The 42,265-nt window shown below is 70.9% G+C and carries 38 protein-coding genes and 1 tRNA gene; 23 read left to right on the forward strand and 16 right to left on the reverse strand.

Annotation, left to right across the window (positions count from 1 at the left end):
• The first annotated feature begins 21 nt into the window (after window positions 1–21).
• The 3 genes from ACWGI6_RS27280 to ACWGI6_RS27290 all read left to right on the forward strand — a co-directional run bounded on the left by ACWGI6_RS27280 (window position 22) and on the right by ACWGI6_RS27290 (window position 3,560).
• A complete protein-coding gene (locus ACWGI6_RS27280) occupies window positions 22–1,179 on the forward strand; it encodes a low temperature requirement protein A (RefSeq protein WP_453269956.1) in 1,158 nt (385 codons plus the stop codon).
• A 442-nt stretch (window positions 1,180–1,621) separates the two neighbouring features.
• Window positions 1,622–2,455: a L,D-transpeptidase family protein gene (locus tag ACWGI6_RS27285; protein ID WP_453269957.1), complete on the forward strand. Its 834-nt coding sequence runs from the start codon at window positions 1,622–1,624 to the stop codon at window positions 2,453–2,455.
• Window positions 2,448–3,560, forward strand: coding sequence for a P1 family peptidase (locus tag ACWGI6_RS27290; RefSeq protein ID WP_453269989.1), 1,113 nt, complete (start codon window positions 2,448–2,450; stop codon window positions 3,558–3,560). Before ACWGI6_RS27285 ends, ACWGI6_RS27290 begins: the two co-directional genes overlap by 8 nt.
• Window positions 3,561–3,673: 113 nt before the next feature.
• Here ACWGI6_RS27290 and ACWGI6_RS27295 read toward each other — a convergent pair whose 3' ends face one another.
• Entirely contained in the window at window positions 3,674–4,390 is a 717-nt protein-coding gene (locus ACWGI6_RS27295; protein ID WP_453269958.1) for a VIT1/CCC1 transporter family protein, read from the reverse strand.
• Between the two features lie 84 nt (window positions 4,391–4,474).
• Between ACWGI6_RS27295 and ACWGI6_RS27300 the strand changes: the two genes are divergently transcribed.
• On the forward strand, window positions 4,475–5,098 hold the full coding sequence (locus ACWGI6_RS27300; RefSeq protein WP_453269959.1) for a YIP1 family protein: 624 nt from the start codon (window positions 4,475–4,477) through the stop codon (window positions 5,096–5,098).
• Between the two features lie 26 nt (window positions 5,099–5,124).
• Here ACWGI6_RS27300 and ACWGI6_RS27305 read toward each other — a convergent pair whose 3' ends face one another.
• Window positions 5,125–5,457 carry a hypothetical protein gene (locus ACWGI6_RS27305; protein ID WP_453269960.1) on the reverse strand — a complete coding sequence of 111 codons (333 nt, stop codon included), beginning with the start codon at window positions 5,455–5,457 and terminating at the stop codon, window positions 5,125–5,127.
• Window positions 5,458–5,727: 270 nt separating this feature from the next.
• On the opposite strand from ACWGI6_RS27305, the gene ACWGI6_RS27310 reads away from it, so the two are divergent.
• The 3 genes from ACWGI6_RS27310 to ACWGI6_RS27320 all read left to right on the forward strand — a co-directional run bounded on the left by ACWGI6_RS27310 (window position 5,728) and on the right by ACWGI6_RS27320 (window position 8,724).
• Window positions 5,728–7,011, forward strand: a complete 1,284-nt coding sequence (locus ACWGI6_RS27310; protein ID WP_453269961.1) for a CaiB/BaiF CoA transferase family protein — start codon at window positions 5,728–5,730, stop codon at window positions 7,009–7,011.
• A gap of 177 nt (window positions 7,012–7,188) precedes the next feature.
• Complete coding sequence (locus tag ACWGI6_RS27315) at window positions 7,189–8,424, forward strand: L,D-transpeptidase (protein ID WP_453269990.1); 1,236 nt, start codon at window positions 7,189–7,191, stop codon at window positions 8,422–8,424.
• Window positions 8,425–8,580: 156 nt separating this feature from the next.
• Window positions 8,581–8,724 (forward strand): hypothetical protein, encoded by a 144-nt coding sequence (locus ACWGI6_RS27320; RefSeq protein WP_453269962.1) that lies wholly within the window; start codon window positions 8,581–8,583, stop codon window positions 8,722–8,724.
• Window positions 8,725–8,812: 88 nt separating this feature from the next.
• Here ACWGI6_RS27320 and ACWGI6_RS27325 read toward each other — a convergent pair whose 3' ends face one another.
• The 5 genes from ACWGI6_RS27325 to ACWGI6_RS27345 all read right to left on the reverse strand — a co-directional run bounded on the left by ACWGI6_RS27325 (window position 8,813) and on the right by ACWGI6_RS27345 (window position 15,097).
• The gene (locus ACWGI6_RS27325) at window positions 8,813–9,481 is read right to left on the reverse strand and encodes a hypothetical protein (RefSeq protein WP_453269963.1); all 669 of its coding nucleotides are present in this window, start codon (window positions 9,479–9,481) and stop codon (window positions 8,813–8,815) included.
• Between the two features lie 267 nt (window positions 9,482–9,748).
• Complete coding sequence (locus ACWGI6_RS27330; protein WP_453269964.1) at window positions 9,749–11,830, reverse strand: PTS fructose transporter subunit IIABC; 2,082 nt, start codon at window positions 11,828–11,830, stop codon at window positions 9,749–9,751.
• A 226-nt stretch (window positions 11,831–12,056) separates the two neighbouring features.
• Window positions 12,057–13,004, reverse strand: coding sequence for a 1-phosphofructokinase (pfkB, locus tag ACWGI6_RS27335; RefSeq protein WP_453269965.1), 948 nt, complete (start codon window positions 13,002–13,004; stop codon window positions 12,057–12,059).
• Window positions 13,001–13,783 carry a DeoR/GlpR family DNA-binding transcription regulator gene (locus ACWGI6_RS27340; protein ID WP_453269966.1) on the reverse strand — a complete coding sequence of 261 codons (783 nt, stop codon included), beginning with the start codon at window positions 13,781–13,783 and terminating at the stop codon, window positions 13,001–13,003. The genes pfkB and ACWGI6_RS27340 overlap by 4 nt, the downstream gene beginning before the upstream one ends.
• Before the next feature lie 312 nt (window positions 13,784–14,095).
• Window positions 14,096–15,097 carry a sigma-70 family RNA polymerase sigma factor gene (locus ACWGI6_RS27345; protein ID WP_453269967.1) on the reverse strand — a complete coding sequence of 334 codons (1,002 nt, stop codon included), beginning with the start codon at window positions 15,095–15,097 and terminating at the stop codon, window positions 14,096–14,098.
• A 186-nt stretch (window positions 15,098–15,283) separates the two neighbouring features.
• On the opposite strand from ACWGI6_RS27345, the gene ACWGI6_RS27350 reads away from it, so the two are divergent.
• The 3 genes from ACWGI6_RS27350 (at window position 15,284) to ACWGI6_RS27360 (ending at window position 17,972) form a co-directional block, all read left to right on the forward strand.
• Entirely contained in the window at window positions 15,284–15,883 is a 600-nt protein-coding gene (locus ACWGI6_RS27350; RefSeq protein WP_453269968.1) for an N-acetyltransferase family protein, read from the forward strand.
• A gap of 156 nt (window positions 15,884–16,039) precedes the next feature.
• Window positions 16,040–16,588, forward strand: coding sequence for a hypothetical protein (locus ACWGI6_RS27355; RefSeq protein WP_453269969.1), 549 nt, complete (start codon window positions 16,040–16,042; stop codon window positions 16,586–16,588).
• Window positions 16,589–16,922: 334 nt separating this feature from the next.
• On the forward strand, window positions 16,923–17,972 hold the full coding sequence (locus ACWGI6_RS27360; RefSeq protein WP_453269970.1) for a questin oxidase family protein: 1,050 nt from the start codon (window positions 16,923–16,925) through the stop codon (window positions 17,970–17,972).
• A gap of 140 nt (window positions 17,973–18,112) precedes the next feature.
• On the opposite strand, the gene ACWGI6_RS27365 is transcribed toward ACWGI6_RS27360, so the two are convergent.
• The gene (locus ACWGI6_RS27365) at window positions 18,113–18,880 is read right to left on the reverse strand and encodes a DODA-type extradiol aromatic ring-opening family dioxygenase (RefSeq protein WP_453269991.1); all 768 of its coding nucleotides are present in this window, start codon (window positions 18,878–18,880) and stop codon (window positions 18,113–18,115) included.
• 163 nt (window positions 18,881–19,043) lie between these two features.
• Here ACWGI6_RS27365 and ACWGI6_RS27370 point away from each other — a divergent pair, with 163 nt between their 5' ends.
• Window positions 19,044–19,541 carry a MarR family winged helix-turn-helix transcriptional regulator gene (locus tag ACWGI6_RS27370; protein ID WP_453269971.1) on the forward strand — a complete coding sequence of 166 codons (498 nt, stop codon included), beginning with the start codon at window positions 19,044–19,046 and terminating at the stop codon, window positions 19,539–19,541.
• A gap of 150 nt (window positions 19,542–19,691) precedes the next feature.
• Here ACWGI6_RS27370 and ACWGI6_RS27375 read toward each other — a convergent pair whose 3' ends face one another.
• A complete protein-coding gene (locus ACWGI6_RS27375; protein ID WP_453269972.1) occupies window positions 19,692–21,224 on the reverse strand; it encodes an MFS transporter in 1,533 nt (510 codons plus the stop codon).
• Between the two features lie 156 nt (window positions 21,225–21,380).
• Window positions 21,381–22,043 (reverse strand): TetR/AcrR family transcriptional regulator, encoded by a 663-nt coding sequence (locus ACWGI6_RS27380; protein ID WP_393907495.1) that lies wholly within the window; start codon window positions 22,041–22,043, stop codon window positions 21,381–21,383.
• Window positions 22,044–22,420: 377 nt separating this feature from the next.
• On the opposite strand from ACWGI6_RS27380, the gene ACWGI6_RS27385 reads away from it, so the two are divergent.
• Complete coding sequence (locus tag ACWGI6_RS27385; RefSeq protein WP_453269973.1) at window positions 22,421–23,668, forward strand: M6 family metalloprotease domain-containing protein; 1,248 nt, start codon at window positions 22,421–22,423, stop codon at window positions 23,666–23,668.
• A 32-nt stretch (window positions 23,669–23,700) separates the two neighbouring features.
• Here ACWGI6_RS27385 and ACWGI6_RS27390 read toward each other — a convergent pair whose 3' ends face one another.
• Window positions 23,701–24,360 (reverse strand): TetR family transcriptional regulator, encoded by a 660-nt coding sequence (locus ACWGI6_RS27390; protein ID WP_453269974.1) that lies wholly within the window; start codon window positions 24,358–24,360, stop codon window positions 23,701–23,703.
• Window positions 24,361–24,427: 67 nt separating this feature from the next.
• Here ACWGI6_RS27390 and ACWGI6_RS27395 point away from each other — a divergent pair, with 67 nt between their 5' ends.
• From ACWGI6_RS27395 to recQ, 6 genes are all read left to right on the forward strand, one after another.
• Window positions 24,428–24,628 (forward strand): hypothetical protein, encoded by a 201-nt coding sequence (locus tag ACWGI6_RS27395; RefSeq protein WP_453269993.1) that lies wholly within the window; start codon window positions 24,428–24,430, stop codon window positions 24,626–24,628.
• Window positions 24,625–24,948 carry a hypothetical protein gene (locus tag ACWGI6_RS27400; protein ID WP_453269975.1) on the forward strand — a complete coding sequence of 108 codons (324 nt, stop codon included), beginning with the start codon at window positions 24,625–24,627 and terminating at the stop codon, window positions 24,946–24,948. The genes ACWGI6_RS27395 and ACWGI6_RS27400 overlap by 4 nt, the downstream gene beginning before the upstream one ends.
• A 458-nt stretch (window positions 24,949–25,406) precedes the next feature.
• Window positions 25,407–25,482: transfer RNA gene (locus ACWGI6_RS27405), tRNA-Arg, on the forward strand.
• 534 nt (window positions 25,483–26,016) lie between these two features.
• Complete coding sequence (locus tag ACWGI6_RS27410; protein WP_453269976.1) at window positions 26,017–26,634, forward strand: hypothetical protein; 618 nt, start codon at window positions 26,017–26,019, stop codon at window positions 26,632–26,634.
• Between the two features lie 663 nt (window positions 26,635–27,297).
• Window positions 27,298–28,278: an alpha/beta fold hydrolase gene (locus ACWGI6_RS27415; RefSeq protein WP_453269977.1), complete on the forward strand. Its 981-nt coding sequence runs from the start codon at window positions 27,298–27,300 to the stop codon at window positions 28,276–28,278.
• A gap of 561 nt (window positions 28,279–28,839) precedes the next feature.
• A complete protein-coding gene (gene recQ / locus ACWGI6_RS27420) occupies window positions 28,840–30,918 on the forward strand; it encodes a DNA helicase RecQ (protein ID WP_453269978.1) in 2,079 nt (692 codons plus the stop codon).
• 389 nt (window positions 30,919–31,307) lie between these two features.
• Here recQ and ACWGI6_RS27425 read toward each other — a convergent pair whose 3' ends face one another.
• The gene (locus ACWGI6_RS27425) at window positions 31,308–32,591 is read right to left on the reverse strand and encodes a sensor histidine kinase (RefSeq protein ID WP_453269979.1); all 1,284 of its coding nucleotides are present in this window, start codon (window positions 32,589–32,591) and stop codon (window positions 31,308–31,310) included.
• A complete protein-coding gene (locus ACWGI6_RS27430) occupies window positions 32,588–33,139 on the reverse strand; it encodes a hypothetical protein (RefSeq protein WP_453269980.1) in 552 nt (183 codons plus the stop codon). The genes ACWGI6_RS27425 and ACWGI6_RS27430 overlap by 4 nt, the downstream gene beginning before the upstream one ends.
• A 396-nt stretch (window positions 33,140–33,535) precedes the next feature.
• Between ACWGI6_RS27430 and ACWGI6_RS27435 the strand changes: the two genes are divergently transcribed.
• Entirely contained in the window at window positions 33,536–33,820 is a 285-nt protein-coding gene (locus ACWGI6_RS27435; RefSeq protein WP_453269981.1) for a hypothetical protein, read from the forward strand.
• 73 nt (window positions 33,821–33,893) lie between these two features.
• Here ACWGI6_RS27435 and ACWGI6_RS27440 read toward each other — a convergent pair whose 3' ends face one another.
• Entirely contained in the window at window positions 33,894–34,727 is an 834-nt protein-coding gene (locus ACWGI6_RS27440) for an isocitrate lyase/PEP mutase family protein (protein ID WP_453269982.1), read from the reverse strand.
• Window positions 34,728–34,790: 63 nt separating this feature from the next.
• Between ACWGI6_RS27440 and ACWGI6_RS27445 the strand changes: the two genes are divergently transcribed.
• The 3 genes from ACWGI6_RS27445 (at window position 34,791) to ACWGI6_RS27455 (ending at window position 36,363) form a co-directional block, all read left to right on the forward strand.
• Window positions 34,791–35,510, forward strand: coding sequence for an ArsR/SmtB family transcription factor (locus tag ACWGI6_RS27445; RefSeq protein WP_453269983.1), 720 nt, complete (start codon window positions 34,791–34,793; stop codon window positions 35,508–35,510).
• A 122-nt stretch (window positions 35,511–35,632) separates the two neighbouring features.
• Window positions 35,633–36,022: an ADP-ribosylation/crystallin J1 gene (locus tag ACWGI6_RS27450; RefSeq protein WP_453269984.1), complete on the forward strand. Its 390-nt coding sequence runs from the start codon at window positions 35,633–35,635 to the stop codon at window positions 36,020–36,022.
• Window positions 36,019–36,363 carry a hypothetical protein gene (locus ACWGI6_RS27455; RefSeq protein WP_453269985.1) on the forward strand — a complete coding sequence of 115 codons (345 nt, stop codon included), beginning with the start codon at window positions 36,019–36,021 and terminating at the stop codon, window positions 36,361–36,363. The genes ACWGI6_RS27450 and ACWGI6_RS27455 overlap by 4 nt, the downstream gene beginning before the upstream one ends.
• Here ACWGI6_RS27455 and ACWGI6_RS27460 read toward each other — a convergent pair.
• Window positions 36,320–37,753: a glycosyltransferase family 39 protein gene (locus ACWGI6_RS27460; protein ID WP_453269992.1), complete on the reverse strand. Its 1,434-nt coding sequence runs from the start codon at window positions 37,751–37,753 to the stop codon at window positions 36,320–36,322. The two genes, ACWGI6_RS27455 and ACWGI6_RS27460, sit on opposite strands and share 44 nt — an antisense overlap.
• A 246-nt stretch (window positions 37,754–37,999) precedes the next feature.
• On the reverse strand, window positions 38,000–41,152 hold the full coding sequence (locus tag ACWGI6_RS27465; protein ID WP_453269986.1) for a D-alanyl-D-alanine carboxypeptidase: 3,153 nt from the start codon (window positions 41,150–41,152) through the stop codon (window positions 38,000–38,002).
• Window positions 41,153–41,376: 224 nt separating this feature from the next.
• Between ACWGI6_RS27465 and ACWGI6_RS27470 the strand changes: the two genes are divergently transcribed.
• The gene (locus tag ACWGI6_RS27470) at window positions 41,377–42,138 is read left to right on the forward strand and encodes a GOLPH3/VPS74 family protein (RefSeq protein WP_453269987.1); all 762 of its coding nucleotides are present in this window, start codon (window positions 41,377–41,379) and stop codon (window positions 42,136–42,138) included.
• Window positions 42,139–42,265: the final 127 nt, after the last annotated feature.

Genomic DNA, 42,265 nt, shown 5'->3' on the forward strand with positions numbered 1-42,265 from the left:
CGGTCGACGAGAGGAGCTGACGTGCCGGTCCTCATGCGTGCGCGCCGCCGCGACGAAGAGCACCGCACCGCCACCCCGCTGGAGCTCTTCTTCGACCTGTGTTTCGTCGTGGCGATCGCGCAGGCCGGGCGTCAACTGGCCCATGCGCTGGCCGAGGGGCACCCGGGGGGCGGCATCTCCGGCTATCTGATGCTCTTCTTCGCCATCTGGTGGGCCTGGATGAACTTCAGCTGGTTCGCCTCGGCGTACGACACCGACGACCCGCTCTATCGCGTGGTGACGCTCGTCCAGATGGCGGGGGTGCTGGTGCTGGCCGCCGGCGTGCCGCGGGCCTTCGTCAACAGCGACTTCACGGTCATCTGGTTCGGGTATCTGGTGATGCGGCTGGCCATGGTCGCCCAGTGGCTGCGGGCCGCACTCGCCGGCCGGGGCGCCGAGCGGCGCACCGCGCTGCGCTACGCCCTGGGAATGACGGTGTGCCAGATCGGCTGGCTGGGGCTGCTCGCGCTGCCCAAGGGGGACGTGCCCTGGGTGTTCGTGGTCGTGGGACTGCTGGAGCTGGCCGTCCCCACACTGGCCGAGCGGGAGCGGCAGACGGCCTGGCATCCCCATCACATCGCCGAGCGCTACGGCCTGTTCACCATCATCGTACTGGGCGAGACGATCGCGGCGGCCACGGTCGCCGTGCAGTCGGCCCTGGACGAGAACGACGAGCTGAGCGCCCTGCTGCCGATCGCGGGCGGCGGACTGCTGCTGGTCTTCGCCGCGTACTGGATCTACTTCGCGGTCCCGATCCACCGTCACCTGCACTCGAACCGCCAGGCGTTCCTGTGGGGCTACGGCCACTACCTGGTGTTCGGTTCGGCGGCCGCGGTGGGCGCGGGCATCGAGGTCGCGGTGGAGGAGACGTTCGGCAAGGCGCATCTGTCGCCGTTCGCGGCAGCCGCCTGTGTCACGGTGCCGGCCGCACTGTTCATGGCGACGGTGTGGCTGATCCACTCCCGGCACCAGAAGCGCGGCCCGGCCCAGCAGCTCGTGCTTCCGGTGTCCTCGCTCCTGGTACTGGCGTGCACCTTCGCCGGGCACTGGGCGATCCTGGCGGCCGGTCTGGTGGCATCCGTCACGGTCGCGGCCGGCGTCGTTCTCACATCCCGTCAGGGCACCGCACTGGTGGAGTAGAAGCAGCCGCCGCGTCACCCATCTCGGCGATCGCCATGGCACCGATCTCGGGAAGCGGGCCGACACGGGCCCCTCGACGCCCCGGCAGGCCCCTCTCCCCTTCCCCCATAAGCGTGCCGAACGGTCGTGCAAACCCCCGCAAGCGCCCTGATCCTGCATCAGATTCGGCCATCTTCCCCCCTCCGCCGGGAGAGGGGCCCCTCACCAGCGGAGCCCTCGCCTCCGCCCCCATCCCATACCCCGTCAATTACCCACCAATGGACCCCACTTCCCGTCACTTCGGGCCCCTGTTCCCCACTGTTCACCAGGGCCAGCGGAGGCGCGTCGACTCTGAAGCGGTAGGGTGCAGATTGCCCTTTTTATGACAGGGGGTGCCCCTGTGAAAGAGCCGCAGGAAGCCCCTGGGGAACGACCACCGTCCGTACCTGAGGAGACGCCAGACATGGCCCGCCACGCTCAGTCCCGCGCGCGGACGAGACTGTCCCGGCGCAGCAAGGCCGTGGGCGGTCTCGCCCTCTCCACCCTGGTCGGCACCGCCCTGTGGGCGTGGCCGGCGTCGGGCGACGACCAGAACAGCGGGACCGACGCCAAGAGCACCACGTCCACGACCGCTTCCGGCCCGGACACGCCACGCGTCCCGGTGTCCGCCGCCAAATCCGCCCCGAACGCCGCACCGAATCCTCCCGCCGGACGGCCCATCCCGGGCCTCAGCGACGCCGCCAGGAAGCGGATACCGGCCGACTCCCGGCAGGTCCTGGTCGTCACCGGAAAGGACATGGACTCCTTCCAGTCCCGTGTCGTCCTCTACACCCGTGAAGAGGGCTCCGACGACTGGGAGCCGGGCCCCACCTGGTCCGCGCACAACGCCGCCCACGGCTGGACGGACGACCACCGCTACGGCGATCTGCGCTCCCCCATCGGTGTCTACTCCCTCACCGACGCGGGCGGTCTGCTGACCGCCCCCGAGGACACCAAACTCCCCTACGACCACAACACCAGCTTCGTCGCGGGCGGCACCGGTGTGGAGGGGGAGCCGCTGGCCGGCGCCTTCGACTACGTCATCGCCATCAACTACAACCGGGAGCCCGGCACCTCCCCCCTGGACCCGCAGCGCCCGTGGGGCGACGCCAAGGGTGGCGGCGTCTGGCTGCATGTCGACCACGACGGCCCCACCCAGGGCTGTGTGAGCCTCAAACCCAAGGTGATGCGGGAACTGCTGCGCACCCTGGACCCCGACCTGCACCCGGTCATCGTGATGGGACCGGCCGATTACTGAGCATCCGCCGCACCCCGCGGGGCCGCAGGACGCGCTGACCGACGTCCTCGGCCTCCGGGTCGGCCACGCCCGGCGGACCGGTGACGGGTACCTGACCGGCACCACCGTCGTCCTCGCTCCCGAGGGCGGGGCCGTCGCGGCCGTCGACGTACGCGGCGGCGGCCCCGGCACCCGGGAGACCGACGCGCTCGACCCGCGCAACCTCGTCCAGTGCATCGAGGCGCTCGTGCTGACCGGCGGCAGTGCCTTCGGTCTTGACGCCGCGTCCGGTGTCGCCGCCTGGCTGGAGGAGCAGGGCCGGGGATTCCGCGTGGGACCCGACCCCGCACAGGTCGTCCCGGTGGTGCCGGCCGCGGCCCTCTTCGACCTGGGGCGCGGCGGCGACTGGCGGGCCCGCCCGGATGCCGCACTGGGCCGGGCGGCGGCCGCGGCCGCGGCAAACACCGGGCCCGGCGCCCCGGTCGCCCAGGGCAATACGGGCGCCGGCACGGGCGCGGTGGCCGGCGGCCTCAAGGGCGGGGTCGGCACCGCGAGCTCGGTCCTCCCCTCGGGCGCCACCGTCGCCGCGCTGGCCGTCCTCAATGCCGCGGGCTCCGTCATCGACCCGCGCACCGGCGCCCTCTACGGCCATCTGTACGAGAGCCCGGTGTCCCTGCCCTCCTCCGAGGTGCACGCCACGGCTCTGCGCCGGCTGGCCGAGGCCAGGGAAATATCCCGGGCCCGCTCGGCCGCATCCGTCCGCCCGCCGCTCAACACCACCCTCGCCGTGGTCGCCACGGACGCCGCCCTCACCCGCGCCCAGGCCCACAAGCTCGCCGGCACCGCCCACGACGGTCTGGCCCGCGCCGTCCGCCCCGTCCATCTCCTGTCCGACGGCGACACGGTCTTCGCCCTGTCCACCGCGGCGCGCCCGCTCACCCCCGAAGAGGCCCACACCGAGCCGGCATTCGGCGTACACGCCGTGGCCGGGGCCCTCAACGAGATCCTGTCCGCCGGCGCGGACGTCCTGACCCGCGCCGTGGTGCGGGCCGCCCTGGAGGCGGAAACGGTGGACGGCCCCGGCGGCGTCTTCCTGTCGTACCGAGACCTCTACGGGACGGGCTGACCGCACCGGGATCGCTGCGGATGGACTGACAGCACCGGGCTCGAAGGCCCGACCGTACCCAGGCCGCTACGGGACGGGCTGCCCCGCGGACGGCCGCCCACGGCACTCACCGGTCACACGCCCACCGCCCCCAGCAACGAGCCCGCGGCGTAGGTCACCCCCATCGCCACCGCTCCGCCGCCCACGTTCCGCAACACCGCCCGCCCCACCGGCGCGGCCCCCAGCCGGGCACTGCTCCAGCCACACAGCGCCAGCGCCGCCAGCACCGCGACCACCGTGATCCACAGCCGGTACGCGGCCGGCGGCAGCACGATCGCCAGCAACGGCAACAGCGCCCCCGCCGTGAACGCGAGGAAGCTCGCACCCGCCGCGTGCCAGGGGTTGGTGAGCGCCTCGGGATCGATGCCCAGCTCCACCTCCGCATGGGCACGCAGCGCATCATGCGCGGTGAGCTGCTCGGCGACCTCCTGGGCCAGCTGCTCGGTCAGCCCCTTCCCCGCCAACATCTCGGTCAGCTCGATGAGTTCGGCCTGCGGTTCGGTCGCCAGCTCCCGCTTCTCCTGGGCGAGCGCGGCCTTCTCCGCATCGCGCTGGGTGGAAACCGACACATATTCACCGGCCGCCATCGACAGGGACCCGGCCAGCAACCCGGCCAGCCCCGCCGTCAACAGGGCGCCGCGGGAATCGGTGGCTCCGGCCACCCCGACGACGAGTCCGGCGGTGGAGACGATGCCGTCGTTGGCGCCAAGGACCGCGGCCCGCAGCCAGTTGAGCCGGCTGCCGAGTCCGCCGCCGTGCGCCTCGTCGTGCTCCGGTGTCTGCACAGTCACCGGCAGAGCGTCTCATCCGCGCCGGGCGTGCCCTCGCCCGACGCCCCCGCCCCGCCCCGAATGGGCCGGTGGTAGAAACGGCTTATGTCCGCACCACCCCCCTCCCCGCCTCCCCAGCCGCCACCGCCCACGCTCCTCCAGCCGGCTCCCCGCGAGCCGGCACCACGACGCCGCCTGTGGTGGCACCGGCTGATATTCGGGCTTTGGTACCGCCCGGTGGAGGTGCTGGACGAGGCGCGGGACCGTAGCGCCTGGAGCGCGGCGATGCTGCTGTCGTTGATCAGCGGTGGCATCGGCGTGCTGTCGGTGGATGCGTTCCACACCCAGTGGGCCGTCGACCACGCCGCGGCGCTGCAGCTCCTCGGGCTGGGCGAGGCGGGCGTGCTGGCGGCCAGTCTCGCTCTGGGCTCGGTCGCCCACGCCATCGCCCGGACGCTCGGCGGCATAGGCCGTTTCGCGCCCACCGCAAGCCTGTTCATCGTGCTGTTCTGGGTGACGGATCTGCCGCGGATGGCGATCGCGGCCTGGCTGCCGACCGATGCCACCTTCGTGCAGGCCGCGACCTGGACGACCTGGGGGTTCGGCTATGTCCTTGCCGTACTGCTCATACGGGGCCAGCACCATCTGTCGACAGGGAAGTCGGCGGCCGCGGTATCGGTGCAGATGCTGACCGCGCTGGCCCTGCTGAGGCTGGGCCCGGTGCGCTGAGACCGGGCCCCGGTCCGGTTACCCGGTCAGCTCCGGCTGGTCAGCCGCCGTACGAGCCCCTCGAACGCCGCCCGTTCGTCGGCGCTCAGCTCCACGCACTCCGACGGCGGCCCGGCCGGCCCGGTCTGCCGGGGCACGGAACCGAGCAGTTCCGGCTGGGCGGGCAGCCCCTCCGGGCGGGGCGGGGCAAGCCTCCCGCGCGGCGCGTACCGGGCCCGCATTTCCCGCTGATCACGGCACATGGCCGCCTCGTACCGCCCCCGGCGCAGGAGTCTGGCCAGCCCGACGACCCAGACGATGGCCACAGCCAGCAGCACGCCGAGGCCGATCTGCTGCAGAATCGAAGCTGAGGGGAGCATGCGGTCCTCCCGGACGGATGAGGCGCTGGGGTAGAGCCAGTACACACCACGCGTCAGGCCTTCCGACAGGGGATCTTGGGACCTAAGTCCCGAAGTGACGCATCTCCTATGACATTTCGCTACTTTCCCGTCACTGCGCGGCACAACGGCCCCCCAAGAGGCCGCCACGGCAGGATTCGCTCCGCCCCGTTGGACACCCCGGAGGCTTCCCCCGGCGAAGATCGTCGCGGACGATGACGGCACTTCGTCCGCGACGTGAGGAGTACGCACGTGCCGCAGCCGCACCGGCCGCAGCCCCGGCCATCCACCGACGCCGACACGGAGGCCACCGGGACAGCGGTCACCGGGACGGAAGCCACCGCGGCCGCCCCGCCCGGCGAGCCGCCCGCCCGCGCCCTGGACGGCATCCTCGTCGCGGACTTCAGCCGGGTACTGGCCGGCCCGCTGGCCGCCGCGACGCTCGCCGACCTCGGCGCCGAGGTGATCAAGGTGGAACGGCCGGGCACCGGCGACGACACCCGCGCCTGGGGCCCGCCGTTCGCGGCGGACGGGACGGCCGCCTACTTCGACGCCGCGAATCGCTCCAAGCGCGGCCTGGCCCTGGACCTCGGCGACCCGGACGATGCGGCCGCGGCCCGTGAGCTGGCACGCCGGGCCGACGTACTGATCGAGAACTTCCGTCCCGGCTCGCTCGCCAAGTACGGCCTGGACCACCTCGCCACCCGCGCCGCCAACCCGGGCCTGGTGCACTGCACCATCACCGGTTTCGGGTCCGGCGCGGGTGCCGGGCTGCCCGGCTACGACTTCGTGGTGCAGGCCGTCGGCGGGCTGATGAGCATCACCGGCGAGCCCGGCGGCACGCCCCTGAAGGCGGGTGTCGCCCTGGTCGACGTGCTGACCGCGAAGGACGCCGCCACCGGCATCCTCGCCGCCCTCCACCACCGCCACCGCACCGGCCGGGGGCAGCTGGTGGAAGTGAATCTGCTCTCTTCCCTGCTGGGCTCGCTGGTGAACCAGGCCTCCGGCCACCTGGCCACCGGCCGCGACCCGGGCCCGATGGGCAACCGCCACCCGAGCATCGCCCCGTACGAGACGCTGGCCTGCCGGGACGGGCAGCTGCTCGCGGTGGCGGTGGGGAACGACCGTCAGTTCCGGGCGCTGGCGCAGACGCTGGGCGCACCGGAGCTCGCCGAGGACGTCCGGTTCGCCCGCAATCAGGACCGGGTGCACCACCGCACGGATCTCATCAAAGCGCTGGAAAACCGGCTGGCTGCCGACACCCCTCGGGCCTGGGCCGAGCGGCTGACCCCGGCGTCGGTGCCGTGCGGCCCGGTCAACAGCCTCTCCGAGGCGCTGGAGTTGGCGGGGCGGCTCGGCCTGGACCCGGTGACGTCCGTCGGCGAGGACCGCATCCCCCAAGTCACCAGCCCGCTCCGCCTTTCGGGAACGCCGGTGGCCCAACCCTCCGCTCCGCCCCGCCTGGACGAACACGGCACGCCACTGCGAACCTGGCTGTCGGGACCGGCCGACCAACCCCTCCCCACGCAAATGTGACCTTCGTCACAACCTGGCCCCACCCGCAACCAAATCCGCCCGTAGGTGCTGTTTATCAGCACGGAATCACAACACCCTTGTATGGAGCAGCTCGTGACATCGCCGGACAACCCCGCACCCGCTCGGTCCCGCACTCCGCACCAGCTGCTCCAGTCAGCCGAGCAGCAGGCGTCCGGTATGCCGCGTCCGAACCGACGGACGCGCCGCACGCTGGCCGTCACCGCCCTGTTCGCGGCGGGTGCGCTGGCCCTGTCCGCCTGTGGCGGGGACGCCTCGGCCGGCGGCAATGACGACGGCAAGAACGGCCAGGCCGGTGCGGACGCCGCAGCCGCCAAGGACGCCTCCGACGCCAAGATCAAGGTCTCGTCGAAGGACGGCGCCACCAACGCCAGCATCAACGACACCGGGGTGAAGGTCACCGGTGGCAAGTTGACCGATGTGAAGCTCACCGCCGCCGACTCCGGCACGGCCGTCGCCGGCGCCATATCGGCCGACGGCACGTCCTGGAAGCCCGGCGCCCAGCTGGAGCGCGGCACCAAGTACAAGATCGTGGCGAACGCGAAGGACGCCAAGGGCCGGTCCGCCACCGAGAACGCCAGCTTCACGACGGTCTCCTCGGCCAACAGCTTCATCGGCAGCTACACCCCCGACGACGGCAAGACCGTCGGCGTGGGCATGCCGGTGTCCTTCAACTTCGACAAGGTGATCACCAACAAGAAGGACGTCCAGTCCCACATCAAGGTGACCTCCAGCAGCGGCCAGCAGGTCGTCGGCCACTGGTTCGGCACCCAGCGCCTGGACTTCCGGCCGCAGGACTACTGGAAGGCCGGCTCCAAGGTCACCATGAAGATCGACCTGGACGGGGTGAAGGGCGGCGCCGGCATCACCGGCGTGCAGTCCAAGACGGTGTCCTTCACCATCGGGCGCTCGCAGGTCTCCACGGTCGACATGAACACCCAGACCATGACGGTCAAGCGGGACGGCAAGACCTACAAGCGCATCCCGATCTCCGGTGGCAGCCCCGATCACCCGACCTACAACGGCCAGATGGTGATCTCGGAGAAGTTCGAGCAGACCCGGATGGACGGCTCGACGGTCGGCTTCGGCGGTGAGTACGACATCAAGGACGTCCCGCACGCCATGCGTCTGTCGTCGTCCGGCACCTTCATCCACGGCAACTACTGGGGCGCCTCGTCCGTGTTCGGCAACTCCGGCACCAGCCACGGCTGCGTCGGCCTGCGGGACAGCAAGGGCGGCGGTGGCGACACCCCGGGCAAGTGGTTCTTCAACGAGTCGCTGGTCGGCGATGTCGTCGTCGTGAAGAACTCGCACGACAAGACCGTGCCGCCGGACAACGGCCTCAACGGCTGGAACCTGTCCTGGTCCGACTGGCAGGCGGGCAGCGCGGCCTGACGGACGGCGTCCGCAGCGCAGTTGCACGAGGGCGGTGGCCGGTCCCGGGTGGGGGCCGGCCACCGCCTTGTGCGTACGGGGCCTCGGGGCGCCGCTTCGGCAGCCCGCCGAGCCCGCCCCGTCAGTCGCCCGGCCCCGACCGCCCTCGCTCCGCAGATGCGCTACCTGATGAGCACCGGGCGCTATCCCACCCATCAGCGCTACCTCCACGCAGCGACTCGCAAGGACGATCCGCAGTGGCGCTTCGAAACCGGCCTGGACAGCGTCCTCGACGGCATCGCGGCCCGGCTGGACATCTGAACGTCGACGCCAACTGCCGCAGCGGCCGCCGGATGTTCCGACGGCCGCTGGACCGGTTCCGAGGAGGCGGTGTGGCCCCGCCCGGGGCTTACGGGTGGTAGTGCTCGGCGATCTTCGTGGCGGCGCCGTGGTGCACCGTCACCCGGACCTCGACGGTGCCGAGCTTGGCCGCCTTGCGCAGGTCGGCGAGGGTGCACGGAGTGGTGCCGTAGCCGGAGCCGTCCGCGTGGACCCGGCCGTCAGGGGCCTCGCAGAGCGCTGCCGCACCGAGCACCTTGGTGCTGTCGGCGACGTAGAACGCCTGCTCCATACCGCTCTTGGGCTCCACCGTGAGCTTGTCCTCGGTGAGCCACTTCAGCCTGCCGACCCAGGTGCCGCCGACACCCTTACGGCCGGCGGAGGCACCGCCCTGCCCGGCGGAGCCGCCCGTCCCGGCACCCTGGCCCCCGTTCGCGTCCGTACGCGACGCGCCCTTCCCCGTTGCGGCACCGGAGCCACCGCCCGCCTGCTGCCCACCCGTCGAGGACGAGTCCGCGGAGGAACCGCCCGAGGAGGCACCGCCGGACGCGGAGCCACCGGAGGCGGAGTCCCCCGCCTGCGAGCCGCCGGACGCGCCCTGGCTGCTCGCGGCGGAGGGCGCGGCCGACGCCTTGTCGTCCCCGTTGTCGCAGGCGGTCAGCGAGAGCGCCGCGGCGGCGATGAGGGAGGCGGCGGCGAGACGACGACCGCGGCGCAGGGTGGTGGTGGCGAGCGGCATGAGGATTCCCCCGAGCTGGTGAGTGGTGCCCCTTCGGCGTGACGTCCACGACTCTCGCCGGATCGGCTAAAGATCCACTAACGCACCGGTAACCTCACCGTCCGTTGCCTCACGTCCCGTCGGAGCCCGTCCGGCAGGTGGCGCGGGACGCGGCCGTGCGGGCGGGATCGACACCGCCCCGGCACAGCGCGCGGGGCTTGAACGCGCCGGGGCCGCCACCGCGTCGTTCTGTCGGTGGCGGCCCCGGCTCGGGTGGGGAAAGGCGGGTCAGGCGGCGACCGTTACCCCGGAATCCTCGGTGGACGAGGTCTCCGCCGGTCGCGTGGGCGACGTCTTGCGGAGCCCCTTGAGGAGGATCACCAGGGCCGCGCTGACGCCCGTGCCCGCGGCGATGGCGAGCAGGTAGAGGAACGGCTGGCCGATCAGGGGGACGACGAAGATGCCGCCGTGCGGGGCGCGGAGGGTGCAGCCGAAGGCCATCGACAGCGCTCCGGTGACCGCACCGCCGGCCATCGCGGAGGGAATGACGCGCAGCGGGTCGCCGGCGGCGAAGGGGATCGCGCCCTCGGTGATGAAGGAGGCACCGAGCACCCAGGCCGCCTTGCCGTTCTCCCGTTCGGCCTTGGTGAAGAGCCGCCCGCGGACGGTCGTGGCCAGCGCCATCGCCAGCGGCGGCACCATGCCGGCCGCCATCACCGCGGCCATGACCTTCAGGCTGCCCTCGTTGGCGTTGGCGAGACCGCCGACCGCGAAGGCGTAGGCGACCTTGTTCAGCGGACCGCCCAGGTCGAAGCACATCATCAGGCCGAGGATCACGCCCAGGATGATCGCGTTGGCGCCGGTGAGCCCGGACAGCCAGTCGGTCAGCCCCTTTTGCAGTGCGGCGATCGGCTTGCCGATCACGAGGAACATCAGGAAGCCGACGATCGCCGAGGAGATCAACGGGATGACCACGACGGGCATGATGCCGCGCAGCACCGGCGGGATGCTGACCCGCTGAATCGTCATCACCACCGCACCCGCGATCAGACCGGCGATCAGACCGCCGAGGAAGCCCGCGTTGATGGTGAGCGCGATGGCCCCGCCGACGAAGCCGGGAACGAGGCCGGGCCGGTCCGCCATGCCGTACGCGATGAAGCCGGCCAGGACCGGGACGAGGAAGCCGAACGCGACGCTGCCGATCTGGAAGAGCAGGGCCGCCCAGCTCGTGGACTCGGTCCACAGGAAGTGGTCGGCGACGGACGGCGCCTTGTTGATCGTGTAGCCGCCGACGGCGAAGGCGACCGCGATGAGCAGACCGCCCGCGGCGACGAACGGGACCATGTAACTGACGCCGGTCATCAGCCACTTGCGCAGGCGGGTGGCGAAGCCGTCACCCGTGTCGGCGTCCCTGTCCATGGGCGCGGCGGGGTGCGCGGGGGCGGTGGCCTCGCCGCGTTCGGCCTTCTGCCGTACCTCGGCGATGAGTTCGGCGGGGCGGTTGATGCCCGCCTTCACCCCGACGTCGACGGTCGGCTTCCCGGCGAACCGGTCCTTCTCCCGTACCTCGACGTCATGAGCGAAGATCACGCCGTCCGCGTCCGCGACGAGCTGCGGATCGAGCCGCTTGAACCCTGCCGAGCCCTGGGTCTCGACCAGCACCTCAACGCCGGCGGCCTGCCCGGCCTTCTCCAGCGATTCGGCAGCCATGTAGGTGTGCGCGATGCCGGTGGGGCAGGAGGTGATGGCGACGATACGGAAGGGGGCGGCCGGGGCCGGGGCCTCGGGAGGGGCCTCGGTGGCTGCTGCGGGGGTGGACTCCGGCTCGGGTGCCGGTATGGACTCCGGCTCGGATGCCGGCTCCGTCCCGGGTGCCGTCTCCGCTCGCGCGTCCGCTTCCGGCACCCCGGCCTGGGGCTCCTCCGCCGGTGCGTCCCCGCGGATCAGTGCCGCCGTACGCTCCGGTTCGGTGGCGGACCGCAGTGCGCCGGTGAAGGACTCGTCCATCAGATGCCGGGCGAGGGTCGAGAGGATCGAGAGATGGTCCGCATCGCCGCCCGCCGGGGCCGCGATCAGGAAGATCAGGTCAGCCGGGCCGTCCGGCGCACCGAAGTCGATTCCGGAGGCGCTGCGTCCGAAGGCCAGCGTCGGCTCCGTGACGTGTTCGCTGCGGCAGTGCGGGATGCCGATCCCGCCGTCCAGGCCGGTCGGCATCTGGGCCTCCCGTGCGGCCACATCCGCGAGGAAGCCCTCCAGGTCGGTGACGCGGCCGTGGGCGGCCATCCGTTCGGCCAGGGACCGTGCGGCGGCGTCCTTCGTTTCTGCGGACAGGTCGAGGTCGACCAGTTCCGCGGTGATCAGCTCACTCATCGCGGGCTCCTTGCGCGGTACCGCCGTAGGGGCGGTGGGGACGGAACGGGGGGTGGCTGGGGCGCCTCCCGGCGTGGGCCGGAGGGACGGATCGAGGGGACGACGCCGGGCTGCTGCACCGCAGCAACAGCGGCACCGTGGACGGCACTTACCGCACCGGCTCCGCGCACGGTTACCGCACCGGCTCCGCACACGGCACCCACCGCACCGGATCGCTGCGCGGCCGTCATGACACCGGCTCCGTCAGTACGCGGTTGAGCGGCACCGCATCGGTGGTCGTGACCGCCGAGACGTCCAGATCGGCCGGTGTCGGCATCTGGCTGCCGGGCAGCTGAACGGCGGCCGCGCCATGGGCCAGTGCGGCGGCCAGCGCGATCGGCCCCGTACCGCCCGCCGTGAGGAAGCCCGCCAGTGAGGCATCGCCCGCACCGACATTGCTGCGGACGGCGGCGACCGGGGCGCTGCCGAAGTAGGCGCCGTCCTCGTCGACCAGGAGCTGGCCGTCCGCCCCCAGGGAGGCCAGTACGGCGCGGGCTCCCCATGCGCGCAGCTCCTCGGCGGCCTTGACCACGTCGCCGAGGGTCGCGAGCGGCCGGCCGACGGCCTGTGCGAGCTCCTCGGCATTCGGCTTGACGACGTCCGGGCATTCGCGCAGCGCCGCGGTCAGCGACGGGCCCGAGGTGTCCAGGGCGATCCGGGCGCCGGCACGGTGGGCGCGGGACACCAGCTCCGCGTACCACTCGGGCGCCAGGCCGCGCGGCAGGCTGCCGCAGCAGGCGATCCAGTCGGCCCCCACGGAACGCTCGCCGACCGTCGTGAGCAGCGCCTCCGACTCGTCGGCGGTCAGCTCGGGCCCGGTCGCATTGATCTTTGTCAGGGTGCCGTCGGGTTCGGCGACCGAGATGTTGGAGCGGGTCTGGCCGGCCACCGTCACCCCCGCCACCTCGATGCCCTCGGCGCCCAGCAGCGCGGCCAGCGCCGCGCCGGCCGGACCGCCCAGAGGCAGTACGGCGAGGGTGCGGTGTCCGGCGGCGGCGACCGCCCGGGAGAGATTGACGCCCTTGCCGCCGGGGTCGATCCGGTCGGCGGTGGCCCGGAGTACGGCCCCGCGGTCCAGCGCCGGGATCTCGTACGTACGGTCCAGGCTGGGGTTGGGGGTGACGGTGAGGATCATGCGCGTACTACTTCCGTGCCCGCGCGCTCGATGGCGAGGGCGTCGTCGGGGCTCAGGCCGGTGTCGGTGATGAGCAGGTCCACGTCCGACAACTCGCCGAAGCGGGCGAAGTGCTGCTGCCCGAACTTGGCGGAGTCGGCGAGGAGGACGACCCGGCGGGCGGCGGCGATCAGCGCCCGCTTGACGGCGGCCTCCGCGAGGTCAGGGGTGGTCAGGCCGCCGTCGAGCGAGAAGCCGTTGGTCGCGAGGAACAGCACATCGGCGTTGATCTCGCGGTAGGCGCGCAGCGCCCAGTCGTCGACCGCGGCCCGCGTACGGTGCCGGATCCGGCCGCCCACGAGGTGGAGGGTGAGCCCGGGGTGGTCGGCCAGCCGCGCGGCGACCGGCAGGCCGTGGGTGACGACGGTCAGCTCGGCCTCCAGCGGGATCTCGGCGGCGAGCCGGGCGGCGGTCGTACCGGCGTCCAGAATGACGTTCCCGGAGCTGCCGGCGCCGCCCTCCCCACCGGGGAGCTCGGCGAGTGCGGCCCGCGCGATGCGCTGCTTCTCGTCGGCGGCGACGGCGTCCCGCTCGGCGAGGTCGGGCTCGAAGTCCAGCCGGCCGGCCGGAATGGCCCCGCCGTGCACCCGGCGCACCAGGCCGGCCCGGTCCAGCGCCTTCAGATCGCGCCGCACGGTCTCGGCGGTGACCTGGAATTCCTCCGCCAGGGAGAGCACATCGACCCGCCCGCCTTCACGGGCGAGCCGCAGAATCTCCTGCTGGCGCTCCGGTGCATACATCAGCGTGTCTGTCCGTTCCCTGCCCGAACCTGTGGTTTCAACAGGATGCTACGCCCGGATTTCCGCGAAGTAAACATAAATGGACTCCGCGCAGACTCAAACAGACATCGCGAGGCCAGGCATCAGCCAGCCCTACGCACCGCGCACCCCGGCCCGGCCGCCGTCCGTACGCCCCGCGCACCCCCGGCCCGCCGCCGTCCGTACGCACCTGCGGACACAAGAGAGCCCCGACGCCACGAAGGGCACCGGGGCTCGTCCGATACGGGCACACGTCTCACCAGGGATGGCGGCGCGCGCAAGAGCGCGCGCCCGTTATGCGGCCGCGTCGAAGCCGGTGTCACGCGCCATCCGCTTCAGCTCCAGCAGGGCATGCTTCTCGATCTGCCGGATCCGCTCGCGGGTCAGGCCGTGCTGCTTGCCGACCTCGGTCAGCGTGCGCTCACGTCCGTCCTCTATGCCGTACCGCGCCTTGATGATCGAGGCGGTGCGGTGGTCGAGGCGGTCGATCAGATCCTCCAGCTCCTCGCTGCGCAGCAGCGTGAGCACGGACTGCTCGGGTGAGGCCGCGGAGGTGTCCTCCAGCAGATCACCGAACTGGGTGTCGCCGTCGTCGTCCACCGACATGTTCAGGCTGACCGGGTCGCGTGCCCAGTCGAGTACGTCGGTGACGCGGGCGGGCGTGGAGCCCAGCTCGCCGGCGACCTCCGCCGGCTCCGGGTCACGGCCGTTCTCACGGTTGAACTCGCGCTGCACGCGGCGAATCCTGCCCAGCTCCTCGACGAGGTGCACGGGCAGCCGGATCGTGCGCGACTGGTCGGCGATGGATCGGGTGATGGCCTGGCGGATCCACCATGTTGCGTACGTCGAGAACTTGAAGCCCTTGGCGTAGTCGAACTTCTCCACGGCACGCACCAGACCGGCGTTGCCCTCCTGGATCAGATCCAGCAGGGGCAGTCCGGCGCGCGGGTAGCGGCGGGCGACCGCCACCACCAGGCGAAGGTTGGAACGGATGAAGATGTCCTTGGCCTTCGCACCCTCCTCGACCAGCGCCTCGAGTTCCTCGCGCCCGGCGCCCGCGGCATTGCCGTCGGTGACCTCGCCGTCCAGGATCTGCTGGGCGTAGACGCCCGCCTCGATGGTCTGGGACAGCTCGACCTCCTTGGCGGCGTCGAGCAGTGGCGTGCGCGCGATCTCGTCGAGGTACATGCCGACCAGGTCGCGGTCGGCGATCTCCCCGCCTACGGCGCGAACACTGTTGGCCCCGCCAGAACCGTTGCTGGTTTCCTGACGTCGGGCGACGGCACGGGTTGCCATGCGTGTGCTCCCTTTGCGATGAGTCGGTCGCGGGACGGTGGGCGGGGCGGAAGGGGCATCGAAACCGATGCTTCACCGACTGACCCGTCCGAAGGAAACAACGGCTGGAATCCGGACAGAATTCCCACGCTGCCCCGCTATTTTTCTGATCATGCAGTACCCTGCGCCCCCACCCAGGGAGGTCACATGCCGCGTGAGCAGGGGGAAGTGCAGGTCAGAGCGGGCACTGAAGCAGATCTTCCGGCCCTCACCGAGCTTTACAACCACTACATCCGTGAGACGTGCATCACCTTCGACCTGGAGCCCCTCACTCCCGAACAGCGCCACCCGTGGTTGCTCTCCCACCCCCAAGACGGCCCGCATCGTCTTCTGGTTGCCCAGGAGGCGACAGACCGGATGAAAAACCCGCACAACGGGCCGACGAGCGCGCTACACGCCGGGTCCGCGGCGTCCGGGGCCGGGCAACCGGGAGGGGCGCTGCTCGGCTACGCGACCAGCAGCGCGTTCCGCCCGAAGGCCGCCTACGCCCCTTCCGTCGAGGTCACCGTCTACTGCGCCCCGCACGCCGCCGGCCGCGGCGTCGGCACCCTGCTCTACACCTCGCTCTTCGAGGCACTGGCCGACGAGGACGTTCATCGCGCCTACGCCGGGATCACCCAGCCGAACGAGGCATCCACGCGCCTCCACACCCGTTTCGGCTTCCGGCACATCGGTACGTACACGGAGGTGGGCCGCAAGTTCGGCCGCTACTGGGACGTGGCCTGGTACCAGAAGGACCTGGACTGAACCCGCTCTCCGGCTCGCCTTCCCGGGCCCCGAGTCCCTAACCCGCCCGTTCCGCCCGACTCCGTAACCCGCGGTTCGGGTTGCCACGGACGACGCCCGGGTGTCGCCTGGACAGGAGGGGCAGCGGGACAGCGGGATGATCGAGAGGAGCCCGTCATGGACCAGCACGCTCATCGGCACGAGGCAAGGGCCGCCCGCTCACACGGCACCGTCGACGTGGAACACGGCGCGACGGCGAACGCCCGGTCCCATGACCCGCAGCGGGCCGCCCGACCAGCCGGCCTGGCCGCACGCATCCCCGCGACCGTGTCGCTGCCGGTCATCGCGGCCCTCGCCTTCGGCTGCTTCACCATCTTCCGCACCCACACCGACGGCACCAAGGGCGGCCCGGCCATGCTGTACGGGCTGGCCGCGGCCGTGGTGACCGGCGTGCTGGGGCTGGCACTGGCCCACTTCCAGTCGTCCATGATCACCGAGACCCGGGCGCTCGCCTACGGCGCGCTCTTCGGCTGCGCGATGGGCTGGGTCTACAGCCTCGGCGGGGAATCGATCCTCAAGTCATCCGCGTTCGGCCTCACCCTGGGCGCCGTGATGTTCGTCGTCGCCCTCTACGTCTTCCGCACCCACCGCACCCGCGAGCCGCACGGCATACACCGTCCCCACAAGCCCCACCGGGGCCACCGCCTCCCCGTGGCCACCCACTGAGACAACGGCTCAGGCACCCACTGAGGTGACCCGCTGATCGTCGGCCCGCTGCCCCACGGGCCGCCGGCCCGGCGATCCCCGCCTGCGTCCGCCCTCCACTCCACCTGTCACTCCGCCTCCGAGTCCACCTGTGCTGCCGCATCGCCGGACGTCCGCCGGATGGTGCGCAGCCCATACCCGACACCCTCTGTCGGGTATTCCGGCATCCGGATAGGTCCCGGGTCGGCGCCCCCGCCGAGAACGGCCTCCACCCGCCTCCACCTGCGGCCTTACGACCACCGGTGTAGGCCGTAAGCCCGTTACGCGTGCCGCCCCGCCGACCTAGCCTCCCAGCATGGATACGACGAGCGGCACACTCGACGAAGCCCTACTGCGCCTGCACACCTCCGGCCCCGAGTTCAAGGGCTCTCTGAGCAACCACGGACCGATGGCCGTGGAAGCCATGGTCCGCAACGGCCAGGCCCGCACCGTCCACCGCTGGCTCGACACCTACGCGAGCAGACTGGAGGGCGTGCCGAGTGCCCGCACCCGTATCACCCACGCCAACTGGCGGGAGGCGCTGGGCGATTCGGGCCGGGTCACCGACTGGACGGCGTACTTCACCGACCAGCTCGCCGAGCGGCCCTGGCGGGAGCTCCTCGCCGAGTGGTGGCCGCGCCTGCTGCCCGGCATCGCCGGCGCCGCCACCCACCCGGTGATCCGCGTGGGGCATGCCGTGCACAGCCTGCTGACAGTGGGTGAAGACGCGGCGCGGACCGCGGAGTTCGCCCATGCCCTCGGCTACTGGGCCGCCCGTCATCTGCTCCTGCCCGCCGCCGTACACCCCACGGGCCGTGCCACCCCGGCCGAGGCGCTTGCCGCCCTTCCCCGTATCGCCGACCAACGCGTGGCGCCGGTGAAGGGATACGCCCAACTCCCGGGCACACCCGGCTGGTTGAGCACCACCGAGTCGTTGCATGTCCCCGATGACCCCGAGGCCGCACGCGCGGGCCTGACCGGGCTCGTACGCGCCGCCACGCTCAACTACGCGGACCACGGCCACGGGAACGGCATCATGCTGGTGCACGCCGCCACCGCGCCGAACGCGGTGCTGCGCACCCTGCCCGCGCTCCCCCGGGAACTGTGGGCGAGCTCGTTCGTGGTGGCCTGGGCGGCGGCCTCGGCGATCACCGCGATCTACGCCGCCGAGACCCCGCGCCCCGCGCCGGACGCCGCCTCGGCCGCCCCCGAAGAGGTCTTCGAGCGGGCGGTCGCCCACGGCAACGAACATGCGATCAAGTTCGCGGACACCGCGCTGGACGTGGCGGCGGCCTCCGAGAACGGCGACACCCGCGCACTGTCGGCGGCCCTGAACGCCCTCGCGCTGATCGCCGAGGACGACTAGGGGCGGGCCGACGACTGGGGGACGGCGGCGGACGACCAACGAGGCGACGGAGGACCAACGAGGCGACGGGCGACCGGCCCGAGCTCGCCGCCCGCGCCGCATCCGTACCCCGCCCCCCAGCCGAACCCCCAGCCGAACCCTCAGCCGAACTGCACCGACCGCTTCGCCAGCCCCATCCAGAAACCGTCGATCACACTGCGTCCGCTGTCCAGCTGCCCGTAGGCGTCCGCGGCTCCCAGGGTCACGAACAGCGGGGCGAAGTGCTCGGTGCGGGGATGGGCGAGCCGGCCGGCCGGCGCCTTGTGCGCGAAGTCGAAGAGGGCATCGAGATCCTGGGCCTCCAGGGCCTGGCGCCCCCAGTCGTCGAACTCCGCCGACCACGCCGGCGTACCGCCGTCGACGTGCCGCAGCGCCGCCAGATTGTGCGTGAAGAAGCCGCTGCCGATGATCAGTACGCCCTCCTCGCGCAGCGGCGCGAGCTTGCGGCCGATCTCGTGGAGCCGGCGCGGATCGAGGGTCGGCAGGGAGATCTGGAGTACGGGGACGCCGGCGTCCGGGAACATCTCCACGAGCGGCACGTACGCTCCGTGGTCGAGCCCCCGGTCGGGGAGGTCCGCCACGGGCATCCCCGCCGTACGCAGCGTCCCGCGTATCCGCTCGGCCAGCCGCGGCGCCCCCGGTGCCGGGTATCGCACCTGGTAGTAGTGCTCCGGAAAGCCCCAGAAGTCGTAGACCAGCGGCACCGTCGCGGTGGCGCCGAGCGCGAGCGGCGCCTCCTCCCAGTGCGCGGAGACGATCAGTACGGCCTCGGGACGCGGCAGCTCGGCGGACCAGGCGGCGAGCTGACCCGGCCACCACGGGTCGTCGGCGAGCGGCGGCGCACCATGGCTGAGAAAGAGAGCCGGCATCACGGACATCAGGACCCCACAGCGTCACACTTGGCAGTAGTCGGTGCGCGCGACGACTCGGCCGTCGGCGCCCAGATGCTTGAATGTTCAAGCGTCGAGTCCCAGCGTAACCCGGCCTTGTTAAAACTTAAATAACTCTCCGAGTGGTGAGAGAGTGGATGGTATGAGCATCGAACCCGTAACCGAGCCGCGCTGGCTCAGCGACGAGGAGCAATTCGCCTGGCAGTGCTACCTCCACGCCACCACGCTCCTGGAGGATCACCTCGATCGTCAGCTGCAGCGGGACGCAAGGATGCCGCACGTCTACTACGGCCTGCTCGTCCAGCTCTCCCGTGCACCGCGGCGCCGGATGCGGATGACCGAGCTGGCTCAGAACGCCAAGATCACCCGCTCTCGCCTCTCGCATGCGATCGCGCGCCTGGAGAGGAACGGCTGGGTACGGCGCGAGAACTGCCCGTCCGACAAGAGGGGCCAGAACGCCCATCTCACGGACGAGGGAATGCGGGTCCTGGAGAGGGCCGCCCCCGGGCACGTCGCCGCCGTACGCGCCGCGATATTCGACCGGCTCTCCCAGGAACAGGTCGGCCAACTGGCCGAGATCTGCCAGGTCATGACCGAAGGACTGCAGCCGCAAGGCGCCGACCTCCCCTGGCTCCGCTGACGGATCAGCGGAGCCGGACGAGGCCGACGCCCGTGTGAGTCGCGGCAGGACCCGTACGACGCCTACGCCGTGCGGGTCACCCACGAGCCGGGGTGGCGGAAGGCCGGTACCCGCCCGGCGTGGGAGTGCGTACGGCTCCCGCCCACCGGATCAGTGCGCCATCACCGGAACCTGCAGCTCGCTCTCGCCCTGGCCCGCACCGTCGGCCTCGCCGTCACCGGAGGAGGCCACCGGCGAACCGCCACCCGGCCGCCCGGTGTTGATGAAGGTGAAGGCGATCACGCCTGCCAGGGCCAGAATGCCGACCGCCCACCAGATGGCGGTGGTGTAGCCGTGCACCATCGACTGCAGCTTGAGCAGATCCAGCGAGCGCGCACCGGCCGCATGCGAGGTGGCGTACGCGGTGGTGGCACTGGCCGCGATGGTGTTCAGCAGGGCCGTACCGATCGCGCCGCCCACCTGCTGCGAGGTGTTGACCATCGCGGAGGCGACACCGGCGTCCCGCGGCTGGACCCCGTGCGTGGCCAGTGACATGGCCGGCATGAACGCCGTACCCATGCCGAGGCCCATCAGCAGGAAGCCGGGCAGGATCAGCGCCGGGTAGGACGTGTCCAGGTCGATCTGGGTCAGCACCAGCATGCCGAGCGCGGCGACCGTGAAACCGGGTGCCATCAGCAGCCGCGGCCGGACCCGGGTCATCAGCCGGGCGCCGATCTGCGTCGAGCCGGTGATCATGCCGACGATCATCGGCAGGAAGGCCAGACCGGTGGTGACCGGGGTGTAGCCCTTCACGATCTGCAGGTAGTAGGTCAGGAAGAGGAAGAGACCGAACATGCCGATCACGGCCAGGCCCAGCGAGGCATAGATACCGGCACGGTTCCGCTCCGCGACCACCCGCAGCGGCAGCAGCGGGGCCTTCACCTTGGACTCGACCAGCACGAACGCCAGCAGCAGGACGACCGCCGCGGCGAACAGGCCGAGGGTCGCGCCGGCCAGCCAGCCGTCGGACTCGGCCCGGGTGAACCCGTAGACCAGCGAGACCAGGCCGAGCGTGGCCAGGATGACGCCGGGGATGTCCAGCCGGGAGGTGTTGCGGCTCCCCTCGGGCTCGCGGATGACCAGGAAAGCGCCGGTCGCGGCCACCACGGCGAACGGGATGTTGACGAAGAAGGTCCAGCGCCAGTTCATGTACTCGGTCAGCACCCCGCCGAGGATCAGACCCACGGCGCCGCCACCACCGGCGATCGCACCGAAGATGCCGAACGCCTTGGCGCGCTCCTTGGCCTCGGTGAAGGTCACGGCCAGCAGCGACAGCGCGGCCGGCGCCAGCAGCGCGCCGAAGACACCCTGCAGCGCACGCGCGCCCAGCAGCATCCCCTGGTTGGCCGCGGCCCCGCCGAGCGCGGAGGCGACCGCGAATCCGGTCAGTCCGATGATGAAGGCCCGCTTGCGTCCCCACAGGTCGGCGACGCGCCCGCCGAAGAGCAGCAGACCGCCGAAGGCCAGCGCGTAGGCGGTGATCACCCACTGCCGGTTGGCGTCGGTGATACCGAGATCCTCCTGAGCGGAGGGCAGCGCGATGTTCACGATGGTCGCGTCGAGAACGACCATCAGCTGGGCGAGGGCAATGAATATCAGCGCTTTCCAGCGCCGGGGATCGACGTGCGTGGCTGTTTCAGACATGGCGGGATCCACCTAGTGGTGCGGTGAGCGAATAAGAGCGAAGAACGGGACGTGCGGAGCGAAATACGGGACGTGGGAGATGCGTAGGACGTGGGGGATGCGTAGGGCGTGTGGGATATGCGGGACGCGTCAGGCTGCTGCGGCGCGTGGCCCGGTCTACGAGCGGCGCCTCAGGTCGTCCAAGGTGGCGGCGGCGCCGGGAAGTTCGGAACGGGCGGGCGCCTGCAGACCGTCCAGGAACAGCTGCAGATGACGGTGCACGAACTGGTCGAAGTTCGTACAGCTGCTGCCCGGCAGCGGCCGGGTGAGCTGGGTGATCGCGACCATCAGATCACCGACGGCGATGTCGGTACGCAGCTGGCCACTGTCGCGCGCGGCACGCATCACGGCCTCGACGGCCGCCTCCAGGCGCTCGCGCGCCGCGAGCAGATCGGGGTGGTCTCGGTCGATGCCGTCGGAGAGCAACGGGCACAACGCCCCGATCCGCTCCTCCACCGCAGCATGGACGAAGCGCCTCAGCGCTTGGAAGGCATCGGACTCCTCGGCAAGGGCACTCTCCGCGCGGTCCGCGGTACGGGACATGACGGCGAGCGTGACGTAGTGGATCAACTCCGGGCGATCCGCAAAGTGACGGTAGAGCGTCGCATTGCCGACACCCGCGCGTCGAGCGATTTCATCGAGCGGGACCTCGGGCCCGAACTCGACCATCGTCTCGCGGGCGGCCGCAATGATCCGCTCCCGGTTGCGCAGCGCATCCGCCCGCAGTCGGGGCTGCTGCCCCTTCTCCCCGGACTTCGCGCATGCGGCGACGGCGGTCACGGCAGCTCACTCCCCTCAACTCTCGACACGTCCCGAAGGCCTGGATTCCCGGACGGACCAAACCCCGCCCGCCCGGTCGGGTGAGCCGGCGAGCGGCCGGGTCGAGCGACGGGCGAGGGGCCGGGCGACCGACCGGGGACCGCACGAACCGGGGAGACGCTCCCCGTTTCATCCGGACGCCTGGTTAAACGGGGAGACCCTCCCCGGATATTTCACGCCCTCTTGTGACCTGAACCACACTCAACCCCCCTGTGCCCGGCGCACCGTCCCCGACGCGACCGGCAAGGGAGCGCACCCCGACCCATCCGGCCCCGCCATGACTCCAGTTGACGTAACTCCGCGCGCGAGCGATCACCCGTCGACACAAGGTGATCGATATGAAGCACAAGGTATCCGCGGCTCTGGCCGCAGGCGCGGCCACCGCGGCCGCGGCCATAGCGCTGGGCGCACCGCCCAGCGCCGTCGCCATACCTACCGGGCCCGGCACCTCGCCGAGCGGCCCGTGCGCACTGCGCGGCATCAACGACGACGTCGCCGAATCCACGGACACCCCGCCCGGCTACGCCCGCTCGTCCGGCGTCGTCAGGGCACTCACCCTCTTCATCGACTTCCCGGACGCCCGCGCCACGATGTCCCCCCAGGACCGCTTCGCCGAATTCTTCCCGGGCGCGACGGACTACTTCCGCACCAGCTCGTACGGCAGGCTGACCTACCACCCCATGCCGCTGTTCCGGTGGATCCGCATGTCACGGCCGCTCGCGGCGTACGGCATCGAGCGGGGTGCCAGCTTCGACCCGGCCTCGGACGGCGGCTATCACGCCCTGTCCCGGGAGCTCGTCCGCGCCGTCGACCCGCTCGTCGACTTCCGTGACTACGACGTCATCAACGTCATCGCCACACCCAACGCGGGCCCGCCCGCGTCCCGCACCGTCCTGTCGGTCACCTTCAGCGGCGGCGACATGGGACTGAAGACCAACGACGGGGTGCCGTTCCGGAACGCGTCCTTCATCTGGAGCCGGCAAGCCGGGGCGAGCGCCTTCCGCGTCCTCAACCACGAGAACGCCCACAGTTTCGGCCTGCCCGACCTCTACTTCACCGACGACCGCGACGCCCCGCCCGCGGCAGGACACTGGGACCCGATGGACGAGGACTGGGGACCGAGCAACGACTTCGTCGGCTGGCACAAGTGGAAGCTCGGCTGGCTGTCCGCCGATCAGGTGCACTGCGCCCCACACCGCGGGACGCCCGGCGAACACACCCTCACCCCGGTCTCCACCCCCGGCGGCACGAAGATCGTCGTCATTCCGACCTCGCACCGCACCGCCCTGGTCGTCGAGGCCCGCACCCGCGGCCCGCTCGACCCCGCGGTCTGCCGACCCGGGATCCTCATCTACCGGGTCGCCACCGACGTTCCCTCAGGTCGCGGCCCGCTCCGCGTCGTGGACGCCACCCCGCACAGCGGCGGCTGCTACCAGGACAACAAATACGTCGACCCGGAACTGACCGACGCCACCTTCCTCCCCGGCGACACCTACACGGACCACCACAGCGGCGCGTCCGTCACCGTCCTGACGGAGAATCCGGACGGCACCTATCGCGTACGGGTGACCCCGGCACGCGCCTGAGACGGACGAGCGGACCGCAGCAGCAGCGCCCCCTACTCTCCCCCGCCGTCGCCCCCCCGCCCCTCCTCCCGCCAGTGCCGCCGCCCGATGCTGATCAGCCGCAGCTGTCTGCGCGCCCTCTGCACCACCTGCCCGGCCGCCCCCTCGGCACCGTCCGCCTCGGCGTCGAGCAGTGCCGCGGCCGTCGTCACCAGCCGGTCCACGTACAGCTCCGCGAGCATCCGCACATCGTCGTCGCGCCAGCCTTCCGACACCGGCTGGGACTTGAGCGCCGCCGCGACCTCCTCCGCGAACCGGCCCAGCTCATCCGCGATGGCCTGCCGCACGGCCCGTACGCCGCCGTGCCGCTCGCGCGCCACGAACCTGATGTGCAGCGGATATTGGCGCACATGCCGCTCCACGACCGCGACCGTACGGTCGATCCGCTCCTCGGCCCCATCCTGCTCGGCGAGAATCGCCCGCACCATCACATGCAGGCTCCCCAGCGCCTCCTCGACCAGAGCGACGCCCAGCTCACCCATGTCCCGGAAGTGCCGGTAGAACGCGGTCGGGGCGATCCCCACCATCCGCGTCACCTCCCGCAGACCCAGGCTGCTCAGGCTCTGCTCCTCCAGCAGACCGAGCGCCGCGTCGAGCAACGCCTGACGGGTCTTCTGTTTCTGGGCCTGCCGGACTCCAAGACTGTGACTCATGTCATCCAGTAAACAGCCGTTCTCCGAACTACTCCACCCGTGGGCAGTCGTAGACTGAAGGAACTGAGTGAACAACTGTCCTCTGGAACCGGAAAGGAAGATCATGCTCTTCCTCGTCGCAGCCCTCCTCCTGATGGGGATCATGCTGGGCACCGCGGCACACCTCCCCATCCCCGTCACCCTCGTCGCGGCCGCCGTCATCGCCGGCTGGCTGCTCGTCTTCTTCCTCCGCGAACGCCGCCACCACGCCGAGGTGACCTCCCGATGACCACGCTCAGCGAAGCCGCGCGGACGACCTCCCCCGCGCCGACCGCCGCAGCCCAGGCCCCGCGCCGGCCCGCCTCCCGCCTCCGCTCACACGCGGACGGCATGGCCGTGGCCTCGTTCATCCTCGGCCTGCTCGGCACCCTGGTCCTCAACATCGTCCTCGGCCCCTGCGCCCTGATCCTCGGCGGCCTGTCCCTGGCCCGCGGCACCACCCGCCGCGGCCGCGCCGCCCTGGGCCTCGCCCTCGGCGCCATCGACCTACTCCTCCTGGCCCTCCTCACCACAACGGACGGCACAGTCAGCTGGCACATCGGCGGCTGACACCCCGCCCCCGGACCGCGCCTACGAACGCCGGCCCGACAGCCAGGACAACGCTGACGGCGGTGGTCGCATATCTCTTATGCGACCACCGCCGTCGGCGTCTGCATCGGCATCGGCATCGGCATCGGCATCGGCATCGACATCAGGTTCCGCAGCGGGATCGGGGTCGGGGGGCGGGGTCGGGGTCGGGGTCGGCTGCACCCGGTTCGGCGGTCGGCATCGCCGTCGCAGTTGGCATCGACATCGGCATCGGCATCGGTGTAAGCCAACCGGCCCACCCGCCCGGCAGACACCCCATCACCGGCACCCACAGGAACGGCACACACCACACATTCGCGACACAAGCCCTTCCACAACGGCCCCCACCCCACCACCAGGCCACGCCCACCCGCCCCCATCCCCAACAGAAGCGAACTACAGCGAACGCATCGGCTACCCTGTCAGGGGCTCAGGCCCTTGCCTCCGTAGCTCAGGGGATAGAGCACCGCTCTCCTAAAGCGGGTGTCGCAGGTTCGAATCCTGCCGGGGGCACCAGGCAAAGGGCACCTACCAATCTTGGTAGGTGCCCTTTGGCATCCAGGTCTGACATCAACGGCGACCGTCACTCACGGCCAGGGTGCCTCGTGAGCAGTTGGTCCATGTGGCCGAGGGCCTCGCGCAGGGTGTCCTGGGCGGCATGCGTGTGCACGTCCATGGTGATGCTGATTCGACCGTGCACGAGGACCTCCATCACGATGCGGAGAGCCGATCCGGCAGCGGTGCGGAGTGTGGCGCGCTCATGCCCGGCGTCGTGCAGCCGGATTTCTCGGAAACCGGCGGACTCGGCCGCTTGGCCGAGTCGGCGTCGGTCCAGCGCAGGCCTGCGCGCCCACCTCACCGCAGCCCACATGGCGATAACCCCCATGTCGCCAAGAGGCCGAACTCCCTTACTGTGTACGCGTTTCCACGTCCTGCACCGTCCTGCACCACTCCCCGGCGCGGTCCATTCGGAGCTTGTCGGTTGATGATGCGTTCAGCCAGGAGGCAGCGGGTAGGGAAGACCCGCGCTCGTCGCGCGTAGGAGGTGCGATGACGACCATTCTGATCTCGGTGCTTGCAGTTCTTGTGTCCCTGGGCTCCTTATCGGTCGCGTATGCAGCGAGCCGTCGCTCCCATATGCCCGTCCTGCAGTTCATGTGGGAGAGCGGGCAGGGCGGCGCTGGTGAACCCAAGTGGTGGCTCGTGAACGTAGGGACGGGGCCCGCGACCAACATCGTTGTTGCTCAGACCGTGCGGACCGGCCTCAAACGGGGTCTCAACGGCGAAGTTTGGTTTAACCCCGTGTTGGTTCCGTCCATTCCAGCCGGCGGGAGACTGGCGCTTTCCTGGCTCGGAGGAACCATGGGGTTGGACTGCGGACTGGGAGCCAGTTACACGGACGTTCAGCGGTACTTCTACACCACCAAGTGCGGGGATGACGTCTCAATGTTCTTCGTGGGATTGCACCTTCCGCGTTGGCCGCTCCTGAAGCTGCACGGGAACAAGGCCGTCAAAACGTGGTGGGGCGTGGAAGACCTCTCCGGACCTCAGTGGTCCTCGGTCACTGCCGGCCATGTCAAGCAACGCTGGTGGCTGCCTTCGCGCTTCGGGCTTTCCCGCCGCCTTGGTGGATGGGCTGATCCCGTGCTCTCATATCAACCTCGGTGAGAAATCAATTCCAAGGCCGTCGGCCCCGATTGGTTACGAACCATTGCACGCCATCGCTGCTTCTGTACGGTCAAGATCATTGGTGGTGCTTGCGGCGTACTTGTGCTGGGCATGCCCTCCTCCAAGCCTTGCCGTACGCGGCTGAGAATCACTTCTGAGGGGTGGGGAGTGAATTGTGGCTGATGGCACAGTCCCCGGTAAGCCGAGCCGCAGGTCACGTGCCGTATCGCCCAGCCTCTCCTGAAGCAGGTGTCGCAGTTCGAATCCTGCCGGGGGCGCCAGGGGGCAGTGCGTCAGATGGCTTGAGAAGCCCCTCGTCCGCTTGTGGCTGACGGCCTTATGCCGGGTGTTCTGGGCGGCGTGCGGACGGGCGCTTCTCGTGGTGCCGGGAGACTCGCCGAGGCTGCATCGTTGTCGGTTCGTGGGCGATCGCATACGTTGCCCAGCGGTGCTGTTCCTCGCTGGGCGGCGGACCGATGTCGGCCGTATTGCATAGTGCACGATGCAGTGTGTCGCTGGATGCCAATCCGATTGCCCATGGCGGAAAGTGCAATACACCGGGGTCCCTTCTGATGCGGTGACGATGAGTCGTGACGGAGTGAGATGAGTCGGTCTGGCCTTTTCCGTCGGTGCGGTCGGCGTCCGCGAAGAGGATCTCCTGGGTTGGTCAGCATTCTGGTCGGGCCTGCACTGCTGGTCACGGCATGCAGCACACTCAGTGCGAACTCCACTCCCTCGGCAAGCTCCCACCCGAAGGCCACGAAGACTTTCGCGCGGCTGATCGATGTCGGTGGCGGGCGCAAGATGTATCTGGAATGCCGTGGCAGCGGGTCTCCCACGGTGGTTCTCGTGCCGGGGCTCGTTGCCGCCGCCGATACCTGGAGTTATGTGACCGGGTCCGCCGGCACCATGAAGCCCAGCAGATCTGCCGTATATCCCGGGGTCGGGAGATTCACCAGGGTCTGTTCCTACGATCGCCCCGGAACGGCGCGGGAGTACGGCAAGCCCACCACCTCGACTTCGGTGCCGCAGCCCACCACGCCACGTGGTGACGTCTCCGACCTGCACACACTGTTGAGAGCAGCGAAGGTACCCGGTCCCTACGTGCTCGTCGGATGGTCGGCGGCCGGCCCGGTCGCCAGGATCTACGCCGGCGAGTACCCGCACGACGTGGCCGGTCTTGTCCTCGTCGATGCGGAGTCGGAATTCCTGCAGTCTGAACTCACGCCTGGGCAGTTCAAAACCTTCCTTGCGCTGATCCGCAACGACGACAAGCGGCGCCTCAACCAGTGGAAAGACGTCGAAAGGCAAGATCCTGCGACCACCTTTTCCCAGGTCCGCGCTGCGCCTCGGCCGCCGAAGGTCCCTGTGGTCGTGCTGAGCGGCGACACCTTCGACGCCGACGCATTTCGGGCACGTCTGCCGGCCCATGCCCCGGCGGACTATCCCCAGGTTTTCTGGCGGGCACAGCTGGCCTCTCAAAAGAGCCTTGCGCGGCAGTTTCCCGGCGCGACGCACATCACGAAGACCCACAGCGATCACAACATCCACAACAATCAGCCAGAGCTCGTCACCAAGGCGATTCGCGAGGTTGTCGAGAAGGCCCGCCGCCGGGAAAGCGGAGGCACGCCGTCATCTTCGTGACGGCCCGCGGCTGCTTCCGGCGCGCCGATTCGGCTCGATCGGCGGCTATGGGTGTGTCGACGGCCGGATCCGTGCAGTTTCGCGGAGCCACGCACGTCGCCAGGGCGCGCTCGTCTGCGGGGCTCCTTCCGTTGTCCCTGAGGACGGCGGATGGCCGTTGTCCCTGAGGACGGCGGATGGCCGTTGTCCCTGAGGACGGCGGATGGGTGGTGTGGTGCCGCAGGCAGTCCGTTGGAGGGCGGCGGTGTGGCGGCGCAGGCATGTTCCCCTACGGCAGTGCCGCCCGGCGGGCCGGCTGCTGGGGGCGTGCCCATGACCAGCCCGAGGAGCCCTGTTCGCGCCACGGGCGGGACCAGCCCCAGGTGGCTCCCGTGGAGGTGAACGTGGAGGGGAAGGGAGCGCAATGCCGCCGGCGAAGGCGGCGCTCGTGGTCTTCTCGTGCGGCTTTCGTGCGGTTCAGGAGGATGTCGTGCGGGCGGGCCGTGCGGGCGGGCCGTGCGGGGCGGTGGGAGTTATCCACAGGGTCGACGAGGACCCCCTCGGAACTCGTAGGCTTCTGGAATGGCTCTGGCGGACGTGGAAGTGGTCGTGGACATGGATGTGGAAGGCGCTTCGGACGCAAGCGAGGCGGTGCAGATGCTGCGCCGGGTGTTCGGGTACGAGTCGTTCCGCGGGAGTCAGCAGGAGATCATTGAGCACGTCATAGGGGGCGGGGACGCGGTTGTCCTGATGCCGACCGGTGGCGGCAAGTCACTGTGCTACCAGATTCCCTCGCTGGTCAGAGGCGGTGTGGGGGTTGTCATCTCGCCGCTGATCGCGTTGATGCAGGACCAGGTCGATGCCCTGCGGGCGCTCGGGGTGCGGGCCGGGTTCCTCAATTCGACGCAGGACCTGGAGGAGCGGCGGCTCGTCGAGGCCGAGTTCCTGGCCGGGGAGCTGGACCTGCTGTATCTGGCACCCGAGCGGCTGCGGGTCGAGCAGACGCTGAGCCTGCTGGACCGGGGGAAGATCTCGCTCTTCGCGATCGACGAGGCGCACTGTGTCGCGCAGTGGGGCCATGACTTCCGGCCGGACTATCTGGCGCTGTCCATGCTGCACGAACGCTGGCCCGAGGTGCCGCGGATCGCGCTGACCGCCACCGCGACCGAGGCCACTCATACCGAGATCACCTCTCGGCTGCGGATGGCGGACGCCCGGCATTTCGTGGCGAGCTTCGACCGGCCGAACATCCAGTACCGGATCGCGTCGAAGAGCGAGCCGAAGAAGCAACTGCTGGAGCTGCTGCGGAACGAGCATGCGGGCGACGCGGGGATCATCTACTGCCTGTCGCGGGCCTCGGTCGAGAAGACCGCACAGTTCCTGGTCGAGAACGGCATTGCGGCGGTGCCGTATCACGCGGGGCTCGACCCGCGGACGCGTGCCGAGCACCAGTCCCGGTTCCTGCGCGAGGACGGGCTGATCGTGGTGGCCACGATCGCGTTCGGCATGGGCATCGACAAGCCGGATGTGCGGTTCGTGGCGCATCTGGATCTGCCGAAGTCGGTGGAGGGCTACTACCAGGAGACGGGGCGCGCAGGGCGGGACGGGCAGCCGTCGACGGCCTGGCTGGCGTACGGGCTGCAGGATGTGGTGCAGCAGCGGAAGATGATCGACGGGTCGGAGGGGGACGAGGCGCACCGGCGGCGGCTGTCGGCCCATCTCGACGCGATGCTGGCACTGTGCGAGACGGTGCAGTGCCGACGGGTCCGGCTGCTGGCCTACTTCGGTCAGGAGAGCAGCGCATGCGGCAACTGCGATACATGCCTGGTCCCGCCGGAGACCTGGGACGGCACGGTGGCCGCGCAGAAGCTGCTGTCCACCGTCGTACGGCTGAAGCGTGAGCGCGGGCAGAAGTTCGGCGCGGGCCAGATCATCGACATTCTGACGGGGAAGAAAACCGCCAAGGTCATTCAGTTCGATCACGACGGGCTGAGCGTCTTCGGGGTGGGGAACGACATCCGGGAAGCCGAATGGCGCGGTGTCGTGCGGCAGTTGCTGGCTCAGGGGCTGCTCGCCGTCGAAGGTGATTACGGCACGCTGGTGCTCACGGAGACGAGCAGCGAGGTGCTGGGCGGCCGGCGCGAGGTGCCGATGCGGCGGGAGCCGGAGAAGGCGGCGCGGGCGGCCAAGGCGAAGGCGAAGGGCAAGCGTGCGGCGCCGGTGGATCTGCCGGAGGAGGCCCTGCCGGTCTTCGAGGCACTGCGCGGCTGGCGGGGGCGTACGGCTAAGGAGCAGGGCGTGCCCGCGTACGTGATCTTCCACGATGCCACGCTGCGGGAGATCGCCACCCTCCGGCCGACGACCACGGACGAGCTCGGCACGATCAGCGGGGTCGGCGAGAACAAGCTCGCGAAGTACGGATCGTCGATCTTGGATGTACTGGCGGGGCGGGAGACCGCGGACGGAGAGGGCGGCGAGGCGTCAACGGCGGCCGGGTCAACAGCGACGGCCGGGGCAACAGCGACGGCCGGGACCGCCAAGGCTGCCGGGGCGGCCGGGCCGAGCGGGGCGACCGGGGAGCGCCCTGCGGCGTCGGCGCCGCAGCCGGAACCTGACGAGGAGGAGGCGTTTCCGGAGCCGCCGGATGACATTGACTGGTGAACTGGTGAAGGCGCCCGCGGGGCCGGCCGGTAGTAGCTCGGCGGACCGGTGCACGCACCCGCGGCAGGTCTGTCGGCGGTGCTCGGTGCGAGGGGAGCCGGGTGGAGCGAGGCGGGACGGCCGGGTGACCGGGTGACCGGGTGGAGCGAGGCGGCCCGGTAGCCGGACGGCCCGGTAGCCGGACGGCCCAGTGGCCGGGTGGCCCGGCAGCCGGATGGCCCAGTGGCCGGACGGCCCGGTAGCCGGGTAGCCGGACGGCCGGGTAGCCAGATGTCGGGACGGCCGGGCGACCAGGTGGTCGGACGCCCGGCCGACCAGGCGACCGGAAGGCCAGGTAGCCGGACAACCGACACCTGGACGCCCGGCCCACCGCGCCGGTGGAGAGCGGATCAGGGAGTACAGGAAGTAACGGGGGCGTCATGAGGCAGTCGAAGGATCGTGCGGGCGCCGCCGTCGGGGGCGTTGGTGAAGCGCAGGTCTATGCCCAGGACGGCGGACTGGCCCACGGCGATGGTCAGGCCCAGGCCGTGGCCCTTCCCACGGCCGGGGGCGTCGGTGCGGAAGCGCCTCGGGCCGTGATGCAGCAGGTCGTCGGGGTAACCGGGGCCGTGGTCACGTACCTCGATGGTCGGTGGGCCGCCGGCCGGGGCGTCGACGGTGACGATGACCGGGGGCCGGCCGTGCCGGTGTGCGTTGATGACGAGGTTGGCGACGATGCGGTCGAGGCGGCGCCGGTCGGTCTCGACCAGCGTGTCGGCGACGATCCGCACGGCGGTGTCGAGGCCGGTGGCGCGTACGGAGCCTTCGACCAGCGTTCCGAGGTCGTAGGCGGCGAGGTCGGCGCGCTCGGTGCCGGAGTCCAGCCGGGAGATCTCCAGCAGGTCTTCGGTGAGGCGGCGCAGTGCCCGCAGCCGGTCGTTGATCATCTCCTTGGGGCGGCCCTCCGGGAGCAGCTCGGCGGAGGCGAGGATGCCGGTGAGCGGCGTACGGAGCTCATGTGCGACATCGGCGGTGAAGCGCTGTTCCGCCTGGAGACGGCTCTGCAGGGACCCCGCCACCGAGTCCAGCGCCGCGGCCACCGCCGCCACCTCGTCCTGCCCCGCCGAGCCGCCGCCCGGCCCCTGATCTGCGCCGTTGCCGACCCGGGCGTCCAGGTCGCCGGCGGTGATCCGGCGTGCGACCGCCGCCGTGGTGCCCAGCCGACGGCTGATGCGTTGAGCCAGGAACAGTCCGGCGAGGGCGACGACCGCGGCGGCGAGCACGGCCGAGCCGAGGATGGCGGTGTCGAGATTCTCCAGGGAGCGGCGGGTGTTGCCGTAGGGCGACCAGACGGCCATCACCTGGCCGTCGGCCGGCGCCGCCGCCCACATGACGGGGCGGCCCCGATACGCCCCCACCATGGTGCCGCGTTGGCCGGATCGCGCCAACCGGCGTAGCTCGGCGGGCAGTTCGGGCGGGTCGAGAAGGGAGTTGAGGCCCTCGCGTGAGGTGCCGTACTCGAAGAGGTCCAGGGCGGTGTCGAGGTTTGCGCGGGTCTCCTTGCGGACCTGGCCGACGGTCTGACGGGCCACCGCATTGTGGACGAGGACGCCGAGGACGGCGGCGACCGCGCAGCTCACCGCCAGCACGGTCAGCGCGATCTTCCAACGGAGGGAGACCGCCGGGCGTTTCATGGGCTGCCGCCGCCGGCCTGCGGGGTCTGGGGCGTGCGGGCGTCGTCGAGGGTCAGGTTCCACAGACTCATCGAATCGCCGTCCCAGAGGTAGTCGATGACGCTGACGTAGCGCGGATCCTTGGTGGGCTCGCGAATGGCGAGATGCCCGGCCGCCAGCTCGACGCCGGCCAGCACACCGCGCAGTACGAGGATCCGGGTCACCACCTTGCCCCGGACGCTGTACACCCGCAGTTCGCTGTTGCGGGGGTCGAGGTTGACGGCCATGATCAGGTCCGGCTTGCCGTCGCCCGTGAGGTCGTGCAGCTCGGGACGGCGTACCGACTTCGGGGCGGGCGGTGTCCGGCCCTGCGCGGCGATGTCCGCGTCGAGGACGGCGAGCGGGTTCGCCTCCGTCATGGTGCCGCTGGGGATCCGCGGGACATGCGGGACGGGCACCAGGGCCACCGGATTGTCGTCGCGGCTGGGCGGGGCGGGCGAATAGTTCGGCCACAGCACCAGCGGCGCATCCACATCCGGGGCGCGCCCCTCGCTCTGCAAACCCTCCACGCCCGCACATCCGGTCGTAAGGAGGACGAGTGAGGTGAGGGTGGCGCGAACGGAGAGGGGGGTCAACGCCGTGCGGGGTCTCAGCCGTCGCATTCCGTCGTCACTGCCTCTGCGCCTTGTCACCTTGCGTGAGCACCCTTCGGAATCGCCTTATATAAGGACGTAACCTGACACAAAGCTATTCAAGGCGGTGCCGGGCGGAATCTTTGGATCGGCCATTCTGGCGGCTTTTGGGGCCTTTACCTCCACCGAGCGGGCGGTTCTTCACACGACCGCTCCCAGAGATCTCGGCGACTGTTACACAACGTACGGATTACCGTTAAGGACGCTCCGTAGCGTGCTCCTTAGTCACCACGCCCCTACGGCGGCCCCAGCCGCCCACGACGAGGAGTACCCATGCGGGCCCAGCACCGCTCCGTGATCCGCACCGCCACCGTCGCGACCGGTGCGCTGGCCGTCCTGCTGCTTCCCGCAGGCGCGGCCTTCGCCGCCGACTCCACCGCGCCCACGGAGAGCCGGAAGTCGATCATGATGCCCGACAACGGGCTGGCCGGACTGGCCGAGAAGGCCGGGCATCTGCCCAAGGCCGGGGTGATAGGCGGTGCGGGCGCGCTGGGCATGGCGGGCGCGGTGGTCGCCATACACCGTCGGCGCCACGGCAGCCGGGGTAGCCAGGCCTGAACCCCGGCGCCGGCTCTGCGGGCCCCCGGCGCCCACCGGATCCCGAGGGCCGACGCCCCCGGCCACCGCCCCGCTACTCCTCCCCCACCAACCGCTGCACCTCCCCGTAGTTCAGCACCTCGCCGCCCGCCCCGGCCGCATCCGTCGGCCGCCGGCCCGTACGGATGGCGTCCGCCGCCGTGAGGGTGGCCTGCAGAGCCGTACGGAAGAGCAGCGAGCCGGTGCTGATGCGGCGTACACCGAGATCCGCCAGACGGCTGACGGTGTGCCGTCCGGGAGCGAAGAGGATGTTCAGCGGTGCGGGGATCCCGGCGACCAGGGCCGACACATCGTCGTCGGCGATGACGCCGGGTACGAAGATGCCGTCCGCGCCCGCCGCCAGATAGGTCTCGGCGCGCGCGAGCGTCACCGACAGCGGCGGTGGGCTGTCCGCCAGCCAGTGGGTGTCGATCCGGGCGTTGAGGAAGAGGCCCGGCGCCCGTTCCTTCACCGCGCTGAGCAATTCGGCCTGACGCACCGGATCCTGCAGCCCCTCGCCGCCGGGCAGTCCGTCCTCCAGGTTCAGTCCGGCGGCCCCGGCCTCCGCCAACTCGGCTGCCAGATCCCCCACTTGGCCGGGATCACTGGCGAATCCCCCCTCCACGTCGACCGTGTACGGGCAGGCCAGCCGGCCGTTGAGCCGCAGCGCCAGGGCCAGCGTCGCGTCCCGGACCTCGGCGAGCCCGCGCCCGTCCGGATAGCCATGGGCCGCGGCGACGCCCAGACTCGTCGTGCCGACCGCCGCATATCCGGCCCCCGCGAGCGCGACGGCCGAGATGACATCCCAGGCGTTGGGCAGCAGCAGCGGCTGGTCGGCATGGTGCAGCGCATGGAAGTGGAAGGTGGCGTACTCCGGGGAGGTGCTCATATGGGCACCGTAGGCCGGAGTCCCTTCGGTAGGCGCCGAAGACTCGCGGCGGACAATGGAGTCATGACCACTCCGGCGTACAGCTCCGAGCTCGCACGGCTGGCCGCACTGCTCGCGGACCGCACCCGGGCTGCCATCTGTCTGGCCCTGCTCGACGGCCGGGCCTGGACGGCCGGCGAGCTGGCCGCGTATGCGCAGGTCGCCCCCTCGACGGCGAGCGAGCATCTGACCCGGCTCACCGACGGCGGGCTGCTGGTGGAGCGGCATCAGGGCCGCCACCGTTACGTCCAGCTCGCCGGTCCGCACGTCGCGGATCTGCTGGAATCCCTGACCGCACATCTCGAACCGCCGGCCGGGCGGCCCCGCGGGCTGCGTGCCGTGACCGCCTCCGCCGCGCTCGCCCGCGGCCGCACCTGTTATGACCACCTGGCCGGCCGGCTCGGCGTGACGATCACCGACGCCATGACCGGGCGGGGGCTGCTCGACCAGGACGGCGGGTTCGCGCTCACCGACGCCGGGCGGGACTGGCTCGCCGACGGCCTGGGGATCGAGCCGGCCACGCTGCGCACGGGGCGCCGGCCAACGGCCCGCGGCTGCCTGGACTGGACCGAGCGCCGGTCCCATCTCGCGGGCACGGCAGGCGCCCGGCTCTGTGACCGCCTGCTGGACCGCCGCTGGATCCGCCGGATCGGCAGCGGCAGGGCCGTACGCCTCACCCCGGAAGGGGCGACGGCGCTGCACGACCTGCTGGGGATCGACGGGGCGGCGGCAGATCTGATGTGAGCGGGGCGGCGCCCGAACGGCCCGCGCCCGGGGGCGCGTCCGTCGCATCGCGCCTGCTGCCGCGCCGCCCCGGGCCCCGAAATCCCCGTGCTCCGCACTCCCCTCACCCGTACCGTACGAGCATGATCGAGACGCCGCGGCCGGACGGCACCGCGCCCGCCACCCTCACTCTCTGGCGCCCCACCGGCCCCGAGGAGCTCGCCCTGGTCGAGGCCTCCGGCCGGCGCGCCTGGCCGCCGCGCCTGCCCGACCAGCCGATCTTCTACCCCGTGCTCAATGAGGACTACGCGATACGGATCGCCCGCGACTGGAACGTGCCGGCCTCCGGGGTCGGCCATGTCACCCGCTTCGAGATCGAGGCGGAATTCGCCGAGCGCTATCCGGTGCGGCAGGCGGGCGGCGAGACGATCCTCGAACTATGGGTTCCCGCGGAGGAGTTGGAGGAGTTCAACCGGCATATCGTCGGGCGTATCGAGCTCGTACACAGCTTCCGTCCGCCGCAGGGGTCATGACGGCACCCCAGTACTCCGGCCCGCCGCCCCCTCCTGCTGACCACTGGGACCCCGCGCCGCTGCACGACGACCCGTCCGCGCCGGGCGTCGGTGCCTTCGCCGCCCGGCTGCGCGCGCTCGCTCCGCTGCCCGGTGCGGCGGCGGTCGCCTTGACGGCCGCCCATCAGCCCCCTCAGCTCCCACGGGCATCGGCCACCTCAGCCTCCACGGGCATCGGCCACCGCAGCTCCCGGCCCCACCGGGAGCCGAACCGCCGCCCCGCGCCCACGCCCCGCGCCCACGCCCTGGGCGAGCCGGCTACCCGCCCCCGCCGCACGCCCCCGGCTTCCCGTACACCGTGATCCGGGCGCCGCGGACCTGCCTGCTGCGGCAGATCTCGAACGCGGCGTGCAGAGTGGCCCGTTTGGCGATTTCTTGGTCGTTGTCGTCGGCCGGCTGGCCGTCGGGGTCGCCGGCGACGATGATCCGGCGGGCGGCCAGCATCCGGTCGCGGATCTCATCGCCGGACCGCTCGGTGCCGTAGAGGGTGTGCGAGGCCAACGGGCTCTTGGCCAGGGCGAGATCGTGCAGCCCACGGAAGTCGTGCGGCAAGGTCGCCCGCCATATCCGCCGCCGGGACGGCATGAACAGCAGGCCGTCGCCGGGCTCGGCCACCTCGCGTACGGCGTGCGCAATCGCGGTGACGTCGTCGACCCGGCTGTCCGGGCTGCGCAGATGGACGTTGACGGGCAGCAGCGCCGCCAGTACCAGCACCACCGTCATCGTCCACCGCAGCCGCCGCCCACGGGTCTGGCCCAGCTCACCGGCCGGCCGCAGCAGCCGTGCCAGTGCGGCGCCCGCGAGCAGCGCGAACCCGACGACGTAGTAGAGGACATAGCGGTCCACGTAGGCCGGTTCGACATGGGAGAGGAGCAGCAGGAGGAGGGTGGGCAGGAGCAGCAGGGGGATGCCGAGAGCGCGCAGTCCGATCGGGCCGCGGGAGCGGACCCGGACGCGGGCGCAGGCGATGCCGAGGACCGCGAGCACGGCGAAGGTCAGCAGTTGGACGGGGTCCGGCCACATGAGCCAGCTGATCTGCGCGGACTGCCGGGTGCTGAACACCGCGAGCGGGGCCAGAGCGGCGAGAGTGGTGACCGCGGCGAGCAGCCAGGCGCGCAGTACCCGGCGGGGCAGGCGCGCCAGGATCATCGCGGCGCCGTGCGCGGGCAGTGCCAGCGACGCGAACTCGTGCAGCAGGCAGGCGACCAGCATCAGCGCCGTATAGCCGAGCCACAGCTTTCCGCGCGGGCGGGCGGCGGCCAGCACCAGCAGATAGCTGGCCCAGACGACCAGCGCACAGACCGTCGCGTACGAGCGTCCCTCCTGCGCGTACTGCTGCACGACCGGGATCAGCGCGAAGGTGCAGCCCGCGAGCAGCCCCGCCCGCCGCCCGACCAGGCGCTCCCCCAGCAGGGCGACTCCCGCCGCGGCGGCGGTCATCGCGGCCACGGACGGCAGCCGCAGGCCGACCACCTCGCCGAAGACGCCGCCGAGGGTGACGTCGTAGACGCGGAACCAGAGGTGCATCAGCGCGTAGTAGAGGCCATGGACGACATCGACGTGCTGCAGCGTGGGCCAGAGGTCAGCCAGGCTGCGGTGCCCCATGTCGTAAGTGACCGCCTCGTCCCGCCAGATGGCATCCTGCCGGCGGATCCCCCACGCCCCGAGGAACAGCATCAGTCCGGAGGGCATCAGCACCACCGCGCCCTGCGCCACCCGGGTACCGCGGGCGGCCGCGGCGGACGCGTACGTCTTCTCGGCTTGCGCTACGTCGATGACGGGCTCCGGTCACGCACGGGACGGACGGACAGACAGACGAACGATCACACACGGACGAACGGCGTACCAGATGGCCGACGAAAAGCCCCGGGACTGCGCACGTCCCGGGGCCGATGGCCGAGGGGCTCCGGGCCGGCCGCCCGGAGCCCCTCGGCTCGCTCATCCGATCCTGATCAGCTTCGCTCCGAAGCCCGGCTCGACGAGGTCCTGCTGCAGGGCCACCGGCACCTTCTGCGCGCTCTCGCCGTTTCCGACCGTCAGCACACCGACCTTGGTGCCGGCCTTGGCGGTGTGCGGGATGCCCTTGCCGCCGTCGCTCATGGAGAACGTCGCCTTCATACCGGACCAGCCGACCGCCGACAGGTCCTTGGTCGCCACGACCGGCGTCTCACCGCCGAGGCCGTCGTCCACATAGCCGACGACCTGGCCCTTCTTCACGACGGTGTCGGAGACCAGCGCATCGCGGGCCGCCGTGATCACCTTCTCGGTGTTGTCCAGGACCAGTTGGAGCTGGGCGTTGGAGTCCGGGCTGTTGGTGTGCTGGTCCATCGTCACGCCGAGCAGCAGCTGGTCCTTGCCGCCGACGGTGCGGTAGCCGGACCACATGAACGTGCCGCCGGCCGGCGTGCTCGACCCCGTCTTGATGCCGCTGACCTTGCCGGCCATCGTCGTGAGCAGCCTGTTGTTGTTGAAGAGCCGCTCCGGCAGGCCCTGGATCTGGGCGTTCTCGGTGCGCACGACCTCGCGGAACACCACGTTCTTGACGACCTGTTCGGCGAGCTTGAGCTGGTCGACGGCGGTGCTCACGGTCGACTTGTCCAGGCCGCTGGGGTCGGTGTACGTCGTCTTCGTCATCCCCAGCTTCTTGGCGGCGGCGTTCATCTTCTTCACGAACGCCGCCTCGGAACCGGAGTCCCAACGAGCCAGCTGCCGGGCGACGTTGTTGCCCGACGGGATCATCAGCATCTGCATCATCTGGTACTGCGTGAACTGCTGGTCCTTCTTGAGCGGAACGCGCGACTCGTCGCCCTTGTTCGAGTCCGCCTCGCCCTGCGCGTCGACCCTGATCAGCCCGCCCTTCTCGCCCTTCTTGAGCGGGTGGTCGCGCAGGATCACATACGCCGTCATCACCTTGGCGATGCTCGCCGTCGGTACGGGCTTGGCCTGGCCGGACGTGCCCAGGCTGCCGACGCCGACGACCTCGGCGGTGGCCTGGCCCTGGTCGGGCCACGGCATCGCGAGCTTGCCGCCCTTGAAGGTGAAGGCGGTCGACTCACCGACGGCGAGCTCGGGGGCGGGCAGCGGACGCACCGCCTGGGCGACCACGAAGATGATCGCCAGCAGCACCACCAGCGGGGTCCAGATCTTGAACCGGCGGACGACCGTGCGCAGCGGGGTCTCGGGCGGCGGCGGGGTGTTGGTGAGCTTCGCCAGGAGGTCGAGCGGCGGCAGGGGCTCCTGCTTGGTCCGCTCCGACTCGGGCAGCGCGCTGGGGGCAGCGGCAGCCGTGGCTCCCGTGGCGGCGGGCGGCATGGCGCCCGGCGGGCCGGCAGGCTTGGGCGGCGCGGTCGTCCCGGCGGGCTTGGCGGGCTCTGCGGGCTTGGCCGGCTCTGCGGGCTTGGCCGGCTCTGCGGGCTTGGCGGCCGGCAGCGCGGCGGGGGCCTGGCCCTCCGGCTTGTCCGCCGGCTTGTCGGCCGCCTTGTCCGCGGGCTTCTCCGTGGGCTTCTCCACGGCCTTGTCGGACGTACGGGCGGGCGTCCTGGGGGCCGTCTTGCCCAGCGACTTGCCCGCCGTGTCGTCATCCGCCGACTTCAGCGCCACGAACTGGCTGGTCCGCTCGGAGTCCCGCTCGGGAGCTCTCGTCGCCTTGGCGCCAGTCTTGGCGCCGTCCTTGGCGTCGGTCTTGGCGTCAGCCTCGTCCTTGGCGCCGGGCTTGGCCTTGCTCCCGGGCTTGGCCTTGCTCCCGGGCTTGTCCTCGGGCCTGCTCTCGGGCTTGGTCTCGGGCTTGGTCTCGGGCTTGGCCTCTGTCTTGCCGCCGCTCTCGGCCTTGTCCTTGGCCGCGTCCTTGCCCTTGGCGGGCGGGTTGATCTTGAATGCGGTGGTCGCCTGGTCGACGGCACCGGCCGTCGCACCCTTCCCCTTCAGCTTCGCGATAGCAAACACGCGGGTCGCGTCATCAACCGCCGACCCATCGGCGTCGGCATCGCCGTCGGCATCGCCCTCGCCGTCGGCATCGCTCTCGCCCGTGCCGTCGGCCTGAGCGCCGGCCTTCTCATCAGGCTTGCTCTTCTGCGGCCCGACGGTCTTGAAAACAGCGGTCGGCTGATCGACAACCTTGGGCTTGGACGCCGGCTCGGCCTCGGACCCGGCCTTGGACGCAGGCTCGGACCCGGCCTTGGACGCAGGCTCGGACCCGGCCTTCGGCTCGGGCTCGGCCTGGTCGGCCCCGGAGCCGCCGCGACCACCCTCGGCCTCGGTCTCCGGCGCGGCATCCTCCTTCGCCGCAGCCTTCTCCCCCGCCTCCACGTCAGCCTTCTCGTCGGCCTTCCCGTCGGCCTTGACGTCCGAGGCCTTGCCCGAGGACTTGGCACCCGAGGCCTGTACGTCAGAGGGCGCCGCGCCCTTCGCCTCCGGCTCCGCTTCCGGCTTTACTTCCGACTTTGCGACGGCACCGTCGGCGTCCGCATCTGCATCCGCGCCTACGTCCGCGCCCTCATCGAGATCGCCGGAAGCCAAGGAGACATCAGCGTCACCGTCGGCATCCTCGTCACCGGCGGCATCACCGTCACCAGCAGCGCTCTCACCACCGCTGTCAGCGGCCCCGGCCTCCTCGTCGCCCTCGTCGCCCTTCCCCGCGACCCAGGCGGCCACAGCGGCCCGCAGGCGGTCGTCGCCACCCGCGCCGCCACCGGCGCCCTCAGCGGCCTCCTGAGGCGCCTCCGACGCCGCAGACGCTTCGGCCCCCTCGGACACCTCGGACGCGTCCGCAGACTCCGGCTCGGCCGCAGACTCCGACTTCACTCCGGACCCCGGCTTCGCCGCAGATTCCGGCGCCGCCCCGGATTCCGACTTCGCCCCGGATTCCGACTTCGCCCCGGATTCCGACTTCGCCGCAGACTTCGGCGCCGCCGTCGCCTCCGGCTCTTCCTCAGGCTTCGAGTCCGCCCCGGCCCCCGATTCCTTCGCCGGCTCGGCCGGCTCCCCGCGGAAGGCCGACAGACGCGGATCACGTTTGCTCCGCGCCGTCTCCCCCGACGACTGCTTCTTGTCCGACTTGTCGGGGGACTCGCCCGCCACCGATGTCTCCTTCATACGTCGCAACGCTGCCTGGCCCAGTGTTCCCAAGTGTCCTGTGTCCGCATGGCACCATCTCGCCGCCACGCGTACCGGTAGGCGCCGCACCCCACAGAAAGATGTCGCCGACGTGCAAGACGAGAAAGACATACCTACCGGTTCCCTACCGAACCCCCCACGCACCCTCGACAGATGAATGTGAGAGGGGTCACCCTGTCATTCATCCACGCGGGGAGGCATGGATGGGCAGGAGCCGCAGAACAATTCCGGAGGAGCTTCTGTTGCTCGCTTTGGACCCGACGACGGGTACCACAGCGCAGCCGCAGTCGCTCGACCTCGGCCTGGCCGGGGCCCAGCTAGTAGAGCTGGCTCTGGCAGGACGGATAGCCCCAGATGGGGATCGTATCGCCGTGGTGATGGCACGGCCGACAGGAGATCCGACTCTGGACTCCGCGCTCGAACTGCTGCGCCGACGCGGCAGCCCGGTGCGCGCGGTCCACTGGATCGGCGGGCCCCGACTGGGGCTGCGCCAGACTTACCTCACGCACCTGGAACGGTGCGGCATGGTGCATGCCGTGGCGGGACAGATGTGCGGGGTGCTGCCGACGACGCGCTACCAGGCGACGGAGACAGCCATCAGCCGGGAAATCAGGGCCCGGCTGGACAACGCGATCCGCACCGGCGTACCCCCGGACCCGCGGACCGCGGCGCTCGCCGCGCTGGCCCATGCGGTCGGTCTCGGCAAGCATCTGTATCCAGGGAACGAAGGGCGTTCATCACGCTCCCGTCTCCGGGATCTGATCCGACACGACCCGATGGGCGGGCTGGTCGCACACGCCGTCATGGATGTGCAGAACGGCGCCGCGGTGCAGCCACGGCGGCCGCAGGCCGCTGCAGCGGGAGCCGTACGGCAACCGGCTGCCCGGGCCACGGCGGAACCGGCCGGCGCGCCGGGCCAGTCGCGGCACGGTCACGGCCGGATGGCCCGGGTAGGCGCCCGCTGACGCCGTAGGACGCCGGACGGCGTCTCCCGCACCACCGGTACAGCACCCGCACCACCGTCCCCACGATCCCGTTCGGGAGCCGCAGCAAGAAGCGCGGGGTGGCGGGCCGGCCGTTCTGGACGACGGC

It is taken from the genome of Streptomyces sp. NPDC054786 (assembly GCF_053611685.1).

Coding starts and splice junctions, on each gene's coding strand:
- ACWGI6_RS27320 (WP_453269962.1), top strand. CDS start 8,581: ATGCGCTACCTGATGAGCACCGGGCGCTATCCCACCCATCAGCGCTAC.
- ACWGI6_RS27470 (WP_453269987.1), top strand. CDS start 41,377: ATGGGCAGGAGCCGCAGAACAATTCCGGAGGAGCTTCTGTTGCTCGCT.
- ACWGI6_RS27330 (WP_453269964.1), bottom strand. CDS start 11,830: ATGAGTGAGCTGATCACCGCGGAACTGGTCGACCTCGACCTGTCCGCA.
- ACWGI6_RS27390 (WP_453269974.1), bottom strand. CDS start 24,360: ATGAGTCACAGTCTTGGAGTCCGGCAGGCCCAGAAACAGAAGACCCGT.
- ACWGI6_RS27345 (WP_453269967.1), bottom strand. CDS start 15,097: ATGGCAACCCGTGCCGTCGCCCGACGTCAGGAAACCAGCAACGGTTCT.
- ACWGI6_RS27350 (WP_453269968.1), top strand. CDS start 15,284: ATGCCGCGTGAGCAGGGGGAAGTGCAGGTCAGAGCGGGCACTGAAGCA.
- ACWGI6_RS27375 (WP_453269972.1), bottom strand. CDS start 21,224: ATGTCTGAAACAGCCACGCACGTCGATCCCCGGCGCTGGAAAGCGCTG.
- ACWGI6_RS27410 (WP_453269976.1), top strand. CDS start 26,017: ATGACGACCATTCTGATCTCGGTGCTTGCAGTTCTTGTGTCCCTGGGC.
- ACWGI6_RS27340 (WP_453269966.1), bottom strand. CDS start 13,783: ATGTATGCACCGGAGCGCCAGCAGGAGATTCTGCGGCTCGCCCGTGAA.
- ACWGI6_RS27400 (WP_453269975.1), top strand. CDS start 24,625: ATGACCACGCTCAGCGAAGCCGCGCGGACGACCTCCCCCGCGCCGACC.
- ACWGI6_RS27435 (WP_453269981.1), top strand. CDS start 33,536: ATGCGGGCCCAGCACCGCTCCGTGATCCGCACCGCCACCGTCGCGACC.
- ACWGI6_RS27425 (WP_453269979.1), bottom strand. CDS start 32,591: ATGAAACGCCCGGCGGTCTCCCTCCGTTGGAAGATCGCGCTGACCGTG.
- ACWGI6_RS27460 (WP_453269992.1), bottom strand. CDS start 37,753: ATGCCCTCCGGACTGATGCTGTTCCTCGGGGCGTGGGGGATCCGCCGG.
- ACWGI6_RS27285 (WP_453269957.1), top strand. CDS start 1,622: ATGGCCCGCCACGCTCAGTCCCGCGCGCGGACGAGACTGTCCCGGCGC.
- ACWGI6_RS27300 (WP_453269959.1), top strand. CDS start 4,475: ATGTCCGCACCACCCCCCTCCCCGCCTCCCCAGCCGCCACCGCCCACG.
- ACWGI6_RS27465 (WP_453269986.1), bottom strand. CDS start 41,152: ATGAAGGAGACATCGGTGGCGGGCGAGTCCCCCGACAAGTCGGACAAG.
- recQ (WP_453269978.1), top strand. CDS start 28,840: ATGGCTCTGGCGGACGTGGAAGTGGTCGTGGACATGGATGTGGAAGGC.
- ACWGI6_RS27370 (WP_453269971.1), top strand. CDS start 19,044: ATGAGCATCGAACCCGTAACCGAGCCGCGCTGGCTCAGCGACGAGGAG.
- ACWGI6_RS27365 (WP_453269991.1), bottom strand. CDS start 18,880: ATGCCGGCTCTCTTTCTCAGCCATGGTGCGCCGCCGCTCGCCGACGAC.
- ACWGI6_RS27360 (WP_453269970.1), top strand. CDS start 16,923: ATGGATACGACGAGCGGCACACTCGACGAAGCCCTACTGCGCCTGCAC.
- ACWGI6_RS27315 (WP_453269990.1), top strand. CDS start 7,189: ATGCCGCGTCCGAACCGACGGACGCGCCGCACGCTGGCCGTCACCGCC.
- ACWGI6_RS27355 (WP_453269969.1), top strand. CDS start 16,040: ATGGACCAGCACGCTCATCGGCACGAGGCAAGGGCCGCCCGCTCACAC.
- pfkB (WP_453269965.1), bottom strand. CDS start 13,004: ATGATCCTCACCGTCACCCCCAACCCCAGCCTGGACCGTACGTACGAG.
- ACWGI6_RS27455 (WP_453269985.1), top strand. CDS start 36,019: ATGACGGCACCCCAGTACTCCGGCCCGCCGCCCCCTCCTGCTGACCAC.
- ACWGI6_RS27445 (WP_453269983.1), top strand. CDS start 34,791: ATGACCACTCCGGCGTACAGCTCCGAGCTCGCACGGCTGGCCGCACTG.
- ACWGI6_RS27325 (WP_453269963.1), bottom strand. CDS start 9,481: ATGCCGCTCGCCACCACCACCCTGCGCCGCGGTCGTCGTCTCGCCGCC.
- ACWGI6_RS27305 (WP_453269960.1), bottom strand. CDS start 5,457: ATGCTCCCCTCAGCTTCGATTCTGCAGCAGATCGGCCTCGGCGTGCTG.
- ACWGI6_RS27385 (WP_453269973.1), top strand. CDS start 22,421: ATGAAGCACAAGGTATCCGCGGCTCTGGCCGCAGGCGCGGCCACCGCG.
- ACWGI6_RS27440 (WP_453269982.1), bottom strand. CDS start 34,727: ATGAGCACCTCCCCGGAGTACGCCACCTTCCACTTCCATGCGCTGCAC.
- ACWGI6_RS27450 (WP_453269984.1), top strand. CDS start 35,633: ATGATCGAGACGCCGCGGCCGGACGGCACCGCGCCCGCCACCCTCACT.